Below are 40,718 nucleotides of genomic sequence, written 5' to 3' on the forward strand. Positions count from 1 at the left end.
ACTCCCCGGGTGACGTCGACCGGTCCCACCGCCGAGTAGGTCAGTCCGCGGGCCAGTCGCTCCCGTGGGGTCAGCCGAGTTTCCGTCTTCGCGCTCATCTGCCGCCCTTCTGTCCGCTCGTGCGATGCCTCATCAGACTGCCATCGGTGGGCCACGCCCGGCCCCATTTGTGCGCGCCCGGGTTTCGGTACCGGGTGCGTACGAGGTCGCGCGTAATGGCAGACTCTAGCCCCGTGACTAACAGCCCCATTCAGACCGCCACCGCAACGCTGCACACCAACCGCGGAGACATCAAGGTCGCCCTGTTCGGAAACCACGCGCCCAAGACCGTCGCCAACTTCGTCGGCCTGGCCCAGGGGACCAAGGAGTACTCGACCCAGAACGCGTCGGGCGGGCCGTCGGGCCCGTTCTACGACGGCGCGGTCTTTCACAGGGTGATCAGGGGCTTCATGATCCAGGGCGGCGATCCGACCGGTACGGGCCGCGGCGGGCCGGGCTACAAGTTCGCCGACGAGTTCCACCCTGAGCTGCAGTTCGACAAGCCCTACCTGCTGGCGATGGCGAACGCGGGCCCGGGCACCAACGGTTCGCAGTTCTTCATCACCGTCGCCCAGACGCCGCACCTGAACCGGCGCCACACGATCTTCGGCGAAGTGACCGACCCCGATTCGCAAAAGGTGGTCGACGCGATCGCGACGACGGCGACCGACGGCAACGACCGCCCCACCGAGGCCGTCGTCATCGAGTCGATCACGATCTCCTAGGGCGGCGCCCGCTCAGCGCCGGTTACCACCCGCGTAGCCGGCGTCGGTCAGCGCGTCGAGCACCTTCAACGGGTCGGTCCCGAGGTCCCAGCGGGACAAGATGATCAACCCACCGTTGACCGTTTCGACCTCGAGCAACCGCACGGTGCGCGCGTGACGGCGGAATTCGGTGATCCGGATGATCTTGATGTCGGAGTGCCGCAATACCTGCGTCCGGAACCAGCCCCGCAGCGCCAGGCCGGCCGGGGTAATTGCCAGCTTCGGGCGCGCGCGCCACGTCATGCCCGCAAACAAGATCAACCCCGCCGCGGCAATCCCGGTCAAAATGCGGCCGGGGGCGTCTGTGACTAGGGTCACACTCGCGATAGCCATCAAAACGCCGACAGCCCCACAACCTGCGATTCCGGTCGCGGGCGGCGCCCATTGTGTTTGCTGCATGGGCGGCCTAACCCCTCCCACCACTGCCAATGCGCTTATCCACAAGCGCTATCAACAGTGGGGATAAATCACACGCGTGTGATTGGCCGGTCGCGACGTTGCTGAGCCAGTTACAGGAACACCCCAAGATGAATTCATAACCTCGCCGGGGTTGGTCAGTGCCAGCGCATCGTGAGCAACAGCCCGGTGATCATGAAAGCGAACGCGATCGCGTAGTTCCACGGGCCGAGTTGCGCCATCCAGTTCAGGGCGGCCGGCGCCTGGCTTCCGACGGCCGCCAATTGGAACACCATCAGCCAGACGAGTCCGATCAACATGAGGCCGACAAACAGGCAAACGAACCACACGCTGGACGGTCCGACCTTCACTTTCACCGGGGTGCGGCTGACCGCGCTGACGGTGAAGTCGTTCTTCTTACGGACCTTCGACTTGGGCATTTGAATACCTCGGCATTACCTGAACGACGGGACGGGATGCGACGATAACGGTGGCAGCTGCACGCATAGCTCGGATACGAGACTAACTCACCTGGCACGGTGACCAGGAAATGGAGACTCGATGATGGACACGCGCCGCTCACCATGGCGCTTCGGGGTCCCGCTGGTCTGCCTGTTGGCTGGGTTGCTGCTCGCCGCCACGCACGGGGTCTCCGGCGGGGCCGAAATCCGGCGCAGCGATGCGCCGCGCCTGGTCGACCTGGTGCGCGAGGCCCAGTCGTCGGTCGATCGCCTGCGCGCCCAGCGCGACGAGCTGGCCAACAAGATCGACTCCGCGCACGGCCGGTCCACGGATGCGGCGCTCAAGGCGATGCTGCGGCGCTCGGCCGAGCTGGCCGGCGAGGCGGGCATGGACCCGGTGCACGGGCCGGGTCTGGTCGTGACCCTGCAGGACGCACAGCGCGACGCCAACGGCCGCTTCCCCCGCGACGCATCGCCCGACGATCTGGTCGTGCACCAGCAGGACATCCAGGCCGTCCTCAACGCGTTGTGGAGCGCCGGCGCCGAGGCGATCCAGATGCAGGACCAGCGGATCATCGCGACGTCGGTGCCGCGCTGCGTCGGCAACACGCTGCTGCTCAACGGGCGTACCTACAGCCCGCCCTACACGATCACCGCGATCGGTGACGCGGCGGCCATGCAGGCCGCCCTGGCCGCCGCTCCCCTGGTCGTCCTCTACAAGCAGTACGTGGTCCGGTTCGGCCTCGGGTATCGCGAAGAGGTCAAGCCCGACGTACGGATCGCCGGGCATTCCGAACCGGTCCGGACGCACTTCGCGCAGCCGGCGGGTCCGGTGGGGTACTGAGCCGGACGGTAACCTGACACGATGCGGATCCTGGTCGTCGACAACTACGACAGCTTCGTGTTCAACCTGGTGCAGTACCTCGGCCAGCTCGGCGTCGAGGCCGACGTCTGGCGCAACGACGACGACCGTCTCTCGGACCAGACGGCCGTCGCGGCGCAGTTCGACGGCGTGCTGCTCAGCCCCGGGCCGGGCACCCCGGAACGCGCGGGCGCGTCGATCGGGCTGGTTCGCGCGTGCGCCGAGCAGCGCACCCCGCTGCTGGGGGTCTGCCTCGGACACCAGGCGATCGGGGTGGCGTTCGGCGCCACCGTGGACCGCGCCCCGGAGTTGTTGCACGGCAAGACGAGCAGCGTGCTTCACGCCAATGTTGGTGTGCTGCAGGGACTTCCGGATCCATTCACGGCGACCCGGTACCACTCGCTGACGATCCTGCCGGAGTCGCTGCCGGCGGCGCTGGAGGTGACGGCCCGCACCCGCAGCGGTGTGATCATGGGCGTGCGCCACACCGACCTGCCGATCCACGGCGTCCAGTTCCACCCGGAGTCGATCCTCACCGAGGGCGGGCACCGCATGCTGGCGAACTGGCTTGGGTACTGCGGCTGGACGCACGACGACATGCTGGTGCGCCGCCTGGAGAACGAGGTCCGCGCCGCGGTCCGGCCCTATTTCCCGGACGCCGAGACCGGCGCGGCGGGAGCTACTGGCCGAACTTCAGCGTGATGATCCCGTCCCGGTTGCAACCGGCCCCGGCGGGCGGGTTCTGATAGACCACCCGGTGGGACTGGGAGCCGCCGGCGTCGACGTCGGGTCCCTTGTCCAGCCCCCCGGTCCAGCCCAGCGCCCGCAACCGCGGTTCGGCGTCCGTCCAGAACATGCCGGTCAGGTCCGGCATCAGGAACTGGTTGCCCTTGGACACCTGAATTTCGATGATCGAGTCCACCGGAACCATCTGGCCCTTGGGCGGATTCGTGCCGATCACCTCACCGGCGGGCCGGGGGCTGTCGACCTGCGTCTGGGTGACTTTGGTGAAGCCGTAGACCGTGAGGTTCTTTTGCGCGATGTCGACGGTCTGGCCGGCGACGTCGGGGACCTGCTTGTTTTCCGGCCCGGAGCCGACGATGACGGTGATCACGTTCGTGATCGCCGACGTCTGGTTGGCCGGCGGGTTGGTCCCGATGACCTTGCCCAGCAGCTCCGGCGTTGACGGGGAGTTCGCCTGCTTGAACTTGGTGAAGCCCGCGGTCTTCAGCTTGGTGACCGCGTCGCTGTAGCTCAGCGAGGAGACGTCGGGCACCTCGCGCTGCTCGGGGCCGGTCGAGACGTTGATGGTGATCTCGTCGCCGGCGCTCACCGACGCGTTGGCGGCGGGGTCGGTGCTGATGACATGGTCGGGCGGAACCGTCGAGTCGGGCTTCTGCAGGGTGCGCGTCTTGAAGCCCCGGTTCTGCAGCGCGGCGATGGCGTCGGCGGACACCTGGCCGCGCATGTCGGGCACCTGGACGTCGCGGGTGCTGCCGCCGAACGTGTTGAAGGCGATGACCACGACGATGGTCAGCACCGCCAGCACGGCGACCGCGACGACCCAGCGGCCGATGGAGCCGCCGGCGCGGTCGCCGTCGGTGTCGTCCAGCGCCTGGCGTGGCAGCGGGTCGGTGCGCGGCCCGTGACCGGGGCCCGTGGAGGACAGGAACGAACTGCGCTCGGCGTCGGTGAGCACCTTGGGCGCTTCGGGGGGCTCGCCGTTGTGCACCCGGACCAGGTCGGCGCGCATCTCCGCCGCGGTCTGGTACCGGTTCTCCGGGTTCTTGGCCAGCGCCTTGAGCACCACGGCGTCGAGGTCGGCGGAGATGCCCTCGTGCCGTTTCGACGGCGGTACCGGATCCTCGCGGACATGCTGGTACGCGACCGCGACGGGCGAGTCACCCGTGAAAGGCGGTTCGCCGGTGAGGATTTCGTACAGGACGCAGCCCAGCGAATAGACGTCGGACCGGGCGTCGACGGAATCCCCGCGGGCCTGCTCGGGTGACAGGTACTGGGCCGTCCCGATCACGGCGGCGGTCTGGGTGACGCTGTTTCCGCTGTCGGCGATCGCGCGCGCGATGCCGAAGTCCATCACCTTCACCGCGTTGGTGCTGCTGATCATGATGTTCGCCGGCTTGACGTCGCGGTGGATGATGCCGTTCTGATGGCTGAAGTTCAGCGCCTGGCAGGCGTCGGCGATGATCTCGATGGCGCGCCGGGGCGGCAGCGGGCCGTCGGTGTGCACGATGTCGCGCAGGGTGACGCCGTCGACGTACTCCATCACGATGTAGGGCAGCGGGCCGGTGGGTGTTTCCGCCTCACCGGTGTCGTACACCGCGACGATGGACGGGTGGTTCAGCGCCGCGGCGTTTTGCGCCTCGCGCCGGAAGCGCAGGTAAAAGCTCGGATCGCGGGCAAGGTCAGCGCGCAGCACCTTCACCGCGACGTCGCGGTGCAAGCGGACGTCGCGGGCCAGATGAACTTCGGACATGCCCCCGAAACCGAGGATCTCGCCGAGCTCATAGCGGTCGGACAGGTGCTGCGGGGTGGTCATTGCGGTGTCTCATCACGGGCCGGCGATGTGCTGGGTATAGAGGGAGGAACCCAGTCATGTCCATGCGGCCTGCTCTGAAGTCCAGAATTACCTATGCCCCGGGGATCCGTCCAATCCAGGCGCAAACGCGGCGCGGACCCGCTGGGCGTCTTGCTCGCCGGCGGCGCCGTCGCCGGCGGGGTCCCGGTGTCGGTGACCGTCGGGGGCGCCGGCTGCTCGTTTTCGGCGCGGGAGTTGATGACGATGATCACCGCGATCAAGATGGCCAGCGCCCCCAGCACGCCCGCGGCCCACAGCAGCGCGCGCTGTCCCGACGAGAACGTGCGCCGCGCAGGCGGCCGCGACCGGCCGGTGGACGGCCCGGAGCGCCGGGGCGCGGCGGCGCGGCTGGGCCCGACGGCGGGCGACCTGGTGTGCGGGCTCGACGGAATGGCCGCCGGCGAGGCGCGGCCGGGGGGCGGTGACTGGCTCGGCCGCGGCGGCCGGCGACCGGCCCGGACCGCGGCGACGGCGTCGGCGAACGGTCCCCCGCTGCGGTAGCGCATCTGGGGGTTCTTGACGAGGGTGATCTCGATGAGTTCCCGCACGTTGGGCGGCAGCTCGGCCGGCAGCGGCGGCGGTGGTTCCTTGATGTGCTTCATCGCCACCGTCAGCGCGCCGTCGCCGGTGAACGGGCGCTTACCCGAAACCACTTCGTAGCCAACGACTCCCAGTGAGTAGACATCGCTGGCGGGGGTCGCGTCGTGACCCAGCGCCTGCTCGGGGGCGATGTATTGGGCGGTGCCCATCACCATCCCGGTCTGGGTCACCGGCGCGGCGTCGACCGCCTTCGCGATACCGAAGTCGGTGATCTTCACCTGGCCGGTCGGGGTGATCAGGATATTGCCGGGTTTGACGTCGCGGTGCACCAGGCCGGCGGCGTGCGCGATCTGAAGGGCCCGGCCGGTCTGCTCGAGCATGTCGAGCGCGTGCCGCAGCGACAGCCGTCCGGTGCGCTTGAGCACCGAGTTCAGCGGCTCCCCGTTGACCAGCTCCATCACCAGGTAGGCGGTGCGGCCCTCCCCGTCCAGCTGGCTCTCGCCGTAGTCGTGGACCTGGGCGATTCCCGGGTGATTCAGCATCGCCGTGGTGCGCGCCTCCGCGCGGAACCGTTCGATGAACTCAGGGTCCTGGGAGAACTCCTGCTTGAGTACCTTGACCGCGACGCGCCGGCCCAGCCGGCTGTCGACCGCCTCCCACACCTGGCCCATGCCACCGGTGGCGATGAGGCGCTGCAGGCGGTACCGGCCAGACAGCGTCACACCAACTCGCGGGCTCATGGTCCTCCCTGTAGCGCGGCCTCGATCACCGCCCGGCCGATCGGTGCGGCGAGCGCGCCCCCGGTCGCGGATAGGCGGTCGCCACCGTTCTCCACCAGCACCGCCACGGCAACCTTCGGCGTCTTCGCGGGCGCGAACGCGATGTACCACGCGTGCGGCGGGGTGTTACGTGGGTCGGTGCCATGCTCAGCGGTACCCGTCTTGGATGCAATCTGCACGCCGGGAATCGCCCCTTTCTGCTGTGCGACCTTCTCGGCGCCGACCATCAGCTCTGTTAGCTTAGCGGCGACCTGCGGCGACACCGCGCGGCGCTGCTGATAGGGCGCGGTGGTGCTGATGTTGGAAAGGTCCGGCCCCTTGAGGCTATCGATCAGGTAGGGCTGCATCGTCACCCCGCCGTTCGCGATGGTCGCGGCGATCTCCGCGTTCTCGAGCGGTGTGAGCGCCACGTCCTTCTGGCCGATGCTGGACATTCCGAGCGCGGCGGCGTCGGGAATGATGCCGATGGTCGATTCGGCGACCTGCAGCGGAATGACGCTCGGCGTGCTGTCCAGCCCGAAGGAATGCGCCATGCTGCGCAGCGCGTCGGCCCCGGTGAGGATGCCCAGCTGGACGAACGCGGTGTTGCAGGACAGGGCGAACGCCTGGCTGAGCGACACCGTCTGCTCGTTGCCGCACGGCGTGCCGCCGTAGTTCTCCAGGGTGGCGGTGCTGCCCGGCAGCGGAATGGAGGACGCCGCGGTCAGCTGTTCCGTTTCGTTCGCGCCGGCCTGCAGCGCGGCCGCGGTGGTGATGACCTTGAACGTCGAACCGGGCGGATAGGTCTCGGAGATGGCGCGATTGGTCATCGGATTGTCGGGGTCGTCACGAAGCCGCTGCCACGCCTGCGATTGCACCTGGGAATCGTGCGACGCCAGCAGGTTGGGGTCATAGGACGGCGACGACACCATGGCCAGGATTTTGCCGGTGGACGGCTCCAGCGCGACGACGGCGCCCTTGCACGGCCCGCCGCAGCCCTGCTGCATGGCATCCCAACCCGCTTGCTGGACCCGCGGAACGATGGTGGTGTCGACGCTGCCGCCCCGCGGATCCCGACCGGTGAAGAAGTCGGCCAACCGTCGCCCGAACAGCCGCTCGTCGGACCCGTTGAGCACCGGATCCTCGGTGCGTTCCAGCCCCGTGCTGGAGTAGCGCAGCGAGTAAAAGCCGGTGACGGGCGCGTACACGGCGGGGTCGGGATAGACCCGCAGGAAACGGAACCGGCTGTCGGTGGCCACGGAGTACGCCAGCAGCTGGCCGCCCGCGATGATCTGGCCGCGCTGCCGGGAATACTCGTCGAGCAGGACGCGCTGGTTGCGCGGGTCGGCGCGCAGCCCGTCGGCGGCGAAGACCTGCGTCATCGTGGCGTTGAGCAACAGCAGCACGACCAACGCCATGACGGTCACCGAGATCCGGCGGAGAGAGGCGTTCATACCCGCTCGATCACCTCGGTGCCGGCCGCCGCGATCGGCGAGGTGTTGCGGGCGCGGGTGCGCAGGGGTCGCCGGGCGCTGTGCGAGATGCGCGCCAGGATGGCCAACAGGATGTAGTTCGCCAACAGTGACGACCCGCCGTAGGACATCCATGGGGTGGTCAGCCCGGTCAGCGGAATCAGCCGCGTCACGCCGCCGACGACGATGAACAGCTGGATGGCCAGCGTCGACGCCAGGCCCGCTGCCAGCAGCTTGCCGAAGCTTTCGCGCGTCGCGATCGCCGTGCGCAGGCCGCGCACGATGACGATGGTGTAGAGCATCAGAAGGGCCGCCAGGCCCACCAGCCCGAGTTCCTCGCCGAACGCGGCGATGATGAAGTCCGTCGACGCCGCCGGCACCGTGTCGGGTTGACCGTTGCCCAGCCCGGTGCCGAAGATGCCGCCGGTGGCGAAGCTGAACATCGCCTGCACGAGCTGATAGCCGCTTCCGTCGGGATCGGAGAACGGGTCCCACCACATCTGCACCCGGACGCGGACGTGCTCGAAAACGAAGTACGCCACGACGCTCGCCGCGGCGAAGAGCACCAGTCCGATGACGACCCAACTGAAGCGCTGGGTGGCGAGGTAGACCACCACCAGAAACGACGCGTAGAGCAACAGCGAAGTGCCGAGGTCTTTTTCGAAAACCATCACGCCGATCGAGATCACCCAGGCCGCCAACAGCGGCGCGAGGTCTCGGGGCCGCGGCAGGGTCATGCCCATGAAATGCTTGCCGACGCTGGTGAACAGACCCCGTTTGGCGATCAGCACCGCCGAGAAGAAGATCAGCAGCAGGATCTTGGAAAACTCGGCCGGCTGAATTGAGAAGCCCGGCAACCGAATCCAGATCTTGGCGCCGTTTTGTTCGGACAGGGATGCCGGTAGCACCGCGGGAATCGCCAAGAAGACCAGGCCGACGGCGCCGCAGATGTAGCCGTAGCGGGCGAGTTGCCGATGGTCCTTCAAGAACGTGATCACCAAAGCGAAGGCGGCCACCCCGACCACCGTCCACAGCAGCTGTTGGGTGGCACTGGGGTGACGGCGCCCGTTCAGCTCGTTGTTGACGAGGTCGAGCCGGTGAATCATCACCAGGCCAAGTCCGTTGAGCAGGGCCACGATTGGCAGCAGCAGCGGGTCGGTGTAGGGGGCGAAGCGGCGGATGGCCAGGTGTGCGCTGCCGAACATGACCAGGAAGATGAGCCCGTAAGTCACCAGGTTCCAGTGCAGGTCGCGGTCCTGGTTGGCCTGGACGATGAGCAACGCCGCGACGGTTATCAGCCCGGCGAAGCACAACAACAGCAGTTCGGCGTTGCGCCGAGTGGGCAGCGGAGGGGTGACCGCGACCGGCTGGAGTTGTTGTGTGGTCATGCCACCGCCCGGCAGTCGATGCCCGGCTTAGGTGGAGGCGGCGGCAGCGCGGTCACCGTCTGGGAAGTGGTGGGCGACGTGGTCGCGGGCGCGGTGTTCGCGGGGACGCTGGTCGAGGTGGTGCTGGTGGGCGGGGTGCCGCTGGAAGTGGTCGGGGGCGCTGAGGGATTCGGCTCTGTGGTGCTGCCCGTCGTCGTCGGGGCCGGCGGTGCCGGCGGAGAGGTGGCGCGGGGCGGCGGGCAGGGCGGCAGCAGCGAGTTCGCCGACAATTCCCGCAATTGCCCGATGGCGTTGTCCAGGCTTCCGGTTGGCAGCCCGGCCTGAACCTGCGCACGTTCGGGCGGGCGCAAATCCTGCAGTTGCATGAAGCGGCAGTCCAAATGACCGCCGCTCTGACTGAAACTGATCAACGACAACTCGTTGCGCGCGTTGAGACAGCCGATCAGATAGGGCTCATGCAGGGACATGCCCAGCAGCGATCCCTGGATCCCCCGCAGGATCGACACCATGCCGTTGTATTCGGCGACGTAGTAGTTGCTGCGGATGATGGCCCGGCCGATGCCCAGGCCCGCGAGCACCAGCAGCACCATCAGCGTGACGACGATCGCCATCCGACGTCGTGACCATCGCTGGCGGCGCGTCGGTTCCTCTTGCGGCGGAACGCGTTTGGCGACCTCGTCGCGGGGCCTGATGGCGGAGGCGCGCCCGGCGGAGGTGTTGGGCAGGGTGGTCAGCTGGTCGTCGTCACCGGATACCGCGCCGGCCAGAATCGGCTGGGTCTGGCCGTAGTCGTAGTCGACGACGTCGGCGACCACCACGGTCACGTTGTCCGGGCCGCCGCCTCGCAGCGCCAATTCGATCAGGCGGTAAGCACTTTCGGCGACGTCGGGGATCTGCAGCGCCTCGTGGATGGTCTCGTCGCTGACTGGATCGGACAGTCCGTCGGAGCACAGCAGGTAGCGATCGCCGGCGCGCGCCTCGCGCATGGTCAGCGTGGGCTCCACCTCGTGGCCCGTCAGCGCCCGCATGATCAGCGACCGCTGGGGGTGGCTGTGCGCCTCTTCCCGGGTGATGCGCCCCTCGTCGACCAGGGTCTGAACGAACGTGTCGTCCTTGGTGATCTGGACCAGTTCGCCGTCGCGCAGCAGGTAGCCACGCGAGTCGCCGATGTGCACCAGCCCAATCCGATTGCCGTCGAACAATATTGCGGTAAGTGTGGTGCCCATCCCCTCGAGGTCGGGTTCCATCTCGACCTGCGCGGCGATGGCTGCATTGCCTGCGCGCACCGCGGAGTCGAGCTTGGCGAGCAGATCGCCACCGGGCTCGTCGTCGTCGAGGTGGGCCAGCGCGGCGATCACCAATTGGGAGGCCACCTCGCCGGCCGCGTGACCGCCCATGCCGTCGGCCAGGGCCAGGAGCCGGGCGCCGGCGTAGACGGAATCTTCATTGTTGGCGCGTACCAGGCCGCGGTCGCTGCGGGCCGCGTATCGCAGGACCAGGCTCACGGGCGCAACTCAATCGCCGTTTTGCCGATTCGAATCGGCGTTCCGATGGGAACCCTTACCGCAGTCGTCACCTTCGCCCTGTCAAGGTAAGTGCCGTTGGTCGATCCTAGATCCTCGACGTACCATTCCGAGCCGCGCTGAGACAGCCGGGCATGCCGCGTCGAGGCGTAGTCATCGGTGAGCACCAGGGTCGAGTCGTCAGCGCGTCCGATCAACACCGGCTGCCCGCTGAGAGTGATACGGGCGCCCATCAAGGCCCCCTCGGTCACCACCAGATAGCGTGCGGCGGTGCGGCGCTGGCGTGCGGGCAGCAGGGTGCCGCGCAACGCCAAACCGCGGCGCACCATGACGGCCCCCGTGGGCGCGTAGATATCGGTCCGCAGGATCCGCAGCACGGACCAGATGAATACCCATAACAACATTAAAAATCCGGCACGCGTCAGCTGCAGTACTAGTCCCTGCATCTGGCGTCCTTTCCGTCCTGGCGCCGCACCCCTCGTCGCACCCGTGACACCGAGCACATCAGCAACGTCACGATACTTGGACGGTGGTCGCCGCGGGGCGAAGCACGGCAGCTTTGAGCCCGGTGCGTCTAGTGGATCCGAACGATGATCTCCGAGTGGCCCAGACGGATGACGTCGCCGTCGGCCAACTGCCACTCCTGTACCGGTGCGTTGTTGACGGTGGTGCCGTTCGTCGAGTTGAGGTCGGACAGGAGCGCGACCTGCCCGTCCCAGCGGATCTCCAGGTGACGCCGTGACACCCCGGTGTCCGGCAACCGGAACTGGGCGTCCTGGCCGCGGCCGATGATGTTGGAGCCCTCGCGCAGCTGGTAGGTCCGGCCACTGCCGTCGTCGAGCTGCAGGGTCACCGCCGCTCCGGCCGCCCCGTAGCCGCCCTGGCCGTAACCGCCGTAGCCCGCGCCGGCGGGCTGGCCGTAGTCCGCCGCACCGTAGTCGGCCGGCTGGCCGTACTCCGCGGCCTGGCCGTACTCGTAGTCGCGGTGTTGCGTCTCGGGGTAGCCGCCGCCCTGCGGTGCATAGCCACCGCCCGGAACGCTTTCGGCGTACTGGGTGTAGTCGCCCGCGCCATACTCCTGCTGGCCGTAGCCCCCACCCTGCTGGTAGCCCTGCTCGTAGCCGCCGCCCTGCTCGGGGTAGGCCGGCCGCGGCTGCTCGGGCGCGGCCTGCGGCGCGTAGCCGCCCTCCTCCGGGCGAGCCGGGCCGCGACCGTATTCGGCGTATCCGCCGCCGTAGCCCTGCTGGCCGGCGCCGGGCTGGCCGCCGCCGGGTGGACCGTAGCCGCCGCCCTGGCGGTAGCCCTGGTCGCCGTAGCCGCCGGGGGCAGGCGGACGCTGCTCATACGGCGGCGGATAGCCGCCACCCTGGCCCTGGTCGGGGTAGCCGCCGCGCTGTTCTTGGTAGCCGCCCTGGTCGGGATAGCCACCCTGCGGCGGGTAGCCGCCCGGCCCTTGGTCGGGGTAGCCGGCGCGCTGTTCGTGGTAGCCGCCCTGCTCGGGGTAGCCCCCTTGCTGGGGATAGCCCCCCTGCTCGGGGTAGCCGCCGCGCTGTTCCTGGTAGCCGCCCTGGTCCGGGTAGCCGCCCTGCGGGGGGTAGCCGCCCTGCTCCGGCGGACGAGGCGGCGGGTATCCGCCCGGCGGAGGGTAGCCGCCTTGCTCGGGCGGATAGCCGCCGCGCGGATCCGGTCCGCCCTGCGGTTCCGGGCCGCGCTGCTCGTCCTGCGGACGCCCATAGCGGTCGTCGTAGTACTCGTCGCCGGGCCGCCCCTGCCCCTGACCACCGCGGTAGCTCGAATTGTCAGTCATTGCTACTCCTCGTTCTGCGCCGAACGCGTGATTTGATTGTGGCCGGGGCGGATGGTTGACGGTCGGGCGGGGCTCGACATCAGGATTGACAGCACCGCGGGTGCGGTACTGACCGGTATGCAGGCTCGACGACTGCTCGAACCGGACGACCACATCACCATACGTTTGCCACCCCTGTTCATAGATATAGTCGGCCAAGTACCTCGCGAAAGCGCTCGACGTGGGATTCCTGTCGGCGCCGACCTTCGCAAAGTCGTGCATACCGAGGGTAATGATGTATTCGTTGGGGGCCAAAAGACGATCGCCCGGAAGCGCGCGGACACCGTCCTCGGCTTCCCGGCGCAGTAAGGCTTCAACCTCTTGCGGGACGATCGATCCGCCGAACACCCGGGCGAACGCGTTGTCCACGGTCGCCTCGAGCTTGCGCTCGATGCGTTGCACGAGCCCCCGTTGGCTACCCATGTTTCAGCGCTCGCCCGCTGCTGTTGTGGTGTGTCGCGGGCGCGAGGCAAACGAACCGCCCGCGTGTTGTCTCACCCCCGCATGGTATCGGGACACCGGGAGGCCGCGGCACCGTGAGAACTCTGAGAATCGCATCCGTGCAGCTCAGGGCCGTGCGGCGCTGCCCTCGGCGGCCGCGAACGGCGGCGCAGGACCGCGGAGGCGATTGGGGCGCACGGCTATTACAGTGGTATGGTCCATCGGTTGATTTGCCCGGGCGAGTGGCGGAATGGCAGACGCGCTGGCTTCAGGTGCCAGTGTCCTTCGGGACGTGGGGGTTCAAGTCCCCCTTCGCCCACCAACTGCGGTTCGATGAATTGCAGGCGGCAAGGTCACGAACTCGCAAGTGGGCGTGACCTTTTCGTTTGGGTCTGGGCCGCCTAGCGCGACAGCACGGCCTCGATGGCGCCGACGACCTCGGGCGCATCCGGTGCGGTGCGGGGACGAAACCGATTGACCACCTGACCGTCGGGGCCGACCAGAAACTTCTCGAAGTTCCATTGGATGTCGCCCGCCGAGCCGTCGGCATCGGCGGCCTTGGTCAGCTCGGCGTACAGCGGGTGGCGGTCCTCGCCGTTGACGTCGGTCTTCGCGAGCAGCGGGAACGTCACCCCGTACGTCGTCGAGCAGAACTCCTGGATCTCCTCGGCGCTGCCCGGCTCCTGGCCCATGAACTGGTTGCACGGAACACCGACAACGGTCAGGCCGCGGTCGCGGTAGTCCCGGGCCAGCTGCTCCAATGCGGTGTACTGCGGGGTCAGTCCGCACTTGGAGGCCACGTTGACGATTAGCGTTGCGCCACCGGACAATTCGGCCAGCGTGGTGGGCTTGCCGTCGAGCGTCGTCAGGGCGATTTCGTTGAGGGTCACGCCGACGACGCTAACACCTCAGCGGGCCAGCGGGCTGTAGAAGACCAGGCCGTTGCCCTTGTTGTCGTAGACCACGGCGCGGCGCTCGTGCGCGTCGTCGTACGGGCCCTTCACAATGCCGCCGCCGCTGGCCTCGACGGCCTTGGCCGCGGCGTCGACGTCGGCGGTCTTGATGCCGACGACCACCTGTCCGGGGATGGGATGGTCCACCGCGGTCGCCAGCGCCAAGGTGACCGCCCCGCCGTCGAGGGCGGCGAAGTGGGCCCCGTCGCGGAACTTCAGCGGCATCCCCAGGGTCTCGCTGTAGAACCGAATCGATTCGTCAAGGTCGTCGGTCGACAAGACGATCATCCGCACTTCGTGACCGCTCAACGCTGCCTCCTGTGGCCGGGTCGCCTTACCCTAGCCCCGTGAGCAGCAACCGAGTACCGGGCGGCGTGGTGCACACGCTGCCGGCAGACCTGCGTGCGGCGCTGAGCGCCAACGCGACCGCGCTGGCGGCCTGGAAGGACATCACCCCGTTGGCGCGCAACGAGTTCATCTGCTGGGTCGAGGACGCCAAACAGGAGGCGACCCGCCAGCGCCGCATTCGCCGAACCCAGGAGGAACTGGAGGAAGGCATGCGCCGGCCGTGCTGCTGGCCCGGCTGCAAGCACCGGGAGCGGACCGGCCGCGCCTAGCCCCGCACGTCGGGCGTGACGGGATCGGTGATGTCGTCGTATTCGGGGTGCTTCTTGAGCACGGTGACGACCATGGAACACACCGGGACGATGCGCTTGCCGTCGGCCCGGGCCGCTTGCAGCGCCTCCTCGACGAGGATGGTCGCGAGACCGCGCCCGCCGTAGGCGGGGTCGATCTCGGTGTGGTGGAAGACGCGCTGGTCGCCGTGATCGACGAAGTCCGCGAGGCCGACGGTCTTGCCGTCGACGGCAATGGTGTACCGGCCCTCCTCGGCGGTGACGGTGGTCGGTGCGCCGGTCTTGTCGGCGGTCATGTGCACTCCTTTCCTTGGGGTATCGCTCGGGGCCGCAACCGAGCGCTCGGCAGCGGCGGGGCCGGCAGTCGGGCGACCGGACCCCGGTAGCCGGTGACGGCGCCGAAGCGGTCGTCGGCGTCCTGCCAGAGCCGGCGGTAGCCGACGATGTCGTCGTGACTGCGCCCGACAAAGTTCCACCACATCACGAGCTCTTCGGTGAACGGCGTCCCGCCCAGCAGCAACACCCGCGCCGGGCGGTCGCCGAGGTTGGACAACGGCAACGACGTATTGCCCGCGCCTTGGTATCCGAGGTCGGCGACCGCCAGGGTGGCGTCGCCCATCGCGACGGGCCCGAGATCGCACAGCACGCCGTGTTCGAACGCCGGGTCGACGTCGACGTCCAGTTCCGCGTTCGGCTGCAGATCGATCTGTGCGCCGACGAGCGGGGTGAACGTGTGCACCGGCGACCGGCCACCGGCCAGCTCCCCGAGAAAGACGCGCGCCACCGCCCCGGGCAGCGCCACGGGCATGGGCGCATAGTGCGCGAAATCGCGGCCGGTGTCGCGGGCGGATCCCGGAAGCGCCACCCACAACTGAACCCCGTGCAAGACGGCGTCCGGCTCCATCGACACCTCGGAATGACAAATGCCCGCGCCCGCCGTCATCAGGTTCAGCTCGCCGGGCCGGACCACGGCGTGCACGCCGGCGCTGTCGCGATGCTCCACTCCCCCGGCGAACAACCAACTGACCGTTTGCAATCCGGTGTGCGGATGCGGCGGGACGTCCATGCGTGCGCGGACCGGGCCGTAGTGGTCGATGAAACACCACGCGCCGATCAGCGAGCGTCGTCGTTGCGGCAGCGTGCGCTGCACCGGGAGCCCTCTCGGCCCGCCCAGCGGAACCTCGCGCGGATGCAGCAATTCGGTGCCGAGCACCCGAGAGGCGCCGCAGGCGACTTCGGCCGGCGCGGTCTCCAGGTTGCTCACCGATTCGACGCTACGCGCATTCGGGGCCTCACCGGCGCGGCGGACGCAGCAGCTTCATGGCCAGCCGCATGACGGGTTCGGGGACGCGATCCTGCATCGACAGCGCGGTGTCGGCGGCGCGGGACCGCAGCGGGGTGCCGCGACCGAAGATCCGGTTCAGCGGCCCCCCGGTCGGCTCGATCACCACATGCAGCGGCGGGGTGCCCACGGCGGCGCCGAGCGCGTTGGAGATGACCATCCGCTGAATCTCGCTGGTGCCCTCAAAGATGGTGTACAGCTTGGCATCCCGATACCACTTCTCCACCGGGTGGTCGGTGATGTAGCCCCAGCCTCCCATCGTCTGGATCGCGCGTTCGGTGGCCTTGACGGCGACCTCGCTGGCGGCGAGCTTCGACATCGAGCCCTCCCCCCGCTCGAAGGGCACCCCGTTGACCGCCATCCAGGAGGCGCGCCAGGTCAGCAGCCGGGCGGCGTCGATCTGGGTGGCCAGGTCCGCCAGCGGAAAGGCGATGCCCTGGTTGTCGATGATCGGTCCGCCGAACGCCTCGCGCTCGGTGGCGTATGCGGTCGCGTACTCCAATGCGGCGCGGGCGATCCCGATCGCTTGGGCGGCCACCATCGGGCGGGTCTGCTCGAAGGTGCCCAACGTCGCGGAGCCGGACTGTTTTCCGCCGGCCACGACCTCGCGGGCCTTGGCCAGCTTGTGTTCCAGCTTCTCTTCTCCCCCAAGCAGATTGGCCGCCGGGACGCGCACCCCTTCGAAAAGCAACTCGGCAGTGTGGGACGCCCGGCAGCCCAGCTTGTCGAGCTTTCGCAGCAACTTCAGCCCCGGCGTTCCGCCCGGCACGACGAACAACGCCTGCCCGCGATGCCCGAGTTCCTCGTCGACCACGGCGTTCACCACGTGCACGTTCGCGATGCCGCCGTTGCCGATCCACATCTTGTGGCCGTCGATGATCCAGTCGTCACCGTCGCGGCGCGCCCGGGTGCGCAGGTTCCGGACGTCGCTGCCGCCCTCGGGTTCGGAGATCGCCAGGGCGGCCAGCTTGATGTCGCCCGGTGTTCCGAAACATTCGGGCGCCCACTCGAGCATCTGTTCGGGGGACGCGGCCTGGCCGATCGCGGACAGGGCCAGCGCCGGCATGACGATCGCCAAACCGATTCCGGCACAGCCCCAAAAGAGCTCCTCCATGAACATCGGCAGCGAGATGCCGGTCGGGTCACCGATCAGGTCGCGGTAGAACAGCGGGCTGTAGAAACCGCGCTGGGCCGCTTCCTCCAACACCGGCCAGGGAAACTCCTGGCGCTGGTCGTAGTGCAGCGCCACCGGGCGGATGACTTCTTCGGCGAACTCGTGGGTGCGCCGGGCCAGATCGTGTTGTGCGGCCGTCGGTGTCAGGTCGAATGTCATGGATCCGCCTTCGGGTCGACAGACTCGGTCGTGCCAAGCCCGACTACCCCGTCGGCGGGATCAGCAAACTGTCACGCGGCCGAGCGGGGCCCCACTTGCGCCATCGGCAGGTGCAGCACCACCGCCGCGGCCGGCATCGCCTCGTGCTCGTGACGCGCCAACAGAGCCGCGTTCTCGGGCAGCTGCCGCGAGTTGATTTCGCCGGCGGCGATCCGGCGCAGGACGTCGTGCGCCCGGGCGAGCTGTTCGCGCTTCCGGTACTGGCCGCCGGGCAGTTTGACGCCGGCCCAGACGCCGTACTCCTCGCGGTGCGCGATGGCGTGCTGGGCGCAGCGGCGTTGCTGGGCGAGCGGGCAGCGGCGCAGGCACTGGATCCGCGCCTCGGTGGCGGACCGCTCGTAGGCGCGCGCCTTCGCCGCGCCGTCACCGCCGTCGTCGTCGGGGTAGCCGAACCACAGTTCCGGGTTGGCTGCGCAGGGGTGTCCCATGGCCGGTCTCCTTGGGTCGGTAGCGAAACGTAGGTAAAAGCGTATACACGTTTCGGCCGCCGACGCAAGAGAAACGTGACAAAAACGTATATGCGCTGGACGGGCGACCGCCGTGTGTAATATCCGGCCTATGGCCGGAGCCTGCGGTGAGCCGTGAATCGGCCGGTGCCGCGATCCGCGCGCTGCGCGAGTCACGCGACTGGTCGCTGGCAGAACTCGCCGCCGCTACCGGTGTCAGCATCATGGGCCTCAGTTTTCTGGAGCGCGGCGCCCGTAAGCCGCACAAAAGCACAGTTCAGAAGGTAGAAAACGGGCTTGGCCTGCCGCCGGGCACCTACTCCCGGCTGCTGGTAGCCGCCGATCCGGACGCCGAGTTGGCGCGGCTGATGGCCGCACAGCCGGTCGACGCGAGGCCCGCGACGCCGGCCGGCGCGGTGGTCGTCGACCGCCACAGCGACACCGAAGTGCTGGAAGGCTACGCCGAAGCCCAGCTCGACGCCCTCAAATCCGTCATCGAACGACTGCCGGCGACGACATCAAACGAATATGAGACGTATATTCTGTCTGTGATCGCTCAATGCGTGAAGGCCGAGATGCTGGCCGCCAGCTCGTGGCGCGTCGCCGTCAACGCCGGCGCCGATTCCACGGGGCGGCTCATGGAGCATCTGCAGGCACTCGAGGCGACGCGCACCGCGCTGCTGAAGCGGATGCCCGCCAGCTTGAGCGCGCGGTTCGACCGCGCATGCCTGGAGTCGTCGCTGCCCGAGGCCGTCATCGCCGCCCTGGTCGGTGTCGGCACCGACGAAATGTGGGACATCCGCAACCGGGGCGTGATCCCCCCCGGGGCCCTCCCCCGGGTTCGGGCCTTCGTCGAGGCGGTCGAGGCGACGGGCCGCGAGGAGGCACCATGAACGAACACGAAATCGCCGTGTTGAGCCGCGCGCACGGCCTGTTCGCCGGCGATACCCGGCAACCGACCCTGGATGCCCGTACCGAGCATTACCGCGAAACGTCGACGCGCGCCGCCGACCTGAATCACGCTGTGGCGCAAGGCGGTTACCAACTGGCCGCGGACCGCGGCCGCCAGCGGCTGCTAGCGGCGGCCCGCACGGACACCGCCGCCGCCGGCATCATCGCCGCCGCACACCGGGATCGGGCCCGGGCCGGCGCGTTGACCAAATCCGTCGTCGACGAGGCCCGCGCCGACGCCCCAGCGACCGCGATGACGCCGATGGCCCAACGCGAGGCGATGCGCCGCAGCGTCGCCCGGCTGCGCGCACAGCGCGCCCACGTCTTGTCGGCCCGCACCAACGCGCGACGGCACTCCGCGGCGCTGCGCGCGCTGCGGTACCGATTGACCCACCATCGCGCGCCCGGCACGCCGAACGGCCGCGCCGCGCTCGCGGTGCGTGCCGCGTTGTCGCGGCTGGGGCGCCCGTATGTCTGGGGTGCTACGGGGCCCAACCAATTCGACTGTTCCGGGTTGGTGCAGTGGTCCTACGCCCGGGCGGGCGTGCACTTGGGCCGCACCACCTATCAGCAGATCAACGACGGGATTCCCGTTCCCCGTTCGCAGGTCCGCCCGGGAGATCTCGTTTTCCCGCACGCCGGACACGTCCAGATGGCCATTGGCAACGGTCTCGTCGTCGAAGCGCCCTACTCGGGCGCCTCGGTGCGAATCAGTCCACTGGGCAGCAACATCGCAATTCGCCGCCCGCTATGACACGAAAAGGTTGAGTCGATGTCGGAACCAGCCGGACCTTCGGTGAGCGCCATCCGGGCACGGCAGTCGGCGCTGGCCGGCCAGCACGGCACGGCCGCCGACGCGGACCGCGTGCTGGCGGAAGTCCTTGCCAACGCGCACACCGCGACCCGCGAAAGCATCAGGCGACTCGATGCCATCGCCGACGAGATCGACCGCGCCGCCACCGGCCGCTCGTACCTTGCCGTCGATACCCCGATGGGCGCGCGCGAATTCCGCCGGTTCCTGGCGGACAAACAGCGCGAGATCGCAACGGTCGTTGCCGATGCGCGCGAACTCGGCCGCGCGAAAAGGGCTGTGCTGGATGGCTTGCGCGCTCAGTACGTCTTCCCGGCGGGCTAGCCCGCACGCGCGTCTATCTGTTCGTGCACAGGCGCGCCGGGGTGAGTTGTCGACGGGAATATGCCTGGGTACTGTCGCCCGGCATGGAGGGGCCGCGACACCGATGTCGACGTATGACGAGCTGATCAACACGCTCAAATCCGTTCGGGACCGCACCGGCGATCCGAACGCGTGGCAGGCGGGCTTGGCGCCGAGTGAGGTGACGGCGGTCATCACCCCCACCACCCGGCCCGAACAGCTCGAGGCGATCGTGCGCAAGATCCGCCAACAACATTCGGACATCTTCGGCGCCGGGCCCGAATCCGACCGCGAACAGGGTGAGGCCGCCGAAGCCATGGCGGGCGCCGAAGCTGCCCTGGCACACCAGAATTCGACGAGCTCCCAGCTCGACATGCAGGTGATCACGGCGATCCTGAACGCCCACCTGAAGTCCGTCGAGGGCAGAGAGGCCTTGTCGAAGCTGCAGCGAGAGACCGAAGCCGCCGTCCTTTCCCGGTCGGATCTCGATACTCCGGCGGGCGCGCGGGATTTCCAGCGATTCCTCCTCGGGAAGCTCAAGGACATCCGGGCGGTCGTCCTGAACGCGAGTCTCGACGACACGTCGAAATCGGCGCTGATGGCCGCGTGGACTTCGCTCTACGACGCCTCCAAGAACGGCGCCGACGATCGGCCGCCCGCGGCCGCCGTCCCGGTCGCCGTGCCAGCCGACGGCACAACCCAACAGCCGGTCGACGACCCCGAGGCCGGATGGGACCCGCTGGTTGATTCGGTGTTGGGCGACGACCCCGGCCCACCCGCGGGGGACCCACCGGTGCCGGCCCCGTCCGGGGGCAGCGCGGCTCCGCCGGCGCCGGCGGCCCCGGTGCTGCCGCCCATTCCGAGCCTCGGCGCGGGAGCGCTGCCGGGCCTCGGTGGGTTGGGCGGCCTACCGTTGCCCGGCCTGGACGAGTCCGGCCGAACCGACCCCTCGCTGCGGGGTATCGGCGACGAGCGCTTGGTCGGGTCGCACGATCCGGAACCGGACGGCCACGGCGGCGACGAGGACGCGACCCACGAAGAGGACGCCTCGGCCGACCACCCCGACCCACCGCCGGCGGGGCCGACGACGGTGACGCTGCCGGACGGTGATACCGTGACGGCCGCCAGCCCGCAGCTGGCGGCGGCGATCAAAGCCGCCGTCGGCGGGGCGGCCATCGCAGATGCCTTCCACCAGCAGGGAATTACCATCCCGCCACCCGGATCGGCGGTCACCGAGCCCGTCGACCCGCTGCAAGCGATACCCGGCGATATCGGCATCCTCACCGATCGTCACGCGCTTGCGCTGGGTCACGAAAAGGCGCTTCTCGATGGGCAGATTCAGCGCATCGCCTCCGTGAGCGGGCCGAGCTTTCTAGGCTGGGAGCATCCACCGGCGGCGACCGCGCCCGCTGCCCCGCCGGCCGAGCCGCACACACCGACACCCACCGGGCCGGCGGCCACGTCGACCACATGAGAATAGTGATCACGCCGGGATCACCCGGCGGCGCAGGAATAGGAGACAGCAGATGGCCGAGCCAATCCGTGTGGTGCCCGCGCACTTACGTGAAGCCGCTGCGCACCACCAGGAGACCTCCGACTACTTGCGCACCGTTCCGTCGTCGCACGCCGCGATCCAGGAGAGCCTGGACTCACTCGGGCCCATCTTCGGTGAACTTCGCGACGCCGGACGCGATCTGCTCGAGCTCCGACGACAGTGCTACGAGCAGCAAGCCGACGACCACGCAGACATGGCCGAAAAATTGGTCATCTCGGCGACCGCGTGGGAACAGCACGAGCAAGACGCGGCACGAGATTTCGGCGGCCTCATCGACGGCGGTCGATGACGGACGCCAATCCAGCCTTCGACACCGTCCACCCGAGCGGGCACATCCTGGTCCGTTCCTGTCGCGGCGGGTATATGCACAGCGTCGCGCTGAGTGAAGAGGCCATGGAAACCGATGCCGAAACGCTGGCGCAGGGCATTCTGTTGACCGCCGACGTGTCCTGCCTGAAGGCGTTACTCGAGGTCCGCAACGAGATCCTTGCCGCAGGCCATACGCCGTCGATGGAGGTTCCGACCCCGCACGATCTCGACGCGGCCATCGAGAAGCTGCTGGCGCACAAACTGCGCCGCCGCGACGGCGCGCGCTAAGCGGCTCGAGCCGATCGACGGCCTAAATCAGCCACGTCTTCGCGGCATCGGGATCGGGTGCGATGTCGGTCGGCGGCTCTATCGGGTTGGGGCCGAACAACTCTCGGGCGCGGGCCAGGAGGGCACGCACCTCGTCGAGTTGCTGCTGCAGCGCAGAATCAGCCATGTCCCCACGCTACCTAGGCCATCGCAGCTGCACAATTCACTTGCTGAATGGACGCACCCCTGGATCCCGGTAGGCTTAGCCAGTGGCGATCTTCGGTCGGATGACGGCGCGCCAGCGCCTCCGGAGAGCTACCCGGGAATCGTTGACGATTCCCGCCTTCAGCTCTCCTGTGGATTGCACCCCCTGGGTGACAGGCGGGCTTTGGCCTGCCGAGCTTTCCACGGTGACCGACGAAACCGCCACTCTCGCAGAGTATCTGAAGGACGACCTGCAGCGGATCACCCGAAGCGCCAACGACGAGTTGCGGACCATAAAGCTGGCGGGAATGCCCGATTTCACCCGTCAGGCCGAGGAAGCCAGAGTCATCGACGCAGCGCGGGCGCGCGCCGCGCGACGAGTCGAGTCGACGATTCGGCAATTGCATGCGGTGCGGGCGGCGCCCGTCGAACGCGAACGCCCGCCGGATGCCGAGAGCCCCTACGGCGCCGATCTGGAGAAGACGCAGATCATCCCCGTCGTCGCGGACGTGGAGGCCCCGGACGTGGCGGCCCCGGAAGTGGACGCCGAGGTGGCCGCCGATCTGGACGATCTGGAGAAGACGCAGATCATCCCGGTCGTCGCGGACGTGGAGGCCCCGGGCGTGGCGGCCCCGGCAGCGGGCGCCGAGGTGGCCGCCGAAGACGACGAACCCGAAACCGCCGAGGGGCGGCATCGAGCCTTCGCCGATGACGACGCCGACGCAGCCCCCGCGCCACCGCCCGAACCCACCGAGCCCCGGGAAGTTCCGGCGGCGCCGGTCACGGCGGCCGCACGCGAATCCGACGACGAGCGGTTGCGTCGGCTGCTCGCGTTCGTCGTCCATCAAGAGCCGCGCCTGAATTGGGCGATCGGTGATCGTCCCGACGGCACCACCGTGTTGGTCACCGATTTTGCCCACGGCTGGATACCGCCGGACATCGCGATTCCGGAGGGCGTGCGGCTGCTGGAACCGGAGCGACGCACCGGCAAGGTTGCCGCCCTGCTGGGCGAAACCCGGCAGGCCGTCACCTACGCCCCCGGGGATTCGTTGGGTCGGCTGGATGACTTCGCCGAGACCACGGCATCGGTGCAGCCGCGCGAGCTGCCCACGGTCGACGATCTCGGATGGGAGCTGAGCCAGGCCACGCATTGGCGGGACGGTCTGCCGCGAATGGTGCACACGGTGGCCAGGGCCGCCGCCGCCGGAACCGGGGTCGTGGAGGAAGAGATCGACTTGCTGCGAGTGCATCTCGACACCGCGCGTTATCAGCTGTTGATTCAGTACCCGGACGTCGATCCCGCGCTCTTCCTCAACTGCTTGTTGCTGGCCGCCACCGAGGCCGCCGTGACCGGAGACCCGGTGGCGGCGAACTATCACGTCGCGTGGTTTCAGAAACTCAGCGCGCCGTAACGGCTCACCGGCCCGGGCCGGGAGGGCCGGCGAAGGCCTGCGCGATCCCCAGCCACCGCTGCGCGTCGGGGCCGTGCGCCGTGATGTCGAGAGCCGCCAACGCCCGTCGCTGGGTCACCAGGAAGCAGAAGTCCTCGGCGGAGCCCGTGACCCGCTGGGCGGCGTCGGGCGGACCCCAGGACCAGGTGTCGCCGGCGGGACCGCGCAGCTCGACGAGGAACGGTTCCGTGGGCGGCGCCAGGTTGTTGATGGCAAACGCGTAATCGCGGGTGCGCACCCCGATGTGTGCGATCGACCGCAGGCGCCCGGTGGCGGTCCGTTTGACGCCCAGCGCGTCGGCCACGTCGAGTCCGTGCGCCCACGTCTCCATCAACCGGGCCGTCGCCATCGACGCCGCGCTCATCGGTGGCCCGAACCACGGCAGCTTGCGACCGTCGGGCACCGTCAGCAGGGTGTCGTGCAGCCGTGCGCGGGTCGCCCGCCACTCGGTGAGCAGCTCGGCCGGTGCCACGGCGGCGACTTCCTCGGCCCCCGCGTCGACGAACCCGGTGGGATCGGCCGAAGCGGCCTCGAGTACGGCGGCGAAGCCCGCCTCGTCGGTGGCCGCGGTGAGTGCGACCCGGTCGGTCCACAGCAGGTGCCCGATCTGGTGGGCGATGGTCCAGCCCGGCGCGGGCGTCGGATCCGTCCAGCGGTCCGCCGCCAGGGGCGCCACCAACGCGTCGAGGTCGTCGCTCTCGGCACGCAGGTCGGCCACCATCGGCTCGGCAGCGGTCACGTACGTACCTTAGCGATTGTCCGCCGGCTGGCCGCGACGGCCGATGACGGCGTGCATGGCGAGCCCGATCAGGTAGAGCACCGAGCCGAAGAGCACGAACCCCGGCGCGCGCCCGTCGTCGGGAATCAGCGTCGCGGACACCGTGATCGAGACGATGAACGCCACCCAGAACAGCGCGTCCTGCACCGCGAACACGTGTCCGCGCAGCGCGTCGTCGACGTCCATCTGCATCGCGGAATCGGCGCAGAGCTTGACCATCTGACCGGCCAGGCCGAGGAAAAATCCACACGCCACCATCACCGGAAGCCGCAGCCCCGCGCCCGGGATCTGGATCAGCGCCGCCGCCACCAGCGCGCCGTTTGCCGTCGCGTAGCGGCCCCAGCGGCGCACCACCGACGGCGTCAACACGTTGGCCAGGAACGCCCCCAGGCCCGCCGCGGCGAAGAACAGCAACGCGACGCCCAGGCCCCCGGTCGCCGGACGAGGACCGGGCAAATGGTGGACCAGCACCAGCATCACCAGCGAATTGATGCCCACCACCATGCGATGGGCGGCCAGGCCGGACAGGGTCGCCGCGACCGTGGGGCGCTGCACGACCGTCCGCGCGCCGTGCAGCCAGCCGGTGATCACCGCATAGACGGCCGATCCGTGGATCGCGCGTTCGGTGTCGTCGGGACCCAGGACCCGGGCGCCGAACCGCAACGTCAGGAGCAACGCGATCGAAACCGGGATCGCGGTGATGAAGATGATCGCCGAGGCGCCTTTGTCGCCGGCGCCGACGAAAAAGCGCGGCACCAGCATGAAGTTGGCGCCGAGGAAGGCCGCGAAAGCGCCAGACGCGGTGGCCACCGAGTTCATGGTGACCACCTGCTCCCGCGGCACCACGTGGGGCAGGGACGCCGACAGCCCGGACGCGACGAACCGGGCCAGGCCGTTGGCGACCAGCGCGCCGATCAGCAGCGGGATGTCGCCGGCGCGCAGCGCCAGGATGGTGCCGATGCAGGCGATGAGGACCAGCCGGCCCGCGGTGGCACCGACCAGCACCAGCCGCCGATCCCAGCGGTCCATCAGCGCGCCGGCAAACGGCCCCAGCAGGGAGTAGGGCAAGAACAGCACCGTGAACGCGCGCGCGATGGCCATCGGGTCGGCGGCACGATCCGGGTTGAATAGCAGCGCCCCCGCCAGCCCAGCCTGGAACAGACCATCGCCGAACTGACTCGCCACGCGCACCTGGAGCAGCCGCCAGAAGTTCGGCAAACCGCGCACCGACCGCCATAGGTCGGCGGGTGCGCGTGACTGCATCCGGGATTGAATCACAGAACCGACTTCCGCGGTTGGGGTTGGGCGCCATGCCAACAGTACAAATATGTATCGGCCGCGCTCGATTGCACCGGCCGGCGTTACGAAGGTGCGATGATGGTCTGATGCCGCCCGAAGATCCGGAGGACTACATAGCACCCGCAGCGCAGCGGGTGCGCGCAGGCACGTTGCTGCTTGCCAACACCGATCTTCTCGAGCCGACTTTTCGGCGCAGCGTCATCTACATCGTCGAGCACAACGACGGCGGCACACTGGGTGTCGTGCTCAACCGCTCCAGCGAGACCGCGGTGTACAACGTGCTGCCGCAGTGGGCCAAGCTGTCGGCAAAACCCAAGACCATGTTCATCGGTGGGCCGGTCAAGCGTGACGCGGCCCTTTGTCTGGCGGCGCTGCGGATCGGCGCCGACCCGCAGGGCGTGCCGGGCCTGCGGCATGTGGACGGACGGATCGTGATGGTCGATTTGGACGCCGAGCCGGAGCTGATCGCCCCGCTGCTCGAGGGGGTGCGGATCTTCGCCGGATACTCCGGCTGGACCATCGGTCAGCTGGAGGGCGAGATCGAGCGTGACGACTGGATTGTGTTGTCCGCGTTGCCATCTGACGTTCTGGCGGGGCCGAGGGCCGATCTGTGGGGTCAGGTGCTGCGCCGGCAACCGCTGCCGCTGTCGCTGCTCGCCACCCACCCGATCGACGTCAGCAGAAACTAGGGCCCCTCCCCCGCCGGAGCCGCCGCTTCGGCGTCCCGCGCGAGCCTGCTGGCGATCACCGCGCAGACCACCAGCTGGATCTGGTGAAAGATCATCAACGGCGACATCGTCAATCCGACTGTGGCGGCGGGGAAAAGCACCAGCGCCATCGGAAGCCCGGACGCCAGGCTCTTTTTCGAACCACAGAACAGCAGGACGATCGCGTCGCCGCGGTCGAGCCGTGCCAGCCGGCCCGTCGCCGTGGTGACGCCGAGCACCACCGCCAGCAGCACGGCGGTGACGACGGCGGACACGGCGTCGGCGGCCTCGCCGTGCGCGGGGACGAGCGCGGCCAACGCAACGGTCGCCGCCAGCGCCAGCAGGAACGAATCGATCGGCAGCGCCGACAGCCGTTTCAACACGGCGGCGCGGCGATAAGGGTGTCAGTGGCAGGACTGCGTGCAGACGGCGCAGCTGCCGGCGCAGCCGGGGGCCGCGGCTTCGCTGCGGAGCGCGAAGCGCGCGCTCTGCCACGACCCGGTGGCGAGCGTCCCCAGGGCACCGGCGACGCAGATGATCAAGACCACCAAGGCGGTGTCGGGAGCTGTGGCCAGGGCCACCACGCCGACCGCGGCGAACATCACGGCGGCCGCCAACTGCGGCGGAGCCATGGCGCGCAACGCCAGCTGAGTGCCGTTGGCGGTCTGGTTGTGGGAGAGCGACCAGGTCCCGAACCCCGCAGAGGCCACCGCCGCACACAAGCACACCACGCCCGCGATCAACATGGCCTCACAATACGAGCCGGGCGGCGCGCCCGCGCGCCGGGCTCAGCGGCCTTCGTTTCGCGGCTGGTTAACGCCCTTGCAGGAACGCGAAGTTCGGCAGCGGCGGCAAACCCGGCACCATGGTCAACAAGTTGGGGGTGGGCCGGGGCGCGGCCACCTGGTTGGGCGGGACGGGCTGCGAGGGAAGCCCGACCGGCGCCGCTCCGGCCGGCTGGGGGGGAAGCCCGGCCGGGGCCGCACCGGCTGCTTGAGCGGGAATGCCGACAGGGGCCGCGGCGGTCCCCGGTCCGGGTACGGGTGCAGTGGTCCCGGGCACGGTCACCCGGAAGCCGTTGATGATCGCGTCGGTCGCCGGCGCATCCGCGACGGCCACCGCACGGTCGGTGGTCACCGACAGCGACACCAGGTACTTGTCATGTCCAGACGTCGCGATGACGTGGCGGCGCGACGTGTTGAGCAGCATGTCGCCGTCGCGGTAGGTGCCCTCGATGATCGACGACGGGAAGCCGCCGAAGTCGGCCATGGAGGCGTTCGTGGTCTGCCACAGGGGCAGTTGCTGACTGTCGACGAAGCCGTGGGTGATGGCCTCCTTCGGGTCGAAGCTGCCGACCAGGTGGTACACCACCACCTGCGCGTTCGAGGTGTAGATGCTCGCCCCGCGCCGGTCGGCGATCACCGCGAAGGCGTCGGGCACATTGGGATCGGGCACCTGTGTCCAGCGGGTGGGCAGCGGCAGCGTGATGTCGAGAGCTTTGAATCCCTGGGGCTTTTGCGCCTCGAGCTTGACGCCCTTGGACTGCAGGTAGTCACGCAGCGTGCCCGAGACGCCAGGCGCGACCGCCGCGGGCGCCGGCGACAGCGGAGCGACGACCGGGGTCGGCGCCACCGGGTTTGCCGCCGGGGGAGCGGCGAGCAACCGATTGCCGGGGATCTGTCCGGGCGCGACCGTGACGTTCTGCGGCGCCGGTGCGGCGACTGCTGGGGCGGGCGGCGGTGCGGGGAGCGCGGGCACTGCGGGATCAGCCCAAGCGGTGGCGCCCGCGAACGCCGTGACGCCGATCGCCCCGGCGGCCAGACCCCCTGCGAATACCCGCAATGTACGGGCGATGTGAATCATCTGCGTCGATCCTTCCCATGGCCCGGGTCCCAGCACCCGTCGTAGAGGCTGACTGTAACCAGGGGGCAAACGCGCTGGATAGCGTCGAAATCGACCTGGGATGAAGCTCTGATCGGCGCGCAACGTAACCGAGACCAACCCGTGGCCCGCCGGGCCGGCTGGGGTTCCCTTATACCCTGTTCAGGTGACCGAATCCCCGACCACCGCGCCTGCGGGCACCGCCGCCGCGCCGGACTCCGAGGCGCCGCCGTTTCGCTACACCGCGGCGCTCGCGGGCCGCGTCGAGAGCGCCTGGCAGGAGAACTGGGCGAAGCTCGGCACGTTCAACGTAGCCAACCCCGTCGGCGACCTGGCTCCGACCGACGGACGCCCGCTGCCCGCCGACAAGTTGTTCGTGCAGGACATGTTCCCCTACCCGTCCGGCGATGGACTGCACGTCGGGCACCCGCTGGGCTACATCGCCACCGACGTCTACGCCCGCTATTTCCGGATGACCGGCCATAACGTCCTACACGCGTTGGGCTTTGACGCGTTCGGGCTGCCCGCCGAGCAATACGCGGTGCAAACCGGAACGCACCCGCGCACCAGGACCGAGGCCAACATCGTCAACTTCCGGCGCCAGCTGGGCCGGTTGGGCCTGGGGCACGACAGCCGGCGCAGCTTCTCGACCACCGACACCGAGTTCTACAAGTGGACCCAGTGGATCTTCTTGCAGATCTACAACGCGTGGTTCGACACCGCCGCCAACAAGGCGCGGCCGATCACCGACCTTGTCGCCGAGTTCGATTCCGGTGCAAGACATCTCGACGATGGCCGGGACTGGGCGACGCTGACGGCGGGGGAGCGGGCCGACGTGATCGACGGCCACCGGCTGGTCTACCGGGCCGACTCGATGGTGAACTGGTGCCCGGGACTGGGCACCGTGCTGGCCAACGAAGAGGTCACCGCCGACGGGCGCAGCGATCGCGGCAACTTCCCGGTATTCCGCAAACGGTTGCGGCAGTGGATGATGCGCATCACCGCCTACGCCGACCGGCTGCTCGACGATCTCGATGTGCTGGATTGGCCGGACAAGGTAAAGACAATGCAGCGCAACTGGATTGGCCGCTCGACCGGCGCCCAGGCGCTGTTCTCCGCCACCATCGTCAGCGGCGAGCGGAGCGGCTCGGCGGTCGATATCGAGGTGTTCACCACCCGCCCCGACACCTTGTTCGGGGCGACGTACCTGGTGCTGGCGCCCGAGCACGAGCTGGTCGACGAACTGGTCGCCGCCGCATGGCCCGACGGCACCGATACCCGGTGGACCTACGGCGTCGGCGCACCGGCCGAAGCCGTCGCCGCCTACCGCCGCGCGATCGCGGCGAAGTCGGACCTCGAACGCCAGGAGAACAGGGAGAAGACCGGCGTCTTCCTGGGCAGCTACGCGACAAATCCGGTCAACGGAAAACCCGTTCCGATCTTCATCGCCGACTATGTGCTGGCCGGCTATGGCACCGGCGCGATCATGGCGGTGCCCGGCCACGACCAGCGTGACTGGGACTTCGCCCACGAGTTGGGCCTGCCGATCGTGGAAGTCATTGCCGGCGGGGACATTTCGCAGGCCGCACACGCGGGCGACGGTGTGCTGGTCAACTCCGGATACCTGGACGGCATGGACGTGGCCGCGGCCAAGGAAGCGATCACCGCTCGCCTGGAGGCCGATGGACGCGGCCGGGCGCGCATCGAATTCAAGCTGCGCGACTGGCTTTTCGCCCGGCAGCGTTACTGGGGTGAGCCGTTCCCCATCGTCTACGACAGCGGCGGACGGCCACACGCGCTCGACGAGGCCGCGCTGCCGGTCGAACTCCCCGACGTGCCGGATTACGCGCCGGTGTTGTTCGACCCCGACGACGCAAACAGCGAGCCATCGCCGCCGCTGGCCAAGGCCACCGACTGGGTGCACGTCGAACTCGACCTGGGCGATGGCCTCAAGACCTACACCCGCGACACCAACGTGATGCCGCAGTGGGCCGCCAGCTCCTGGTACGAGCTGCGCTACACCGACCCGCACAACTCAGAGCGGTTCTGCGCCAAGGAGAACGAAGCATATTGGATGGGCCCGCGGCCGGCTGAGCACGGCCCGCAGGATCCGGGCGGGGTCGACCTGTACGTCGGGGGGGCCGAACACGCGGTGCTGCACCTGCTGTACTCGAGGTTCTGGCACAAGGTGCTCTACGACCTGGGTCAGGTCAGCTCGCGCGAGCCGTTCCGCCGGCTGGTCAACCAGGGTTACATCCAGGCCTTCGCCTACACCGATTCCCGCGGGTCGTACGTGCCCGCGGAGGAGGTCATCGAGCGCGGCGGCCGCTTCTTCTATGCGGGTCCCGACGGCGAGGTCGAGGTCTTCCAGGAATTCGGGAAAATCGGGAAGAGCCTGAAGAATTCGATATCGCCGGACGAGATCTGCGACGAATACGGCGCGGACACGCTTCGGGTGTACGAGATGTCGATGGGCCCGTTGGAGGCGTCCCGGCCCTGGGCCACCAAGGACGTGGTCGGTGCGCACCGCTTCCTGCAGCGGGTGTGGCGCTTGGTGATCGACGAGCAGACCGGCGAGACCCGGGTGGCCGACGGCACCGGTGAACGGCTGGACGCCGGTACCCTGCGGGCGCTGCACCGCACCATCGCCGGAGTATCCGAAGACTATGCGGCGCTGCGCAATAACACCGCGGCGGCCAAGCTGATCGAGTACACCAACCACCTCACCAAAGCGCACCGCGACGCGGTGCCGCGCGCGGCGGTCGAGCCGCTGGTGCTGATGCTGGCGCCGCTGGCCCCGCACATGGCCGAGGAGCTCTGGGCACGGCTGGGACACCCCGCCTCGCTGGCGCACGGCCCCTTCCCTCAGGCCGACCCGGCCTACCTCGTCGAGGACACCGTGGAGTACCCCGTGCAGGTGAACGGCAAGGTGCGTGGACGGGTGGTGGTGGCCGCCGACGCCGACGACGACACGCTGAAGGCCGCGGCCATGGGCGACGAGAAGGTGCAGGCGTTCTTGGCCGGCGCCGCGCCGCGAAAGGTGATCGTGGTTCCGGGTCGGCTGGTCAACCTGGTCGTCTAGTCAGTGCTTGCGCGGCCGCAGCATCACTTCCTGGACGTGGCCGTCGGGCGGCGTGGCCACGACGCTGGCGACCGTCGCCGCGACCGTTTCGGGCCGCAGGAAGTTCGCCGGGTCGTACCGGTCGCCTTCGAACGCGACGAGTTCCCGCTGCATGGCGCTGTCCGTGCGGCCGGGATAGATCGTGGTCACGCGCAGGCCCGGCTCGTCGGCGCGCAGCGAATCGGCGAAGGCGCGCAACGCGAACTTGCTGGCCGAATACGAGGCCATGCCCGGTGAAACATTGCGTCCCGCACCGGAGTTGATGAACACCACCTGACCACGGGCTCGGCGCAGCGCCGGCAACAGGGCCAGCGTCAGGTCGACCACCCCGAAGACGTTCACGGCGAAGGTGGCGCGCCAGTCGTCGACGTTGGACTCGGCGACATGACCCGGGATGGACACCCCCGCGTTGTGCACCAACACGTCGAGTTCGTCGACGATTTCGCAGCTGGCCTCGATCTCGTCGGGGTCGGTCAGGTCGAGCGGAAAGGTGGTGGCGCCGAGCCGCTCCGCGACGGCGTCGAGCCGATCGGAGGACCTGCCCGCCAGCAGCAGGGTGTGGGTGGCCGACAGCGCCGCGGCGATCGCGGAACCGATACCGCCGCTCGCGCCGGTGATGAGTGCGGTGGGCATGACCCTAGTCTATGGAAGTGGGTCGAGGCTTACCAATCCCCTTGGGGATCAGCGATTTTCAGGCCTGCTTGCGCGCCGGCGGCTCCCCGGCGGGGGGCGATTCGCCACAGCCCAGGCGTTCCAGCGGCGCCAGCGCCCTTGCCAGGGTGTTCAGGTCGGACTCGTTCAGCTGACTGAGCATCGCTGCCAGGGCGGCATGCCGGTTGGCCAGCGACTCGCCGTGAACGGCCCGGCCCCGCGGCGTGATGTCGACGAGCACCGCCCGCAGGTCGGAGGGGTCGCGCGAGCGCTTCACCAGCCCGATCTTCTCCAGGCGGCGGATCGCCACCGTCGTGGTCGGGGTGCGCACCCGTTCGTGCGCGGCCAGGTCGGTCATCCGGATGGGGCCCTGATCGAGCAGCGTGATCAAGATGGACAGCTGCGCCAGGGTCAGGTCGCCGGCCACGACCCCACTGGGGTCGCCGCGGCGCAGAATCGAAAACAGTTTGGACAGCGCGCGGTGCAAACCTTCCGCAAGCTCCGTCACCTCCGGTGCGGTGGATTCGCTGTCCGCCATAAGTCGGCAGTCTAACCCGATATGCGGGGCGTACAAGGGAGCTATTCCGGACTAACTCAGACTAGTTCGGGACCGTCAGAGCACCTGGGACAGGAATCGCTGCAGCCGTTCGGTCTCGGCGGCGTCGAATATCTGCTCAGGAGGACCGGATTCCACCACTTTGCCCTGATCCATGAAAACGACGGTGTCCGATGCGGACCGGGCGAAGCCCATTTCGTGCGTGACGACGATCATTGTCATGCCGTCGGCGCCGAGGTCGGCGATCAGTTGCAGAATCCCCTTGACCATCTCGGGATCCAGCGCCGAGGTCGCCTCGTCGAAGAACATCACCTGCGGGTCCATCGCCAGCGCGCGGGCGATCGCGACCCGTTGTTGTTGGCCGCCGGACAACATCCCGGGGCGGGCACCGGCCTTGTGTTTCAGGCCAACTCGATCCAATTGGGTCAGCGCCAACTCGCGCGCCGCGTCGGCGGAGAGGCGGCGCAACTTGCGGGGCGCCAGCGCGACGTTTTTCAAAACGGACAGGTGCGGGAACAGATTGAAGTGCTGGAACACCATGCCGATGCGCTGGCGGAGCTCGTTCGGATCGTCGCGCAACACCGAGCGGCCGTCCAACAGGATGTCGCCACTGTCGGGCTCGTGCAGCCGGTTCAGGGTGCGCAGCAGCGTGGACTTGCCGGAACCGGACGGTCCGATGACGGCGACCGTGGTGCCGGCGGGGGCCTCGAGATCGACACCGCGCAGGACCACGTTTCCGCCGAGCGTCTGATGAATGTCCTTGGCCGCCAGCGATACTGGGGCGCGCCCGCCCGCGTGAGCGGTCACGTGATCTCCTGACCGAACGGGGTCGCCAGCACGGGGTCATGCCCTTCCGGCTTCTGCACGGCGCGGCCGCGGCGAAGCCGGCCGTCGATGTAGTTCACCAAATGGGTTAGCGGAATGGTCAGAATCAGGTAGAAGAGACCCGCGGCCACCAGCGGCGACAGGCTGCCGGTCTGCGCGTTGAGGTCCCGGCCCACCTGGAACAGCTCACGCTGTTGCGCGACCAGGCCGAGGAAGTACACCAGCGCGGATGCCTTCAGCAACCCGATGGCCTGGTTGACCAAAGCCGGCAGCACCCGCCGTATTCCCTGCGGCACAACCACCAGGCGCAGCGCGGCCGAATAGCTGAATCCCAGCGCGCGGGAGGCCTCGAGCTGGCCGGGGTCAACGCTTTGAATGCCCGAGCGCAGGATCTCGCCGATGTAGGCCGCCGCCATCAATCCCAGTGCGGCGATCCCCAATGGGTACGGATTCTTGTTCGTAAGCCCGCCCACCAACGGCCCGATACCCATGCCGATGATCAGGATGATCACCACTTCGGGAAGGCCGCGGAAAATGTCGGTGTACACCCGCGCCGGCCAGCGCAGCCAGCGTGAATGCGAAATTCCGGCCATTGCCAGCAGCATGCCGAGCACCAAGCCGATGACGAGGGCGCTGTTGGTCAGGATCATCGTGTTGGGCAGCCCGACGGTGAGCAGGATCGGGATCGCCTGCCGGTACAGATCCCAGTCGAAGAAGGACGCACGCAACTGGGCCAGCGTCGACATCGGGGCGGCCGGGCCCACCGGCTCGCGGTGGTGGCGCGCCGCGATCGCAGCGAAGTCCGGCAGGTGTGGGGCGGGGACCGCTTTGGACCCCGGTTTCCAGCCGGGCGGCATCGTCCGCGGCACCCACTGGCAGTACAGGTTCGCCCACGTGCCGTCGGCGATGACGGCGTCCAGGCCCGAATTCAGCGCATCGATCAGCGGCTGATTGTCTTTGGCGACGGCAAAGGCCACGAAACTGCCTCGGCTGAAGGTGTTCGCGACAACCACCGCCGGGTCGCCCGGCCGAATTATGGTCGACGCCAGCGTCCCCGGCGCCACCCAGGCGTCGAGCTGGCGGGTCTTGAGATTGGCGTAGAGGGTGGCGAAGCCGGGAAACTTCACGGGCTGCAGATGCAAGTGCTCGACGACGTACGACTCTTCGACGGTGCCCTGGACCACGCCGATGCGCTGTCCGGCCGCGAGGTCGCCGAAGCCGTGGATCGGCGAGCCGGGCGGGACCACGAGCGAGTAAAAGCCGAAGTCGTAGCCGTTGGTAAACGAAACCGTGTGCCGGCGCGCGTCGGTGGCCTTCACCGATGCGGAGCCGACGTCGAAGCGCCGGGACGCCACCTGCGCGAGTAGCGCGGAGAAGTCCGTGCTGACAAAGCGGACTTGCAGGCCCAACTTGGCGGCGATGGCGCGCAACAGCTGGTTGTCGAAGCCGCTGAAGTCGCCGGTGGGATTGATGCAGATGTTGGGCGGCGCGTCCGACAGCGTGCCGACCGTCAGCACGCCCGGTGTGCCCAGCCCCAACGCGCCGACGTCGACAGAGCCGAGCGGCTGGACGGTGGCCGTGGTCGCCCGGTCGTCGTCTTCCGTGGACGGGTGCTCGGTCAGATCTTTCGGCAGGACGCGGGCGCTGTCCAAGCCCGCCGGCGCGCATTGGTTCCAGTCGGCGGCGGCGGGGGCGGGCATTGCCAGCCCGCAGACCATCAGTACCGTCACGGCCACTGCGAAGAGCTTTCGGCGCTTGGGACGCCGGTCCAGGCGCGAACTCATCACCGCTACCGTATCGGCAGTCCGGCGACCCGGCGCGTCGAAGGAGCTCTACAGCGCGATCGACGGCTCGCCCTCGACGGCCTCGGCGCCGGCCAATACCCGAAGAGGGCCGGCAACGACTTGGCCGATGTCATCCGGCGCGGAGAACACCCTGCGCCGAAACAGTTCGGTGAGCATGGTCTGGGCCATCAGGTTGGACCGGCCGACGCACGCGGCCCGCGCGGCCTCCGGGTCACGCCGGTGAATTGCGGAGGTCTCGTCTTCGTAGAACGGCAACATGTCGTCGCGGCTGCACTGGTAGGTCATCCAGAAGACGCGGGGGATGAGGTTTTGCGAAGCGCGGATCGTGGCGTGTAGCCGCGGCCCCGCGTATTCCTCGTTGATCGTGCGCCGGTATTCCCCGGCGATGTCGGAAAAGGCGCGGGATTCCTTCGCGGAGCGCAGCGACCGCATCAGCGCGTCGAGTTGCCCCAGGATCCGCGGCGTGGGGTTGGTGGCAGCGCGCGCCGAGGCAATGCCGTTGAGCAGGCCGTCGAGTTCGTGGTGTTCGAGGACGGTGGCTTCGTCGAACCGCTCGACGAATGCGCCCCGGTGATAGCGGGTGGACACGATCCCGTCGTGTTCCAGTTGCACGAGCGCCTCTTGAATCGGAACTCGGCTGACCCCTAGCCCGACCGCAATCTCGTTGCGATCGACGCGGTCGCCGCTGCGCAGTTTCCCCGTGAGAACCAGGTTGAGAATGTGCGAAACAACCTGGTCCTTTTCTTTGACCCCGTATTTTTTTGGCATCCGTTTCTTGAGTGCCTTTCCAACCGGTTCGGTCCACCTAGCGCAGAGAGTTTCTCATGTCTTGGCGCGGCGTTCAGCTCTTTGGTGGATGAATCGGAAGCAAAACGGGAAGCGAATTCGGGCAGGCGGCCCTCAACGTCCGTCGCGCCACTTGCATAACGCCTCCGCGGCGCCCAGATCGTAGTCCGGACCGTCGCACCCGACGGTCAGCATCGTGACGCCGAGGTTCACCAGCGCTTCGGCGTTGGCGACGAGGCCACCGCCCGAAACGTCCCCGTTGACCGCGGCCGAACGTTCGATCCCGGCCGGGTCCCGGCCGACGTCGGCGCAGTGCCGCTCCAGGACGGCGGACTTGGCCGGGAGCTCGTCGGCGGAGCTGAAGCTGTGCCAGACGTCCGCGTACTCGGCCACCAATCGCAGGGTCTTGCGTTCACCCCCGCCCCCGATGAGCACCGGGATGTCGCGGGTCGGCGGCGGGTTCAGCTTGGCCAGCCGCTCCTTGATCCGCGGCAGCGCGGCCGCGAGATCGTCGAGCCGGCTGCCGGCGGTGCCGAATTCGTAGCCGTACTCGTCGTAATCCTTTTGTTTCCAGCCGGAACCGATGCCCAGGACGAGTCGGCCCGCGGATATGTGGTCGACGGTGCGGGCCATGTCCGCCAGCAATTCGGGGTTGCGATAGGAGTTGCACGTCACCAGCGCACCGATTTGGATGCGTGACGTCTGCTCGGCCCAGGCGCCGAGCATCGTCCAGCATTCGAAATGCGGCCCGTCGGGATCGCCGTAGAGCGGGAAGAAGTGGTCCCAGTTGAAGGCGATGTCGACGCCGATGTCTTCGCAGCGGCGAACCGCGTCGCGGAGCTGGCCATAATGCGGGGCGTGCTGCGGCTGCAATTGCACGCCGATACGAACGGGACGGTCGGGAGTCATACCACCCACCGTAGGCTCAACCCGCCTCGAGCACCCCGCGCAGGATCTCGATGAGCGCGCGGGGTTGGTCGCTCTGCACGGAATGGCCCGAATTGTCGACGACGTGCGCCGCGTGGAAATTGCTTGCGCGCCTACCCAATTCGGCGGCGTCCTCGTCGGTGACGAAACCCGACGAGCCGCCGCGGATGAGGGTGATGGGCGCCGACAGCGCGTCGACGTCGTCCCACAGGCCGGAGAAGTCGGGGAAGACGCGGATGGCGTCGTAGCGCCAGGACCAGTTGCCGTTGTCGAGGCGGCGCGAATTGTGGAACACGCCGCGGCGCAGCGCCTTGACCTCCCGGTGCGGTGCCGCCGCGACGGTCAGGTCCAGCATGGCCTGGAAGCTGGGGAACTCCCGCTCACCGTGCATCAGCGCCACCGTGCCTTGCTGCTCCTTGGTCATCTCGGAGTGGCGTTGCAACGCCGACGGGGTGACGTCGATCAGGACGAGTTGTTTCACGAGTTCGGGCGCCACCGCGGCCAGCCGGATCGCGGTGAGCCCGCCCAGCGACATGCCGACGACGACGTCGGCGCCGGCCGCGTGCTCGCGCAGCGCCGGCAACAGGGCGTCGGCGTTCAGCTGCGGCGAGTAGTCGCCGTCCTCGCGCCATGCCGAATGCCCGTGCCCGGGCAGATCCAGCGCGAGGGCCGGCTCGCCGAGACCGACGATCACGGTGTCCCAGGTGTGCGCGTTTTGCCCGCCGCCGTGCAAGAAGACAATCCGCGGGGGACGGTCCAGTGCGGGCGCGCCCCAGCGCAGCGCGCTGATCTTGGACTCCGCGGCGCCCGACTCGACCCGCTCCACGTCGGGCAGCGGACCCGGAACGCCGGCCTGCTCGGCGTTTTCGGACAGCAGTGAGAACTCAGACAGCCCGTCGAGTTCGTCTTCGGAGATCTCGGTCACGGTGTCTGACACTACTGTGGCCGGCCGGGCGTGCGTCTAGGGCTTTGAATGTGCCGTCATGGTGCGGACTTGCCGGATTTTCCGCCCTCTGCTCACACCGAAAGCCGCCAGCGCACACCGCTGACGCCGCCGAAAACCAGTGTGCGGTGAGGCCGCTCAACGCGACCCCACCGCACACCGGTGCAAGGAGAGTTACCCCTCGATGATGAACTCTTCGAGCTGGGCCCGCGCGACGTCGTCGGGCAGCTGTTGCGGCGGGCTCTTCATCAGGTAGGCCGACGCCGGCACGACCGGGCCGCCGATGCCGCGGTCCTTGGCGATCTTGGCCGCGCGCACCGCGTCGATGATGACCCCGGCCGAGTTCGGCGAGTCCCACACCTCGAGCTTGTACTCCAGGTTCAGCGGCACGTCGCCGAACGCGCGGCCCTCCAGCCGCACGTAGGCCCACTTGCGGTCGTCGAGCCAGCCCACGTGGTCGGACGGACCGATGTGCACGTCCTTGGTCTTGAACTCGCGCTGCAGGTTCGAGGTGACCGCCTGCGTCTTGGAGATCTTCTTGGACTCCAGCCGCTCGCGCTCGAGCATGTTGAGGAAGTCCATGTTGCCGCCGACGTTGAGCTGCATGGTGCGGTCCAGCTGCACGCCGCGGTCCTCGAACAGCTTGGCCATGACGCGGTGGGTGATGGTGGCGCCGACCTGACTCTTGATGTCGTCGCCGACGATCGGGACGCCCGCGTCGGCAAACTTCTTGGCCCACACCGGATCCGAGGCGATGAACACCGGCAGCGCGTTGACGAACGCCACGCCCGCGTCGATCGCGCACTGCGCGTAGAACTTGTCGGCCTCCTCGGAGCCCACCGGCAGGTAGGACACCAGCACGTCGACGTTGTTCTCCTTGAGGACCTTGACCACGTCGACCGGGTCGGCGTCGGACACCTCGATGGTGTCGGCGTAGTACTTGCCGATGCCGTCGAGGGTCGGGCCGCGCTGCACCGTCACGTTGGTGGGCGGCACGTCGGCGATCTTGATGGTGTTGTTCTCCGACGCGAAGATCGCCTCCGACAGGTCGAACCCGACCTTCTTGGCGTCCACGTCGAAGGCGGCCACGAACTTCACGTCGCGGACGTGGTACTGGCCGAACCTCACATGCATCAGGCCGGGCACCGTGTGGGTCTCGTCGGCGTCGAGGTAGTACTGCACGCCCTGAACCAGCGACGAGGCACAGTTTCCGACGCCCACGATCGCGACGCGTACCTCTGTCGACGCCTCGGGCGCCCCGAACGGCTTGTGGTCACTCATAGGGCGTTCTCCTAACTTCAATTACTTCTGTCTTGGTGTTCTGGTTGCCGGTTTCGTGCAGGGGTTTCACGTCTGTTCGGAGAGCCCGGGCATCGCCCGCTCCGCCGCGATGAGCTCGTTGAGCCACTTGACCTCGCGCTCGCTGGACTCGAGCCCGAGCTGGTGCAGCTGGCGGGTGTAGCGGTCGAACGAGCTGCTCGCCCGCGCCACCGCTTCGCGAAGACCTTCGCGGCGCTCCTCTACCTGGCGGCGCCGGCCTTCCAGGATGCGCATCCGTGCCTCCGCCGGTGTGCGGTTGAAGAACGCCAAGTGGACCCCGAAGCCGTCGTCGGTGTAGTTGTGCGGGCCGGTGTCGGCCACCAGCTCACCGAAGCGCTGCCGACCCGCGTCGGTCAGTTGGTAGACCCGACGCGCCCGCCGAACCGGGGTGCCGGCCGGCGCGGCGTTCTCCGCGATCAGCCCTTCGACCTGCATGCGCCGCAGGGCCGGGTACAGCGATCCGTAGGAAAACGCCCGGAACGCGCCGAGCAGGCCGGTCAAGCGTTTACGCAGCTCATACCCGTGCATGGGCGATTCGATCAGGAGACCCAAGATGGCGAGCTCAAGCATCGATACACCCCCTTGAGATGGCTACGCATGGCTGGTTGCTTTGACAGACTTAACGGTCCGACGCCTCGCGTAATCGTATCGTCTCGATATATTCGCCACAACACTACCTGTCGTTGGTGCGCTATTCGTCACAGCGCCGGGGAGACCGCTACGACGGCAGATTGACCCGCTTGATGGTGCCGTCACCTGCGAAAACGATGTATCCGCCGCCGTAGTCGCCCGACACGTACACCGACAGCGACAGCGCCCCCGGGGTGGTGGGGTCCGTCGCCGGCTCGATCACCAGATACGTGGTTTTGACGTCGGACCGCTTCATGCGGAGGCTGTCGGGGGCGCCGCGCACGAGGCCCACGGTGGCCGCGATGTCGAACTTGGAGAGGTCGACCGCGACGGGACCGTCGGCGGCGTTCTTGGCCGAACTGGTCGGGTCTCCCCACCCGCCGCGGTAGTCGTAGGCGAGCATGCGGCGGTCGTCGGAGGGGTCCGGGCGGTCGAGCCCCGCGTAGGTCGGGTAGATCACCAGCCGGAACCCCATGACGTCGCCGAACCTTTTGCGCGTCTGCTCCATCAGGCCGGTGAGCCCGCCGACCGACAGCAGCTCCGTGGGCGGCGTCAGCACCACCGGGCCGACCCCGTCGGGTTTGGCGCCGGGATCCGTCGTGAAATCCAGCGGCGAACGGGTGTTGCCGTACAGGCCCCAACCAATGCCGACGCCCAGCAGCACCGCCGCGATGAACGCGGCGCTCAACGCGCTGTCGACCAGCGTCATGATCGGGCTCGGCAAGGCCTACGGACCGCGGATGG

The 40,718-nt window shown here is 68.5% G+C and carries 43 protein-coding genes, 1 tRNA gene and 2 pseudogenes (1 of these 46 only partly in view); 14 read left to right on the forward strand and 32 right to left on the reverse strand.

The annotated features are described in order from the left end of the window. On the reverse strand, window positions 1–98 hold the start of the coding sequence (gene cwsA, locus A5655_RS06970; protein WP_067007275.1) for a cell wall synthesis protein CwsA. 337 nt of this gene lie to the left of the window's left edge; only the first 98 of its 435 coding nucleotides appear in the window; its start codon is at window positions 96–98; its stop codon lies beyond the left edge, outside the window. A 117-nt stretch (window positions 99–215) separates the two neighbouring features. On the opposite strand from cwsA, the gene A5655_RS06975 reads away from it, so the two are divergent. Next, window positions 216–764: a peptidylprolyl isomerase gene (locus A5655_RS06975; RefSeq protein WP_066941158.1), complete on the forward strand. Its 549-nt coding sequence runs from the start codon at window positions 216–218 to the stop codon at window positions 762–764. A gap of 12 nt (window positions 765–776) precedes the next feature. Here A5655_RS06975 and A5655_RS06980 read toward each other — a convergent pair whose 3' ends face one another. Next, the gene (locus A5655_RS06980; protein WP_067007278.1) at window positions 777–1,202 is read right to left on the reverse strand and encodes a PH domain-containing protein; all 426 of its coding nucleotides are present in this window, start codon (window positions 1,200–1,202) and stop codon (window positions 777–779) included. Window positions 1,203–1,357: 155 nt separating this feature from the next. Further along, window positions 1,358–1,639: a cell division protein CrgA gene (crgA, locus tag A5655_RS06985; protein ID WP_066917062.1), complete on the reverse strand. Its 282-nt coding sequence runs from the start codon at window positions 1,637–1,639 to the stop codon at window positions 1,358–1,360. A 121-nt stretch (window positions 1,640–1,760) separates the two neighbouring features. On the opposite strand from crgA, the gene A5655_RS06990 reads away from it, so the two are divergent. Further along, complete coding sequence (locus tag A5655_RS06990; protein ID WP_067007281.1) at window positions 1,761–2,504, forward strand: DUF881 domain-containing protein; 744 nt, start codon at window positions 1,761–1,763, stop codon at window positions 2,502–2,504. 21 nt (window positions 2,505–2,525) lie between these two features. After that, window positions 2,526–3,224: an aminodeoxychorismate/anthranilate synthase component II gene (locus tag A5655_RS06995; RefSeq protein ID WP_067007284.1), complete on the forward strand. Its 699-nt coding sequence runs from the start codon at window positions 2,526–2,528 to the stop codon at window positions 3,222–3,224. Here the strand turns inward: A5655_RS06995 and pknB are convergent. The 7 genes from pknB to A5655_RS07030 all read right to left on the reverse strand — a co-directional run bounded on the left by pknB (window position 3,202) and on the right by A5655_RS07030 (window position 13,068). Then, window positions 3,202–5,079, reverse strand: a complete 1,878-nt coding sequence (pknB, locus tag A5655_RS07000; RefSeq protein WP_067007287.1) for a Stk1 family PASTA domain-containing Ser/Thr kinase — start codon at window positions 5,077–5,079, stop codon at window positions 3,202–3,204. The genes A5655_RS06995 and pknB overlap by 23 nt on opposite strands. Continuing rightward, window positions 5,076–6,398, reverse strand: a complete 1,323-nt coding sequence (locus tag A5655_RS07005) for a serine/threonine-protein kinase (RefSeq protein ID WP_067007290.1) — start codon at window positions 6,396–6,398, stop codon at window positions 5,076–5,078. The genes pknB and A5655_RS07005 overlap by 4 nt, the downstream gene beginning before the upstream one ends. Then, a complete protein-coding gene (pbpA, locus tag A5655_RS07010; RefSeq protein ID WP_067007293.1) occupies window positions 6,395–7,870 on the reverse strand; it encodes a D,D-transpeptidase PbpA in 1,476 nt (491 codons plus the stop codon). The genes A5655_RS07005 and pbpA overlap by 4 nt, the downstream gene beginning before the upstream one ends. Further along, window positions 7,867–9,276, reverse strand: coding sequence for an FtsW/RodA/SpoVE family cell cycle protein (locus tag A5655_RS07015; RefSeq protein ID WP_067007297.1), 1,410 nt, complete (start codon window positions 9,274–9,276; stop codon window positions 7,867–7,869). The genes pbpA and A5655_RS07015 overlap by 4 nt, the downstream gene beginning before the upstream one ends. Then, window positions 9,273–10,781 (reverse strand): PP2C family serine/threonine-protein phosphatase, encoded by a 1,509-nt coding sequence (locus A5655_RS07020; protein ID WP_067007300.1) that lies wholly within the window; start codon window positions 10,779–10,781, stop codon window positions 9,273–9,275. Before A5655_RS07020 ends, A5655_RS07015 begins: the two co-directional genes overlap by 4 nt. Continuing rightward, the gene (locus A5655_RS07025) at window positions 10,778–11,245 is read right to left on the reverse strand and encodes an FHA domain-containing protein (protein ID WP_067007303.1); all 468 of its coding nucleotides are present in this window, start codon (window positions 11,243–11,245) and stop codon (window positions 10,778–10,780) included. The genes A5655_RS07020 and A5655_RS07025 overlap by 4 nt, the downstream gene beginning before the upstream one ends. A gap of 128 nt (window positions 11,246–11,373) precedes the next feature. Then, window positions 11,374–13,068 (reverse strand): DUF3662 and FHA domain-containing protein, encoded by a 1,695-nt coding sequence (locus A5655_RS07030; RefSeq protein ID WP_067007306.1) that lies wholly within the window; start codon window positions 13,066–13,068, stop codon window positions 11,374–11,376. Between the two features lie 254 nt (window positions 13,069–13,322). Here A5655_RS07030 and A5655_RS07035 point away from each other — a divergent pair. After that, window positions 13,323–13,408 (forward strand) — tRNA-Leu (locus tag A5655_RS07035). A 79-nt stretch (window positions 13,409–13,487) separates the two neighbouring features. Here the strand turns inward: A5655_RS07035 and A5655_RS07040 are convergent. Continuing rightward, entirely contained in the window at window positions 13,488–13,976 is a 489-nt protein-coding gene (locus tag A5655_RS07040; RefSeq protein ID WP_067007309.1) for a glutathione peroxidase, read from the reverse strand. A gap of 18 nt (window positions 13,977–13,994) precedes the next feature. Then, on the reverse strand, window positions 13,995–14,348 hold the full coding sequence (locus tag A5655_RS07045) for a VOC family protein (protein ID WP_067007312.1): 354 nt from the start codon (window positions 14,346–14,348) through the stop codon (window positions 13,995–13,997). Window positions 14,349–14,386: 38 nt separating this feature from the next. On the opposite strand from A5655_RS07045, the gene A5655_RS07050 reads away from it, so the two are divergent. Further along, the gene (locus A5655_RS07050) at window positions 14,387–14,656 is read left to right on the forward strand and encodes a YdeI/OmpD-associated family protein (protein WP_067007316.1); all 270 of its coding nucleotides are present in this window, start codon (window positions 14,387–14,389) and stop codon (window positions 14,654–14,656) included. Here the strand turns inward: A5655_RS07050 and A5655_RS07055 are convergent. From A5655_RS07055 to A5655_RS07070, 4 genes are all read right to left on the reverse strand, one after another. After that, on the reverse strand, window positions 14,653–14,970 hold the full coding sequence (locus tag A5655_RS07055; RefSeq protein WP_067007319.1) for a GNAT family N-acetyltransferase: 318 nt from the start codon (window positions 14,968–14,970) through the stop codon (window positions 14,653–14,655). The genes A5655_RS07050 and A5655_RS07055 overlap by 4 nt on opposite strands. Next, window positions 14,967–15,938, reverse strand: coding sequence for a pirin family protein (locus tag A5655_RS07060; RefSeq protein WP_067007322.1), 972 nt, complete (start codon window positions 15,936–15,938; stop codon window positions 14,967–14,969). Before A5655_RS07060 ends, A5655_RS07055 begins: the two co-directional genes overlap by 4 nt. Window positions 15,939–15,966: 28 nt before the next feature. Next, window positions 15,967–17,349: an acyl-CoA dehydrogenase family protein gene (locus A5655_RS07065; RefSeq protein WP_067007325.1), complete on the reverse strand. Its 1,383-nt coding sequence runs from the start codon at window positions 17,347–17,349 to the stop codon at window positions 15,967–15,969. A 71-nt stretch (window positions 17,350–17,420) separates the two neighbouring features. Beyond that, window positions 17,421–17,837 (reverse strand): WhiB family transcriptional regulator, encoded by a 417-nt coding sequence (locus A5655_RS07070; RefSeq protein ID WP_067007328.1) that lies wholly within the window; start codon window positions 17,835–17,837, stop codon window positions 17,421–17,423. 146 nt (window positions 17,838–17,983) lie between these two features. Here A5655_RS07070 and A5655_RS07075 point away from each other — a divergent pair, with 146 nt between their 5' ends. The 6 genes from A5655_RS07075 (at window position 17,984) to A5655_RS07100 (ending at window position 22,111) form a co-directional block, all read left to right on the forward strand. Further along, window positions 17,984–18,748 (forward strand): helix-turn-helix domain-containing protein, encoded by a 765-nt coding sequence (locus A5655_RS07075; RefSeq protein ID WP_067007332.1) that lies wholly within the window; start codon window positions 17,984–17,986, stop codon window positions 18,746–18,748. Then, a complete protein-coding gene (locus A5655_RS07080) occupies window positions 18,745–19,560 on the forward strand; it encodes a C40 family peptidase (protein ID WP_067007335.1) in 816 nt (271 codons plus the stop codon). The genes A5655_RS07075 and A5655_RS07080 overlap by 4 nt, the downstream gene beginning before the upstream one ends. A gap of 18 nt (window positions 19,561–19,578) precedes the next feature. Further along, window positions 19,579–19,941, forward strand: coding sequence for a DUF4226 domain-containing protein (locus A5655_RS07085; RefSeq protein WP_067007338.1), 363 nt, complete (start codon window positions 19,579–19,581; stop codon window positions 19,939–19,941). 103 nt (window positions 19,942–20,044) lie between these two features. Next, on the forward strand, window positions 20,045–21,433 hold the full coding sequence (locus A5655_RS07090; RefSeq protein ID WP_067007341.1) for a DUF4226 domain-containing protein: 1,389 nt from the start codon (window positions 20,045–20,047) through the stop codon (window positions 21,431–21,433). A 52-nt stretch (window positions 21,434–21,485) separates the two neighbouring features. Further along, window positions 21,486–21,803 carry an ESX-1 secretion-associated protein gene (locus tag A5655_RS07095; protein ID WP_067007344.1) on the forward strand — a complete coding sequence of 106 codons (318 nt, stop codon included), beginning with the start codon at window positions 21,486–21,488 and terminating at the stop codon, window positions 21,801–21,803. Next, window positions 21,800–22,111 (forward strand): DUF2694 family protein, encoded by a 312-nt coding sequence (locus tag A5655_RS07100; RefSeq protein WP_067007347.1) that lies wholly within the window; start codon window positions 21,800–21,802, stop codon window positions 22,109–22,111. The genes A5655_RS07095 and A5655_RS07100 overlap by 4 nt, the downstream gene beginning before the upstream one ends. A gap of 22 nt (window positions 22,112–22,133) precedes the next feature. On the opposite strand, the gene A5655_RS28210 is transcribed toward A5655_RS07100, so the two are convergent. After that, on the reverse strand, window positions 22,134–22,277 hold the full coding sequence (locus tag A5655_RS28210; RefSeq protein ID WP_197508619.1) for a hypothetical protein: 144 nt from the start codon (window positions 22,275–22,277) through the stop codon (window positions 22,134–22,136). A gap of 82 nt (window positions 22,278–22,359) precedes the next feature. Here A5655_RS28210 and A5655_RS07105 point away from each other — a divergent pair, with 82 nt between their 5' ends. Beyond that, window positions 22,360–23,706, forward strand: a complete 1,347-nt coding sequence (locus A5655_RS07105) for a DUF5631 domain-containing protein (protein ID WP_067007350.1) — start codon at window positions 22,360–22,362, stop codon at window positions 23,704–23,706. 4 nt (window positions 23,707–23,710) lie between these two features. Here the strand turns inward: A5655_RS07105 and A5655_RS07110 are convergent, their stop codons facing one another. Then, window positions 23,711–24,466, reverse strand: coding sequence for a TIGR03084 family metal-binding protein (locus A5655_RS07110; protein WP_156764751.1), 756 nt, complete (start codon window positions 24,464–24,466; stop codon window positions 23,711–23,713). 27 nt (window positions 24,467–24,493) lie between these two features. Continuing rightward, window positions 24,494–25,786 carry an MFS transporter gene (locus A5655_RS07115; protein WP_067007356.1) on the reverse strand — a complete coding sequence of 431 codons (1,293 nt, stop codon included), beginning with the start codon at window positions 25,784–25,786 and terminating at the stop codon, window positions 24,494–24,496. A gap of 122 nt (window positions 25,787–25,908) precedes the next feature. On the opposite strand from A5655_RS07115, the gene A5655_RS07120 reads away from it, so the two are divergent. Next, entirely contained in the window at window positions 25,909–26,511 is a 603-nt protein-coding gene (locus tag A5655_RS07120) for a YqgE/AlgH family protein (RefSeq protein WP_156764748.1), read from the forward strand. On the opposite strand, the pseudogene A5655_RS07125 reads toward A5655_RS07120, so the two are convergent. From A5655_RS07125 to A5655_RS07135, 3 genes and pseudogenes are all read right to left on the reverse strand, one after another. Continuing rightward, window positions 26,508–26,792: pseudogene (locus A5655_RS07125) on the reverse strand (bile acid:sodium symporter); the annotation flags it as partial. The gene A5655_RS07120 and the pseudogene A5655_RS07125 overlap by 4 nt on opposite strands. Before the next feature lie 141 nt (window positions 26,793–26,933). Then, a complete protein-coding gene (locus A5655_RS07130) occupies window positions 26,934–27,275 on the reverse strand; it encodes a hypothetical protein (protein WP_067007362.1) in 342 nt (113 codons plus the stop codon). A 67-nt stretch (window positions 27,276–27,342) separates the two neighbouring features. Then, the gene (locus A5655_RS07135) at window positions 27,343–28,392 is read right to left on the reverse strand and encodes an LpqN/LpqT family lipoprotein (RefSeq protein ID WP_067007366.1); all 1,050 of its coding nucleotides are present in this window, start codon (window positions 28,390–28,392) and stop codon (window positions 27,343–27,345) included. Between the two features lie 184 nt (window positions 28,393–28,576). Between A5655_RS07135 and leuS the strand changes: the two genes are divergently transcribed. Next, complete coding sequence (gene leuS / locus A5655_RS07140; protein WP_067007369.1) at window positions 28,577–31,492, forward strand: leucine--tRNA ligase; 2,916 nt, start codon at window positions 28,577–28,579, stop codon at window positions 31,490–31,492. Here leuS and A5655_RS07145 read toward each other — a convergent pair whose 3' ends face one another. The 10 genes and pseudogenes from A5655_RS07145 to A5655_RS07190 all read right to left on the reverse strand — a co-directional run. Next, window positions 31,493–32,164 (reverse strand): SDR family oxidoreductase, encoded by a 672-nt coding sequence (locus tag A5655_RS07145; RefSeq protein ID WP_067007372.1) that lies wholly within the window; start codon window positions 32,162–32,164, stop codon window positions 31,493–31,495. A gap of 58 nt (window positions 32,165–32,222) precedes the next feature. Beyond that, the gene (locus A5655_RS07150) at window positions 32,223–32,720 is read right to left on the reverse strand and encodes a MarR family winged helix-turn-helix transcriptional regulator (RefSeq protein WP_067007375.1); all 498 of its coding nucleotides are present in this window, start codon (window positions 32,718–32,720) and stop codon (window positions 32,223–32,225) included. 75 nt (window positions 32,721–32,795) lie between these two features. Next, window positions 32,796–33,545: an amino acid ABC transporter ATP-binding protein gene (locus A5655_RS07155; protein WP_067007378.1), complete on the reverse strand. Its 750-nt coding sequence runs from the start codon at window positions 33,543–33,545 to the stop codon at window positions 32,796–32,798. After that, a complete protein-coding gene (locus A5655_RS07160) occupies window positions 33,542–35,347 on the reverse strand; it encodes an ABC transporter substrate-binding protein/permease (RefSeq protein ID WP_067007405.1) in 1,806 nt (601 codons plus the stop codon). Before A5655_RS07160 ends, A5655_RS07155 begins: the two co-directional genes overlap by 4 nt. Window positions 35,348–35,395: 48 nt before the next feature. After that, window positions 35,396–36,136 (reverse strand): GntR family transcriptional regulator, encoded by a 741-nt coding sequence (locus A5655_RS07165; RefSeq protein WP_067007381.1) that lies wholly within the window; start codon window positions 36,134–36,136, stop codon window positions 35,396–35,398. A gap of 132 nt (window positions 36,137–36,268) precedes the next feature. Continuing rightward, a complete protein-coding gene (locus tag A5655_RS07170; RefSeq protein ID WP_067007384.1) occupies window positions 36,269–37,063 on the reverse strand; it encodes an LLM class F420-dependent oxidoreductase in 795 nt (264 codons plus the stop codon). A gap of 16 nt (window positions 37,064–37,079) precedes the next feature. Continuing rightward, window positions 37,080–38,006 carry an alpha/beta fold hydrolase gene (locus A5655_RS07175; RefSeq protein ID WP_067007409.1) on the reverse strand — a complete coding sequence of 309 codons (927 nt, stop codon included), beginning with the start codon at window positions 38,004–38,006 and terminating at the stop codon, window positions 37,080–37,082. Window positions 38,007–38,198: 192 nt separating this feature from the next. Then, the gene (locus tag A5655_RS07180) at window positions 38,199–39,305 is read right to left on the reverse strand and encodes an inositol-3-phosphate synthase (protein WP_067007387.1); all 1,107 of its coding nucleotides are present in this window, start codon (window positions 39,303–39,305) and stop codon (window positions 38,199–38,201) included. A gap of 66 nt (window positions 39,306–39,371) precedes the next feature. Further along, the gene (locus tag A5655_RS07185) at window positions 39,372–39,914 is read right to left on the reverse strand and encodes a PadR family transcriptional regulator (protein WP_067007391.1); all 543 of its coding nucleotides are present in this window, start codon (window positions 39,912–39,914) and stop codon (window positions 39,372–39,374) included. Window positions 39,915–40,062: 148 nt separating this feature from the next. Further along, window positions 40,063–40,662, reverse strand: a pseudogene (locus tag A5655_RS07190) (hypothetical protein); the annotation flags it as partial. Window positions 40,663–40,718 lie beyond the last annotated feature (56 nt).

The sequence above is a fragment of the Mycobacterium sp. 1081908.1 genome (genome assembly GCF_001673535.1).
Lineage (GTDB): Bacteria > Actinomycetota > Actinomycetes > Mycobacteriales > Mycobacteriaceae > Mycobacterium.

What these genes read in the sequence shown, in the direction of transcription:
- A5655_RS06975 (WP_066941158.1), top strand. Translation starts at nt 216, where the DNA reads ATGGCAGACTCTAGCCCCGTGACTAACAGCCCCATTCAGACCGCCACC.
- A5655_RS06980 (WP_067007278.1), bottom strand. Translation starts at nt 1,202, where the DNA reads ATGCAGCAAACACAATGGGCGCCGCCCGCGACCGGAATCGCAGGTTGT.
- crgA (WP_066917062.1), bottom strand. Translation starts at nt 1,639, where the DNA reads ATGCCCAAGTCGAAGGTCCGTAAGAAGAACGACTTCACCGTCAGCGCG.
- A5655_RS06990 (WP_067007281.1), top strand. Translation starts at nt 1,761, where the DNA reads ATGATGGACACGCGCCGCTCACCATGGCGCTTCGGGGTCCCGCTGGTC.
- A5655_RS06995 (WP_067007284.1), top strand. Translation starts at nt 2,526, where the DNA reads ATGCGGATCCTGGTCGTCGACAACTACGACAGCTTCGTGTTCAACCTG.
- pknB (WP_067007287.1), bottom strand. Translation starts at nt 5,079, where the DNA reads ATGACCACCCCGCAGCACCTGTCCGACCGCTATGAGCTCGGCGAGATC.
- A5655_RS07005 (WP_067007290.1), bottom strand. Translation starts at nt 6,398, where the DNA reads ATGAGCCCGCGAGTTGGTGTGACGCTGTCTGGCCGGTACCGCCTGCAG.
- pbpA (WP_067007293.1), bottom strand. Translation starts at nt 7,870, where the DNA reads ATGAACGCCTCTCTCCGCCGGATCTCGGTGACCGTCATGGCGTTGGTC.
- A5655_RS07015 (WP_067007297.1), bottom strand. Translation starts at nt 9,276, where the DNA reads ATGACCACACAACAACTCCAGCCGGTCGCGGTCACCCCTCCGCTGCCC.
- A5655_RS07025 (WP_067007303.1), bottom strand. Translation starts at nt 11,245, where the DNA reads ATGCAGGGACTAGTACTGCAGCTGACGCGTGCCGGATTTTTAATGTTG.
- A5655_RS07030 (WP_067007306.1), bottom strand. Translation starts at nt 13,068, where the DNA reads ATGGGTAGCCAACGGGGGCTCGTGCAACGCATCGAGCGCAAGCTCGAG.
- A5655_RS07055 (WP_067007319.1), bottom strand. Translation starts at nt 14,970, where the DNA reads ATGACCGCCGACAAGACCGGCGCACCGACCACCGTCACCGCCGAGGAG.
- A5655_RS07065 (WP_067007325.1), bottom strand. Translation starts at nt 17,349, where the DNA reads ATGACATTCGACCTGACACCGACGGCCGCACAACACGATCTGGCCCGG.
- A5655_RS07070 (WP_067007328.1), bottom strand. Translation starts at nt 17,837, where the DNA reads ATGGGACACCCCTGCGCAGCCAACCCGGAACTGTGGTTCGGCTACCCC.
- A5655_RS07080 (WP_067007335.1), top strand. Translation starts at nt 18,745, where the DNA reads ATGAACGAACACGAAATCGCCGTGTTGAGCCGCGCGCACGGCCTGTTC.
- A5655_RS07085 (WP_067007338.1), top strand. Translation starts at nt 19,579, where the DNA reads ATGTCGGAACCAGCCGGACCTTCGGTGAGCGCCATCCGGGCACGGCAG.
- A5655_RS07090 (WP_067007341.1), top strand. Translation starts at nt 20,045, where the DNA reads ATGTCGACGTATGACGAGCTGATCAACACGCTCAAATCCGTTCGGGAC.
- A5655_RS07095 (WP_067007344.1), top strand. Translation starts at nt 21,486, where the DNA reads ATGGCCGAGCCAATCCGTGTGGTGCCCGCGCACTTACGTGAAGCCGCT.
- A5655_RS07100 (WP_067007347.1), top strand. Translation starts at nt 21,800, where the DNA reads ATGACGGACGCCAATCCAGCCTTCGACACCGTCCACCCGAGCGGGCAC.
- A5655_RS28210 (WP_197508619.1), bottom strand. Translation starts at nt 22,277, where the DNA reads ATGGCTGATTCTGCGCTGCAGCAGCAACTCGACGAGGTGCGTGCCCTC.
- A5655_RS07110 (WP_156764751.1), bottom strand. Translation starts at nt 24,466, where the DNA reads ATGGTGGCCGACCTGCGTGCCGAGAGCGACGACCTCGACGCGTTGGTG.
- A5655_RS07115 (WP_067007356.1), bottom strand. Translation starts at nt 25,786, where the DNA reads ATGCAGTCACGCGCACCCGCCGACCTATGGCGGTCGGTGCGCGGTTTG.
- A5655_RS07120 (WP_156764748.1), top strand. Translation starts at nt 25,909, where the DNA reads ATGCCGCCCGAAGATCCGGAGGACTACATAGCACCCGCAGCGCAGCGG.
- A5655_RS07130 (WP_067007362.1), bottom strand. Translation starts at nt 27,275, where the DNA reads ATGTTGATCGCGGGCGTGGTGTGCTTGTGTGCGGCGGTGGCCTCTGCG.
- A5655_RS07135 (WP_067007366.1), bottom strand. Translation starts at nt 28,392, where the DNA reads ATGATTCACATCGCCCGTACATTGCGGGTATTCGCAGGGGGTCTGGCC.
- A5655_RS07145 (WP_067007372.1), bottom strand. Translation starts at nt 32,164, where the DNA reads ATGCCCACCGCACTCATCACCGGCGCGAGCGGCGGTATCGGTTCCGCG.
- A5655_RS07150 (WP_067007375.1), bottom strand. Translation starts at nt 32,720, where the DNA reads ATGGCGGACAGCGAATCCACCGCACCGGAGGTGACGGAGCTTGCGGAA.
- A5655_RS07160 (WP_067007405.1), bottom strand. Translation starts at nt 35,347, where the DNA reads ATGAGTTCGCGCCTGGACCGGCGTCCCAAGCGCCGAAAGCTCTTCGCA.
- A5655_RS07165 (WP_067007381.1), bottom strand. Translation starts at nt 36,136, where the DNA reads ATGCCAAAAAAATACGGGGTCAAAGAAAAGGACCAGGTTGTTTCGCAC.
- A5655_RS07170 (WP_067007384.1), bottom strand. Translation starts at nt 37,063, where the DNA reads ATGACTCCCGACCGTCCCGTTCGTATCGGCGTGCAATTGCAGCCGCAG.
- A5655_RS07180 (WP_067007387.1), bottom strand. Translation starts at nt 39,305, where the DNA reads ATGAGTGACCACAAGCCGTTCGGGGCGCCCGAGGCGTCGACAGAGGTA.
- A5655_RS07185 (WP_067007391.1), bottom strand. Translation starts at nt 39,914, where the DNA reads ATGCTTGAGCTCGCCATCTTGGGTCTCCTGATCGAATCGCCCATGCAC.